Here is a 46,834-nt window from a genome sequence, read left to right as displayed (position 1 = left end):
ATATTTACTGAAAGCAAGATAAGGAGGCTAACTAAATACTATAAGAGAATTGGGAAGATTGCAAAAGATTGGGAATACGATCCCAATACTGCTAAACTTTTGGTAGCTGGTAGTAGCTAAGCAAAATATTAAATTAAACTTATATTTCAAATTCTCAAATACTTTCGTGAGTTTTATCTATATTTTTAATTTAGCCTTGAACTCAATAAACTTAAAGTAAAACTATATTAGAGCTAATTGGGTTTAAGCTTCATTGAATTTTAATGAATTTATATTCAATTCTCAGCTATTGGACTTCACCAAAATCACAAGGCATGACCTCTTTCATTCTTCTTTTCCTTTTTAGCAGGATAACCCCAACCCATATACGTAGAAATCCACGGCTATTATTGTTTTTACAAAAACTTAAAATATTCAGAATTTTAAAAACTTTATCCAACCTCTAGAAGGAGCGAAGCTTGTTATTTGTATTTACCAAATAAATAAAGTGTAAATATAGTGTTATATTATTACTCCTTCCGCTTTTGCTAAATTAATAGAGTAATTGTAATGAGCATCAAATATGTATTCAATCATAATTTTTTGTATCTTTGATTCTAATAAATTAAAGTTTAATTGCCATAAATTAATTTTACATCATGAGTAATTTATGTTTTTATATAATAAACATTAATAATGTTGTAATTATTAATAAAATAATTAAGCAAATTTCATTAATAGCATTTATTAATATTAATTTTCGTAAAATTATTTCTTTAAAACACTTCTTTTTTCCATAGCATATGATATGATGATAAGTAAAACTATTAATATTACCCAAGTAATTACTGTATCTATTTTATTAGAATTATTTGATGGAAGGTTATTTATAGTAATAACATACATAGCCGCGGACCAAGTTAACGGAGATGTAGTTGGTAAAGGATTCCCATAATTTGGGTCTACTGCCTCAGGTAATAATCCATTTTGAGAATGGGTATTAACCCAATTTAACAGACTAATGGAACCTGATATATTACCTATAAGCTCATAATAATATGAAAGGAATAAAGTTGTAATATCCCAAGGTGAATTTGGTGAAGAACTATCATATAAATATTGTGAATAATGATAATTATCGTTAGTAAAACGTGATAATCCTCCCAAAACTGTTAAATGTGCTATTTCCTGGTTAACATCGCTATATGCAATCTGAGAGCTCGGATCAATAAATCCAAAATCAATAGGTAAAATTGTAGAGGAGTCAAAATTAGAATAAGAGGGAACTAAAGTAACTATTTTTGTGTTATTTTCATAAATTACTGATGGAATTAGGCTTGGATAAAAATATTTTCCGTTCCAAAAATATTTCATTATGCTCTCATTTAATTCAGATGCAGCAACTTTAATTAAAGAATTATTTATGCCTAAGTATTGATATATTAAAGAGGAATCGTATAATCCTATATCATCAATTGATTGTGTCCAAAAATTATATGCTAAGTTCGATTCCCATACACTTAGATCCTCTGGAAGTAAGTGAAATTCATTTCGATCTATTTCATTTATTTCATAGGTAAGCGTTTTATTTAGCGAAGGTAAAATAGATGTAAGAAAACTATAGTTATGGGTTATTTGAAAATACTCATAAACACCAATTTCAAAAAGTCCAATACTATCAAGTTCAGGTATACCAAAGTTAGTATCTGGCTGGCCGTTATAAAAATTGTATCTTGTGTACCACAAACCGTCCTTAATTTGGGTAGAGTTAGATTCCCATATCCAGAACTTATATGCAGAATTAATATGTCCAGATTCTTGAAGAGCGATAGCTGCAAAGGAAGAGTCTCTTAACCAGTTATAAAGATAAATTGGTGAAGGAGAAGCGGCGAATTCCCCAGTTACAGGATTTTGATCATCTTTAATTAATAACAATGATAGATAATAATCTGATACAAGCTTATTACTGATTTGCGTGTTCTTAACTTTTGAGGATTTATAAAGCCAATTGTTGACTTGGTTTAGATTGTAACTTATTAAATATGATGGAGAATAAAATTTTGAATCGTTGATCGAAAATTCTAAATAGCCATTATTTGAATAAGAAACTTGCAGAATTTTTTGAGAATTTGAGTTAATTAGTTTATATGTACCATTGAAAAAAATGTATATGGACGGATTATTGTTAACTATTGCTTCATTTGAATATATGTTTATGCTATAATTAGATGGTATGTATATAGAAGAAATTATCTTTTTATTGGGAAATATTAGCATTAGTATAGAATTCATGCCCTGAGGAGATAATATTTCAATTTGGCCATTTTTCCCTTCAATCGTTATTGTATTATTTAAATTTAAAGCTGAATAATAAGCAGGGAAAATATTGAATTGTATTTCATAGGGTAATATTCCAAAACTTCCATAATAAATATTTTTTATTGATGTATTTGAATTTTCAAAGCCATTTAATGTAGCATTAGGTATTGGTATACCTGTTATAACTAAAAAGCTTATATTAACCCAATTACCCAACAATAAATAAGAAGGATAATAACTTAAATCCCTATTATAAACTGTAGAAGCATTTGTGATGTTAGAAAATATAACTATAGCGAATATAATAAAGACAGCAAGTATTTTTTCAGATTTTCTTTTCATTTTGTTTCACTTTATTTAATTCATATTTATCGAAGATATTTAATTTTAATAAACATTGTAAATATAAAAATAAATAAATTTTTTATTATTAATAGTTTTATCTACACGTAAAAATGGGTTTTTCAAATAATTCTAATCAGCTTAGCTATATTAATTTTAAAATATATATAAATAAATAAGGGATCAAATTTGAAGGTACTATTAACTTTACCTCCCGAAATTCATAATTTAGAGATTTATAGAGTTACTGGTATGAGAGCTCCGCCTTTAGGTATACTTAGTATAGCAGCAGTTCTAGAAAAATTTGGTTATAAAGTTGAGGTTATAGATAGTCCAACGCTTCAATTGGATTTTAATTCTTGGTTGTCTAAAGTAAAATCAATAAAACCAGATGTTATAGGAATATCGATGCAAACCCCAATGGCTCCAAAGGGTTATATGACCGCAAAACTAATAAAACAAGAAATGCCAGATATACCACTAATTGCAGGCGGTAGTCATCCTTCAGTAATGGTTGAAGAGGCTTTAAACAACGGGTTTGACATTGTAGTTAGGGGTGAAGGAGAGTATACTGCATTAGAACTTATTAATCATCTTGAAAATAAAGGTTTAGAAAAAACAGGTTTAAGCGATATAGCTGGCATAGCATTTAAATTTAATGATAAAATAGTTAAAACAAATGATAGACCCTTAATACAGAATCTCGATGAACTTCCATGGCCAGCTAGACATTTGGTAGATATGAACAAATATACCCTTTTTGGTAAAAACATTAACATAGCTCATATAATGGCTAGTAGAGGTTGTCCTTATGGGTGTATATATTGTATAACAAGCTATTATTGGGGAAGAAGATTCAGATACAGATCTGCTGAAAACGTAATAGAAGAAATAAAGTACTTGTATGATAAATATCATGCTAAAACTATTGTATTTACGGATGATGAATTTACGGCTAATTGGAAGTTTGTTAAAGACTTTATAGATCTTTTAAAGAAAAATAATTTAGATATAAGTTTCTCATGCGGAACAAGGGTTGATCTTATAAATAAGGATCTTATGAAATTGTTATATGATAATGGTTGCAATGCATTATATTTTGGTGTAGAATCTGCAAGTCAGGATACTTTAAATAAAATAGGAAAAAGGATTACTATTGAACAAGCAAAGAAAGTATTTTCTTATGCAAAAGAACTTAAGGGATTTACAACAGGTTCATTTATTTTGGGATTTCCATGGGAAACTGTTGATGATATGAAAAAGACCATAGAATTTGCAGTAAAATTAAATCCTGATTATGCACAATTCACTGCATTAACTCCGTATCCCGGGACACCACTATACGATTATGCTCTAAAAAACAATCTAATTGTTGATAAGAATTGGGAACATTATACTACTGTGAGGCCTGTTATGAGAGGTTTTAATTTTTCAGATAAAGATTTAGGAAGGATGGTTATTTATGCTTATCGTAAGTTTTATGTCAGACTTAATTTTATGGTGAGGGAAATGAGGGCTGGAAGATTCTTAGATTTATTTAAAATCGTATCTAAAAATTTAATTATTTCTCCCGTTGAAGATAAGATAAAGAAAGTTTTTGAACCTTTAAGGTGGGAAAGATGAGCATGGATTCTGATTACTATATGGAAAAGGTTAATAGTAATGGCGATATAGGTCATTTATTAGCAGGGATTAGAATTTTATTTAATAATCCTGCAACAAAGTCTTTGTTGAAAGTAGCAACAAGAAACATCATGGTCAAATATAAAAGTGGGGAAATAAAAGATGCCCCAATAATATATCATGCTTTGTCAAGTTTTGTTGGAGAAGGTATATCAGAATGTCCTATATCTGCAAGATTTCTAATACCAATTATTGACAATATAATAAAGCTAGGAATTCTTATGCTTAATGGTGATCTAGAAGCAGCAAAAAAGGGTATTTCCGATCCAGCGATTAGGAGAGGAGTTTCATTAGTTATGAAGGGCATAGGGTTATATGGCGTTACTGTCCCTCAAAAAATGCCAGCTCCATTTTTAATAGTATGGAATATGACAAATATGTGCAATTTGAATTGCATTCATTGTTATCAGAAGGCTGGAAAGCCAACACCGGACGAACTAACTTTAAAAGAAAAATTAAATTTAATAGAACAATTAGATAGAGCTGGAGTAGCATCAATAGCATTGAGTGGAGGAGAGCCTACTATACATCCAGATTATTTTACTATAGTTAAAGAAATATCAAAAAGAGGGATTCATACTGGAACAGCCACAAATGGTTGGTTATTTTCCAATATTAATTATTTGGAAAAAGCAAGAGATAGTGGATTAAGATATGTGGAAGTGTCTTTGGATAGTTCAGATCCAGAGAAGCACGATAAATTTAGAGGAGTTAGAGGATCATGGGAAAAAGCTGTTAAAGCTTTAGAAAATGCTGTAAAATTAGGTATGGATCATGGTATGGCTATAACTATAACTAAACTTAACTATAATGAGGTTAAGGACCTTTTAGATTTAGCTGAAGATATACACGTTAAAAGAGTTATATTCTTTAACTTTGTTCCAACAGGAAGAGGAAAAGAAAATATTTGGTTAGATCTTGATCCCATCGAGAGAGAAAAATTCATGAGATATATATATTCTGAAATGAAGAAAAGACAGGGCATGCAAATAGTAAGCACGGCACCTCAATATGGGAGAGTTGCATTGGCCATGAGCCAAGGTAAGGAAATTGCGCCAACTCACTTTGCTGTTTCAGGAGATCCTATTGTAAAAGCTGTAGCAGAATTTGTTGGTGGATGTGGAGCAGGGAGAATATATGCTGCTATTCAACCTAATGGAGATATTTCACCATGCGTCTTTTTGCCTATAACTGTTGGTAACATAAGGCAAGAAAGCTTTTGGGAAATTTGGACAAAAAGTAAGGTATTTAATGATTTAAGAGATAGAAGCAAGTTGAAAGGATTTTGTAATTTATGTCCATTTAAAAATGTGTGCGGAGGTTGCAGAGCGAGAGCTTATGGCTATTATAATGATTACTTGGCACCTGATCCAGGATGTATATATAATCTTAAAGAATGGAAGAAATTAAAGGAAGAATCTCATGTTAAATTAAAAGAATCGCTTATTAAATAATTAATAATTGTTCATATTCATCTTTATTTAACCTTAAGTAAGCTGAAGATATTACGGTTTTTAAGTTGCTGGCTTCTTGTTTGAGTAGTATTAAGGCTGCAGAAATTAATGATGGTGAGAAGGGATAGGATTGGAATGCTGCTTCTGAGCTTCTCTTTGCGCTTAAGTTTGAACTTTTTCTAATAGAATCCATTATTTCTTCCTCTTTTTTACCTTCTATTTTTATATATTTGAAATGTTCTCTAAGAGAAGTTGATAATGCTATAGGATCAGCAGATTCTCTTTCATAAATGCTACTAATTTTATTCCATGATATGTTGCACGCGTTTATTTTGCTAAAGCTAAGCTCTATAATTCTTGCGGGTATTTTTAGCAAAGATGCCTGAATTAAACCTAATGCAATTTTTCCTTCAATTATAGGGCATAGTGTTTTTGAAACATAGTTTTTATCAATGCTATTCAGGTCAGAAAAGCTATCATAGTACAAATTTGATGTTGCCGATAAAGAGTACCAAGTAATCACACTTGAATCCTTTAATTCGTTGAAATATGAATATGCATCCTTCAATGCATTATAAATATGTTTATATTTTAATGAGATTTCTAAGTATCTTTGGATACCAGCTAATGAGTCTGGTTCTGCTAATATTTTGTTCAAAGAGCTCTGGCTCCATAGCAATGAAGTTAGGTTGTTCTTGTCAACTTCTTTTCCTTCAGCTATACTTCTTAGGACTAATAATGAATCGTTTATTTCGTCTTCTCTGGCAAATGCCAAAGCTAAATTTACAGCCTCTTTGGGAGTAAAACTAGAGATTTCGTCTACGGCAGAATAAAATCTCTTCATTATTTCTTTCTCAGCATCTTGAGCGTTTTTTGTTTCAGAGACGGCTTTGTATCTAGTTTCTCTAAGATATGCGTAGATATCTGTTAATGGTGGAGTGAGTTCCCTTATTTTATCTGGCGATATTAATGTGGATTTTAAATATCTTAACCTAGGAACTATTTGAGCATATGTTGAAGGGCTACCCAAAAATATATTCACCCTGAAACAATTTTCTTTATTTGATCAAAGACTTCCTTAACTGCTTTATCGTAATTTTCTTTTCCCATTTTTTCTGAGTTTTCTAGTTCTTCTTTTTCTTTTTCTTTATATGCTTCCTCTAATTTCTTAACACTTTCTTTATATGCTTCCTCTAATTTCTTAACACTTTCGTCAGAAAGGAACTTGCTCGTTTGTCTTATCTCTCTTCCTAAGCTATCTGCTAATTGAACTAAATCGCTAGATAACTCTTTTGATTCTTCATTAAGCTTTTTCAATGAATCTTCAAACCAAGCTATCGTTTCAGCAAGTTTAGCTATTTCTGATTTTGCCATATGAGGCACCTTTATAACATCTTAATCAAGTAATAGAGTATAGTAGAGGTTAAAAAATCTGATAGGGGACAAAATATAGGTGTGTTCGATTGGTTGAAATTAAGGTCTTGGGAGAAAATCTACCCATAGCAAGATATATATTAAAAAAATTAAGAAACAAGGAAACTGGCTTATTTGAATTTAGAAAGGCAATGATAGATGCAGGTAAAATATTAGCTATAGAAAGCTCTAAGGAGCTCTTATGGAAGGAAACAAAAATCGTAACACCATTAAACGAGGAGGCCATTGAATTTGATTTAATAAATCAACCTATCCTTATTGGTATTCTAGGAGCTGCTTTGCCCTTAATAGAAGGATTTATGGATATATTTCCCGAAGCTCCGGTAGGTCTCGTAGCTGCAAGAAGAAACGAGAGTTATGGATCAATAATTATAGACATATATTATAAAAGATTGCCTGAAAAATATGATGGCGTAGCGTATTTAATTGATCCTATGTTAGCAACAGGAAAAACTATGGAAAAGATAATAAAAGAATTATATAATAGAGATATTAAAAAAATTATTATAGCATCTGTTATAGCATCTGTAGAAGGTATTAAGTATCTCTCATCGACCTACAATAATTTAATTATATATACTTTAGCAGTTGATGAAAAACTAAATGATAATTTCTTCATAGTTCCAGGATTAGGAGATGCAGGTGACAGAGGGCTAGGAATACAGCCCAACTAATTTTTATTACATGAATAAACAGTAAATGTTAACTCCCCGGTTAACAATTAATTTTTTGTTAAAACTTGGGTCATAGAGAATGATAGTATAATCTTTAGAATTAATAAGAAATAAAAGCCATATTTTAATGTGGTATTATATTTTTATCTTAAGCATAATTTAAATTTATTAACAAATAGCAAATTAAAATATTTATAATCATTAATAACATTTAAAAAAGGGATTAGAAATGGAACATAAATGGATCCCTAATAGTTCAAATGAAATTAAAAAATCAATGCTTGATTATATTGGAGTTAAGGACGTTTTGGAGCTATATAATGATATACCAAAAGAAATCCTAATAAACGAAAAAATATGGGATAACTTAGGTATAGGTAAAAAGAGACCCCTAGATGAGATAGAAGTAGAAAAAATAATTGATGATATTTTAAACAATAACTTGATATTTAAAGAATCTAAGCTCTTTATTGGAGGAGGCGCATGGCCTCATTATATTCCAGCTGCAGTGCAATATTTAGCTGAAAGAGGAGAGTTACTAACCGCTTATACTCCATATCAACCAGAGATTAGTCAAGGATTGTTACAAATACTCTTTGAATATCAAAGTCTTATGGCAGATATATTAGAAATGGATGTAGTTAATGCAAGTATGTATGATATGGCGAGCTCTTTAGGAGAAGCATTTCTAATGTCTTATAGAATAAACAATAAAAAGAAAATATTGATTCCAGAAACAATAAATCCTTTTCATTTATCAGTAGCAAAAAGCTATACATCACCTCATGAAATATCGTTGGTTACATATAAGGTAGATCCTGAAACAGGCTATGCCGATATTGAGGATTTAAAAAGTAAATCTTCTGATGATATTTCTGCAATATACCTAGAATACCCCTATCAATACACTGGTGTTGTTGATGTTAACGCAAAGTCTATTGGTGAAATAGCCCATAGTAAAAAAGCTTTATTTATAATGGGAGTAAATCCAACAAGTCTTATGATATATAAAACTCCCGGAGAACTGGATGCAGACATTTCTATAGGAGAAGGACAACCATTGGGATTAGGTCTAAATTTTGGTGGTCCATATCTTGGTATATTTGCAACAAAATGGAACGCAGAATTTGTGAAGCAAATGCCGGGAAGACTTATAGGTATGACTACAACAATAGATGGCTCATCTAGAGCTTTTGCAATGATAATGCAGACAAGAGAGCAGCATATAAGAAGATCTAAAGCTACTAGCAATATAACAACTAATTCTGGACTTAGTGCAATGATAGCAGCTTTTTATGTTTCATTATTAGGAAAGAAAGGCCTTAAAGATGTTGCTGAAGCAACATGGTATAGAAGCCATTATGCTTCTAAGCAACTAAGTTATCTAGGTTTTAAGTCTCCTTTGTTTAAGGGAGAATTTTTTGGGGATTTCATTATTGATGTTAAAACCAACTTCGAAGATTTAAGAAATGTAATGATAAAAGAGGGATTATTATTTGGCATTCCATTAAGCAAATACGTAACTTGGGCTAAGGATTCTTGGGGTTTGTTAAGCTTTACTGAAGTTCATTCTAAATCTGATATAGATCTTCTTTTAGATAAATTAAAGAAAATTAAAGGTGAGTAACTATGTTTAAACAGGCTAAATGGGAGGAGCCTCTCATATATGAATTGGGAAGTGGGAGAGAAGGGATAAGATTTAAAGAAATAAATGATGAATTTAAAAAAATATTAGGAGAAATATCAATACCTAAAGAAATAAAAAGAGAAAATGATCCCAATTTACCAGAATTAAGTGAAGTGGAAGTTGTAAGGCATTATACAAGGCTTTCAGAGATGACATATGGAGTAGACTCAGGTCCAGTGCCTCTTGGAAGTTGTACAATGAAATATAATCCTAAAATATCATTAAAATTATCTACGGATAAAAGACTTCAATTAATACATCCATTACAGCCAGATTCAACAATTCAAGGATTATTAAAAGCGTTATTCGAACTACAAAACTGGCTAGCATTGATAACTGGAATGGATATTTGTACATTACATCCGGCAGCAGGGGCCCAAGGAGAATTGAGCGGAGTATTAATCATAAGAAAATATCATGAGCTAAGAAACAATTTAAACAAGGATGAAATAATTGTTCCAGACTCAGCCCATGGAACAAATCCCGCAAGTGCAGCAATGGCTGGTTTTAAGACTATAGAAATACCTACAGATAATTCAGGAAACATGGACTTTGAAGCTTTCTTATCATCATTATCATATAACACTGCTGGCTTAATGATAACAAACCCAAGCACGTTAGGTTTGTTTGAAGAAAAAATAATTGATGTTGCTAAAGCTGTTCATGAAAAAGACGGATTATTATATTATGATGGCGCAAATTTGAATGGAATATTAGGAAAAGCAAGACCAGGAGACATGGGATTTGATATAGCCCATTTAAACTTACATAAAACCTTTTCAGCTCCTCACGGAGGTGGCGGTCCAGGGTCAGGTCCTGTTTGCATAAAGAATCGTTTAGTTAAAGAAAATATAATGCTTCAAGATTTGTTACCAGGACCTGTAGTTTATTATGATGAAAATGATAAAATGTATAAAATAAGGTGGCCCGGCAAATATAGCCCAGGTTTGATGAAGTCTTTCTTTGGTAATGTTCAACAGTTATTGTGGGCATATACATATATACTAAGCTTAGGACCTCAAGGTTTAAGAGAAGCAGGTGAAATGGCAGTTATAAATACGAATTATTTCATAAAACTGATGAAAGACTCTAAAGGATATTCAATACCTTATGGCAGCAATAGATACAGAAAACATGAAGTAGTATTAAGTGCTGAGCCATTACACGAAGAAACTGGAGTTACAGCTGAAGACGTAAGTAAGGGTTTATTAGATTCAGGATTCTATGCTCCAACAATTTATTTCCCATTAATTGTTAAAGAAGCATTAATGACAGAGTTCACAGAGAGCGAGACGAAAGAAAATATAGAAAACTTTGCAAAAAGATTAAAAGAAATTGAAAATATAGCAAGAAATGATCCAAACGAGCCTAAGAAATGGCCTTTAAATACAGCAGTTGGAAGAATAGATATGGTTAAAGCTAATCACCCAAAAACTATAACGCCTACATATAGGGTTAACTACTTGAGATCTAAAGGATTGAGAGGTCCTTTGCGCTAATTTATAATAACATTTTTAAAAACATAAGATAAATCCAAGTCACATGAACTATAGAGGAACTTATCAAACCTAATTTTTTTGCGGTAAACGATAAAAAGAGACCTACTATAAATGCGGCAATTACTAAAATTAGATTTAACGACACAGAATGAACAATCCCATAAAATACGGCAGAAAAGAGCCAGTTAATTTTTAAATCCTTCTCTATTATTACTTGTTGCAATAATCCTCTCCAATATGCTTCCTCCATAACACCAATTAACGCAAGTAGAAAAATGCTCAGTAAACCTTTTGGAACCAATCCGTACACATCTAAAACCTCTCCTTCTAAACCAAGTTTTATAGACACTATATTCCCGCCATAAAATACCAAATAAAGTATTATTGATATACCTAACGAAGAAAGTAAACATAATACATTACAACTCTTGTATTTTTCTCTAACCTCTTTTTTAGTTAACGATATTATTCCAAGAATACTTGTTGAAGTTGCCATAGCATAAATAAAATGAGAACTTAAAACATCAAAAGTCAAATACCAAAGAATCCAGGGTAGTACTATCATGAATATATCAAACCTTGATATTTTTTTCAATTCAATTACCTCCAATGCTCTATTACCTTTACAAATGAGGCATATTAAATTTAAAAATATTAATAGATACATTTTTCTTCAGAACTCAATTTATTTATAGCTGTGTAGCTTTTAACCACTATAAAAATATATTTACTAGGGAAAAAATTGGTCAGCGATGAAAAATATATAGCAATATTCGGTCATTTTTATCAACCACCACGATTCAATCCATGGATTTTAGAAATAGATTTAGATATAAGTTCTAGACCTTATCATGATTGGAATGATAGAATAACCAAGGAATCTTATTTACCAAATGCCTATGCAAGATTGAAAGATGGAGAAATAATTGAAGATGTAGTAAATAATTACAAAAAAGTAACTTTTTCGTTTGGTCCGATACTATTATCATATTTAAAAGAAAAATATAGTAAACTATATAATTTAATAATTGAAGCCGATAAAGAATCTTCATCTAAGTTATCAGGTCATGGAAATGCCATAGCACAGCCATATGCCCACATAATAATGCCACTCTCATCAAAAGAGGATAGAGAAAGGGATATCTATTGGGGTATAAAATTTTTTGAAAAAACTTTTGATAGATATCCTGAAGGATTTTGGCTCCCTGAAGCAGCTGTAGATAATTTAACATTAGAAATTCTTTATGATTATGGAATTAAATTTGTCATATTAAGTCCTCATCAAGCAAAATCAATAAAAATTAATGATAAGTTTGAAGAAATTAATGAAAAAACATTAGATACTAAAAAAGTATATAGGGCTTTACTACCATCTGGGAATTATATCGGTGTTGTGTTTTATAACAAATGGTTATCAGGTTTAGTTGCTTTTGGTGATCTTCTTAAAAGTGGTGAACTCTTTGCTAGGAAACTAATTGAGTCTTTTGATAACTCTGAAAAGCCCCAATTAGTTAGCATCGCTACTGACGGAGAAACCTACGGACATCATAAACCAAAAGGGGAAGAAGAGCTAGCAAAAGCCTTATCTATTATAGATTCTTATGGAATTAATATAACAAATTATAGTTATTTTTATTCAACCTACGGAGCATCTAATGATATAACAATAAATGAAAATACTTCTTGGAGCTGTCCTCATGGTATTGAAAGGTGGAGATCCAATTGTGGATGCGCATCAGATATTAGACCGGGCTGGACCCAAGAATGGAGAACCCCTCTAAGAAAATCAATAGACTGGTTAAGAGATATGGCAGAAATAACTATACAAAACATAGGTCCTAAAGTATCTAATGATATAAACAAAGCTATATTAAATTATGTCGATGTTTTTTATGATTATAAGGCCGAAAACGTTTCAAGCTTTGTTGAAAATTTTGCGATCAAAGGAGAAGAAAACAAAATAGTTGATCTTCTTAAATTAATGGAAATAGCTAAAAATTCTATTTTAATGCAATCGAGCGATGCTTGGTTTTTTGAAGATATTTATAGGCCTGAGCCTATTCAATCCCTTAGATTTGCAAAAAGAGTTATACAATTAATTGAAGAATTAGCCAATACTAGAGTTGAAGAGCAATTTTTAAACATATTGAAAGATGCAAAATCAAATAATCCTAGATACGGCAATGGCAAAGAAATATATGAAAAAGAAGCTATTCCTGCTTTGATGACAGCAGAAAAAGTAGGTGCAAGCTATGCAATGAGATTACTTTTTGAAACAATATCAAAAGAAAATGATTATTATTCTTATAAAATTATTTTGGGTCCATATAAGAAGCTAGAATTAGGAAGGGCTAAAGCCGTTACAGGAATAGCGACTTTAATTTCTAAAATTACTTGGAGGAGCACACCGATTATGTTTGCATCAATATATTATGGTTGGTATAACTTACATGCTGGTGCAAAGATATTAGTAGATCAAAAGTCATATATTGAATTTGAGAGCTCTGTAACAGAATTTTTTAATAATGGATCATTACCTGATATCATAGACATATTACAAAAAACTTTTTACCCGAATTATTATAATCTGAACAATCTGCTAAAAAATGATCAAAAATTTATTATGGATCATGTGTTGGACTCTGCGATTATAGAGCTAGCAAGACAATATGAAATGCTATATAACAATTATCTTCCTGTTATGGAATATGTAAGAAGCCTTAACTTAAATTACCCTAAAGTTTTTGAATTGCTTTTACAATTCGAGCTCGAAAAATCAATTTTAGAAATTTTAGAGCAAGAAATTATAGACTTTAATAGATTAGAGCAAATAATACAATGGTCTAAAAACTCAGAAGTAAGCATAGACGATTTAGTTCACAGTTTGATTAGGGAAAAAATAGAAAAGGTATTGGATAATTTGATATTGAATCCCCAAGACATAAATTCTATTAATATATTACAAAAACTTCTAGAAATTTCAAAAGGATTAGACATACCTCTTGAATATCTATGGAATGCACAAAACAAGTTTATTTACTTGAGAAACAATATTTTAAGGCACCTAATATCTTCGGAAGATTATTTAATGAAAACTTTAATACCTCAATATAAGATAATTTCAAGTTATTTAAAGATAAGGTTCCCATAGCCTTAAATTAATTTTTAGATGATAAAATTATTAATAGTTTCTATATCAGTTTAAGAGGTTGTTAGCTTTATATACCCTTTTTGCTTTAAATCAATTATTATTCTATAAGACAAACCCCATATAACCATGTTACCTGGTAACATAAAGCCGTTTACGTATCCTCTAATGGGATGAAATACTAATCTAGGTTCCCTAATAGAATCTAAAGAAACCCATATAACATGATCTACTTCAGAGTCTTTTGGTTTTGCATCTATGGGACCCTTTAATATGCCTATTACAGGTAATACTCTTAATTTAGGCTGTGAAGATGTTTCATGAACATCCATTACCCCTAAAATATCAACAAATCTAGGAAAAACATCAGCTTCTTCCCATGCTTCCCTAAGAGCTGCATCTATATATGTTTCATCTTTTTTTATATGTCCTCCTGGAAATGCTAAATCACATGAAAAACGTCCTGAAACCAAACAATTTTTTCTTACCATCAATACTTTGGGAGGATTTCCATATAACAAAACTAAGACTGCTGCATCTATTTTATCAGACGTTTTGACAGCACCTTCCTATACTTTCAATATATTATTCTTCCGTTAAAGCATATATTTTATTCACTTAGATCTATATAAAATAAATTTTTTAATTATTATTTGAATTTTCATATGGGATATAATTATATTCCAATAATATAGTAAATTTAAAATCGAAAATCAATTAATCATTAATAAAATATGACAAAAAGAATGGCAAGCTCTGCCTTTCTGAATGAGGAGTAAAGTTTTAAATTCTAAATAAAGTTTTTTAAATTCTAAAATGTGTTAAGGTATTGTAAAAATAATAAGGTGTGGGGAAGCCAATAACTGGCATGTTAAATATGTGTTAAGTATTCTCGCACAGATACATATCCCTGAGTCCCTGAGAGATAGAGAGTTCTCGGTAGTGAGGGATAGGGGTAATGGGTTGAAGATCTAGCAGTGGTCTACAGTTAAAACTAATGGAGCGGGGTGGCTTTTAGATACTAGCTATGAAGTGATGAAGATAAAGGCGGCAAACTATAAATCTGTGAACCATTCTGGGGGAACCCTCATCCTTTATGGCAGGGGGAGGTCAGCAATTAATTTTTTATAGATTATTAAACATTTATAATTTTTTAAAATGAAAAATTATTTTTAAAATTGTTAATTTCTATAAGAAAAGTTAATACCCTTAACTTTGTAATTAATCTATGAAAATAAAATAGCGTATAGCAAATTCGGTGAATCTGATGAAAACATGCGATGTTTGCAAAGTTAGACCAGCAGAGATTTATCAACAACATTCCAATAGAAAGCTGTGCAAAGAATGTTTTATTGAAGATATAAGCAATAGAATTGTTAATGAGATAAAAAGATGGGACATGATAAAAAGCAATGACGTAGTAATGATGGCTCTAAGCGGAGGTAAAGATGGATACGTCATGTTAGATGTGCTAAGCAGATATTTTTCAAAATCAAATAAGCTTATCGGACTAAATATTATTGAAGGAATTCATGGATATAATAAAGAAGAAGATGCAAAATTTTTAGTTAACACAGCTAAGGAGTTAGGAGTTGATATAATTGTTACCAGTATAAAGGATTATATAGGCTATAGCATGGATGAAATATTTAATAAATCAAGAGAATCCAAGAACTATTTCACACCATGCACGTATTGCGGTGCATCTAGAAGAAGAATAATGAATTATTATGCAAGAGAAATGGGTGCAACAAAACTTGCTACAGCACATAATCTAGACGATGAAGCTCAAACAGCTATAATAAACTTAATGAAAGGGGATATAAATAGCTTACTAAAGCAGCACCCAAATGCAAGTGTTGCCGATGATAATATGCTAGTAAAGAGGATAAAACCTTTAAGGAAAATATATGAATGGGAAACAGCTACTTTTACATTTATAAGAAAGTATCATATTCAACAAACAGAGTGTCCTTATATTGAATTAGCCCCTACGCTAAGAGCGATCGTGAGAAGAGAACTTTATAAATATGAAAAAGAAAATCCCGGGATTTTAATAAAATTTATTGAGACTTTAGATCAAATCTTAGACTACATACATCCCCAAGAGATTTCTACAAAACTAAATAGATGCACAAAATGCGGGGAACCTACGACGTTAGGAAGGAATTTATGCAAACTATGTGAACTTCTATCTAGCATAGGTATTGAAAATCCCAACTATACTCTTAGAATTCCTAAAAAAGTGATTTAAATGAATTGCGATATAAAAATTAAAAATGTTTCAAATTTTTATGGAAGACCAATTTATTACATAAATAAACCAATTCCATTAATGGGTCATATAGCTTTTGGATTAATCGATAGAGGAACTAATATAATACAAGTAAGACCTATTAGCACATGTTTTCATAACTGTATTTTTTGTAGTGTTGATTCTGGCCCTAATTCGAAATTTAGGACATCAGAATACATAGTGGATGAAGAGTGGCTTTTTGAATGGATCAAAAACATAGCGTCAATTAAAAATGATGAAATAGAAGTTTTAGTAGATGGTGTTGGCGAGCCAATAATGCATCCAAAAATAATTAAATTAATATCATTAATTAAAAAAATTCCCAATGTATATAGTATTGCGATAGAAACCCATGGAGGATCTTTATCTTTACCTCTCGCAAAAAAACTCGATAAAGCAGGATTAAATAGGATTAATTTGAGTATTGACTCTTATACTAAAGAAAAAGCTAGATATTTGGCTGGAGTAGAATGGTACAATTCATTAAAAATACTTAAAATTGCAAGCGATATAATAAAAGAAACCAATATTGATATAGTATTGACACCAGTTGTCATACCAGAAGAAAACGAAGATGAAATGAGATATCTAATAGAATGGGCTAAGGAAAACAAAGCCGGAGTTAAAAGCAATTATCCAACTGGAATTTTAATACAAAAATTTGAAATTCATCACTTTGGAAGAAAGCCAAAGAAAATAAAGCCATGGTCATGGCAAAGATTTTACTCATGGCTAAAATATCTAGAAAATGAGTACGACTACAAATTGCTTGTAAAGCCTGAAGATTTAGGGTTTAAAAAATCTGTAAAAATAGATGAACCATTTCATGTTAATGATAAAATAAAAATAAAAATTGTTGGAATAGGGTGGCTTAAAAATGAATACTTAGGCGTCGATGAAAATTGTATTAGAGTGATTTCAGTTATATCTAAAGAAAAAATTAATAATTCAACTATAAAGGCAAAAATTATAAGAGATAAAGACAACATATTTGTTGCTAGGCTGTAATAAAGTATAACATTAATTAATTAAAATTCTAAGAATTTAATTTTATCAATATATTAAATTAAGGTTTTCTATCCAACTACCAGGCTCAAATAATTCTTGCTTATCAGGTTCTAACCCCTCATCCAATGAAAAACATTCTTGTTTATATGGACAGCTATTACATCTATTACCTCTTTTAGCATAAGGTAATATATTGCTATATTTTACTAAAAGCATCTCATCTAAGGCCTTCATAAGCATTGAAACAAGTTCAGTGTCTAAATCGAATACTTTTGATTTATTTGGATATCTTATTTCTATTTTAGCTTCTTTTAGATTTTTTTCTCTAATCAAAATTATGCTATATGCGGCCGCTTGCATAATGTCGCTAATCCAAGCCCCTTTGTAAGGAGGTTTAGAACTTTTCCTTTCTATTACGTATGCTGATGATTTATCTATTTTAAATGCATCAGGTCTTCCCCTTATTATTAAATTTCCTAAATCTGTTTCTATGGGTATCTCATACGAATATTTTTTAATTATATCTCTTAGCCTGAAAGCATAGTGAAAAATACTACCAAAAAATAATCGAATCCTAGTTGCGATACTTTTTCTTTTCCTTATATGTGTTTCAAAGAAATAAACCCTTGGACAATAAAAATATGAATGTAACTCACTTGGATGTATTACTGCTTTAGTTTTATTCCTATTATTATCCGTCTTTCTTCTACCTCCCATTCCTTCGAATAGGAATCGTCTGGTGGGCTGATGTAATTTATCGATTTACTTCTAGTTTCATTTTTAATATAACCTTCCAAAGCTTTAATATTATATAAATATTCGTTATCATCAGTTGTTATCCAAGTTTCTATATAAGCATCTACTGGAAGTCCTAATTCTTTTCTCATATATTGAATTCTTCTTATAATATCTCTTGCTAATCCTTCGCTATGTTCTTCTTCACTTACTCTTTTATCAATTGCTATAACTCCAATATCAGATTCTGATACTTCTAACCATTCAGGATAAGTGGCTTGTATTTTGAAATGCTTAGCTTCTAATTTAATTTTTTCTCCATTTATGTTTAATTCGTAATAACCGTTTTTTACTAATGACTGTCCAATTTCTTCTTCCTTGTTTTTTACTTCTTGAACTATCATAGGCAAAATTTTCTTAAAAGAAGGACCGAGCTCCTTATAATTTGGCTCTAATTTGTATATCTTTGCTTGCTCAAAAAACTCTTTTCCTACTACTTGTATATCTTTTACATTTGCCATTTCTTTTATATAAGGTTTCATTTCAATAATTATATCCTTTATACCATTTTCGTGAGTTGAAACTATTAAACTTTTTATCGGTAATCTTATTTTAATCCCAGCTTTCATTCTAGCTGACAAAGTATTTTCTATAATTTTCTTTGCTAATTCCATTTTTGATTCTAGCTTCTCATCAATATAGCTTAAATCAGCATCTGGAATTTCTAATAAGGATATACTTTCAGGTAAATTAGGTTCTGCAGATCTAACAAATTTTTGATATAGATATTCGCTAATAAATGGAATTATTGGCGTTGATAATAACAACCAATTCTTCAATACATAATAAAGCGTTGCATATGCGGCTCTCTTGCTAGGTGTATCTTCATCTTCCCATACCCTTTTTCTTATAAGTTTCAGATACCAATGACTTACGTCTTCAACTATGAAATCAATAACTAATCTTGCAGCATTATGAACTTCTAATGATGAATAATATTTGTTAAAATTCCTTATTAGGTTATTTAATCTTGATAAGAGCCATTTATCTTCAATTTCTAACGTAAGATTGTCTAATTTAGTGTTGTTTGGATCAAATTTGTCCAAGCTCATATACATAGATGCAAATGAAAATACATTCCATATTATAGTGAAATTTCTTGAGAGTTGCTCAATTCCTTTCCATGAAAACTTTAAATCTTCCCATGTTGTATTTTGTAGCACATAAAGTCTGACCACATCCCTAGGCTCTTTTGACATTAGTTCTTCAAAAGAGACATAGTTACCAAGGGATTTGTGCATTTCTCTTCCTTGCTCATCCAATACAAAACCATGTAATAAAACCCTCTTATATGGTACACTATCAAAACCAATAACACCACTTCTCAATAAACTGAAGAACCATCCTCTAGTTTGATCATGACCTTCTAATATTAAGTCTGCCGGAGATAGATTTTCATAAAGATCTTTATTTCTAGGATAATTCAGACTTGCATAAAAAGCTATTCCGCTATCAAACCAAACATCTAATACGTCACTTACCCTTTTCATTTGGCCTCCACATTTAGGACATTTTAATATGACTTCATCTATCCACGGCCTATGCATATTAGAAGGTCTTTTACCATTTAATTTTAATATATCGTCTAAACTTCCTATAACTTCTATATGGTGGCAGTTCTCACATTCCCATACAGGTAATGGTATTCCCCAAAATCTTTGTCTACTAATTACCCAATCTCTTACATTGCCAACGATATTCATAAATCTGTCCTTTGCCCATTGAGGAACCCATTCTGCATTATTAGCTTCATTAATTAGTTTTTCCTTTATCTTAGAAACCTTTATAAACCATTGTTCTGTTGCCCTTAATAATAAAGGTGTTTTGCATCTCCAGCATACAGGATACCTATGTTTTATTTTACCTAAATGCAGCAATGCTTTCTTTTCCTTTAAATCTTTTAGTATTTCTTTGTTTGCATCAGTTCTAAAGTATAGTCCTGCATATTTACCTGCATCTTCGATCATAAATCCTTGATCGTTAACAAGACTTATTAAAGGTACACCCAATTTACTACCAACAATAGCATCTATTTCACCATGCCCAGGAGCAGAATGCACTAAACCTGTACCTTCACCACTAACAACTGCTTCTGGCGCCATCACAACCTTGTGATATTTCTTAAGTTCATTTTGCGCTTTAACCAACTCCTCTAACGGATGTACATATTCTAATCCTTCAAGCTCTTTTCCTTTAAATTCTTTAATTATTTTATACTCTTTAATTCTAGATTCTTCTATAACTTTATCAAGCCTTTCTTTAGACAATATTAATTTTTCATTATTAGCTTCTATCATAACATAATCTATATCGGGGTGAGCCATGACGAATGCATTAGCAGGCAATGTCCATGGCGTCGTTGTCCATATTAGTAAATATGTATTTTCCTCGTTTTTCACTTTAAACTTGACATAAACCGATGGATCTTCTAGCTCTTTATATTCAGAAACTTCATAATCAGCTAATGTAGTTTCGCATCTTGGGCACCAATGTAAGACATTTTTCCCTCTATATAAAAGGTCTTTTTCATATGCTTTTTTTATCAAATACCACCCTGATTCTATATATGAATCTTCATAAGTCAAATATGGGTTGTCCCAGTCCATAAAAACTCCAACTTCTTGGAAATCTTTTGTCATTGCACTAATGTTTTCCTTTACAAAGGCTAGACATCTATTTATGAAATTATCAACGCCAATTTTATTAACTATATCTTTCTTGTTATTTGAGCCTAGCTCTTTTTCTATCATAACTTCTATTGGTAATCCATGAGTATCAAAACCTGGTTTATCCCATACGTTAAAGCCTTTCATTCTATAATACCTTAGTAAGGTATCTTTTAACACCTTATTCCAAAGCGTTCCTACATGTATTGTTTTTGCATTAGCGTAGGGTGGCCCATCTAAGAAATAGAACTTTTTATTAGAACTATTGCTTTTTTCTTTTATTTTTTTGTATATTTCTTTATCTTTCCAGTAATTCATAACCCATTCTTCTATACTTTTTTGATTATATTTTTCCTTTGTTAATTTATCATCTATTATCAATTTTAATCATCACCTAGTTGTGTCTATAAAATCGACCCTAACATATTGAGAACTCGTCAATGAAGTGATTAAATTCTTTATTTCACCCAAATATGAATCGCTATCTAAATATAACTCTATAGCTCTAAACTCATCTATTACATTTGATTTTATAACATTTACCTGAGAATTGTACTTGTCTTTTAAGATTTTCACAATATTTTCAAAGTTTTCATCATTAAACTCTGTAAAATATATCCTATATAGCTTTTTATGCTGCAATCCCTAATCCCTCTCTAAACCTCACAAAATATACACATATAGGTAGAAAATTAATTTTTTGTTTTGAAAAAAGGTACTTGTTAGTACAATCTCTATACTTGCAATAAAAATATTGATATTTATCATTATTTATTATTTTCTATCCATAACCTTTAGTTTTCCCTTTCTTAAATCCCATACGGTTTTTACTAAGCTACCTATCCCTATTCCACCAACAACAAAAATTACTAGTATAAATTCTATGTCTATTGCGTTTAAATTCGGTATTGAAAGACCAGTTGATATTGCAAAGCTATCTATAGATGGCATAAATATAATTAATAAGCCTATTAATGAAAAAGCTATACCTCCATAGTACAGTGTACTCCCTGCAGTCTTGCTACCAACGAATTTAATATCATTTTCTGCATAACCCATTTTTCTCATTATTCCTCCAAAGAAAGCGCCAAGAATAACTTGCATTGTCATAGTCCCTAGTCCATAAAATAGTCCAGGCAAAGGCGCATAAATTAATGATGGTACTTTAGGCGCTAAAATAAAAGTTATTATAGAAGCATATGCGCCAAATCCAAAACCAGCTACTAATCCATGGATAATAGTCATTTTTAATGGCACATCTTTAGGTATTTCAACTCTTTCTGCTTCTTCAGTATGCCTACGAGTTGGTATAAGATGTATATGTATATATTTACCATGCAATACATACGACCCTGCAATTGCCATTAATATTCCTACAACTATATCAACAGGACCATCCAAATTGTAGACCTGATAAATTTTTGCTAAGCCAATATACCCAATAGTTGTTAAAAAAGCTCTTTGAATGGTAAAACCTAAGGAAAACAATAGTCCTGCTAGTAATCCACCTTTGATACTATATTTGCCTACAGCATAGCTAAAAGTTATTGGCCAAGTATGTTCATCAGGTGTAATTCCATGTAATATCCCTAAAATATAAGATATAAAAATAATTGAAGCTAAAGTTAACGTGCCCGTTGGACTTAATATGTATTGTAATAAGTTCATAATTACTCACCTGTGCACATTATTCCAATAAATATAAATTAAATGTGCACCTATATATTTGTTTCCACATATCATTAACGCTGAAATATAGAATTGTATTAATTTAAATGCAAAAGAAATTTATAAATTGTGTTTCAAATAATTAAAATTCTGATAATATTTATATCTACTATAAACTAATTAGAATAAGAGGAATAGAAAATGGATAATCCATTTGTAAAGACTATAGATATAATAGCAGACACAATATCAAATGAATTAAAAGTAAATCAAGAAGAGGTTTTCAGATTCTTAATGGAACCGGTAAAAGAAGAATATGCCGACTTCTCTTTTCCTATAAAAAGATTTCTAAATAAACCTGAAGATCTAATATTTAAAATCTATAATAATTTAGACAGCAATAACTTAAAATTAGTTGATATAGAACCAGTATCTGGTTTTCTAAATTTTAAATTTAAAGAAGAAAGATTATTTGAGAAAATTATAGACTATGTAAAAAATGGAGGGGTTATAAAAACTAAGAAATCAGATAAACAATTAACAATAGTTGTTGAACATACTAGTGCGAATCCTATTCACCCTTTGCATATGGGACATACAAGAAATACTTGTATTGGAGACACACTTTCAAGGCTATTAAGTGCTAGAGGACATAAAGTTAATAGAAGATTCTATATCGATGATATGGGAAGACAGGTAGTTATTGCTGCTCTAGGATTTAAGATAATTAATGAAAACCCACTTGAACTATCTAAAAGAGTTAACATAAAACCTGACAAATTAGTCGGTTGGATATATGCTGTTTCCAGCACAACATTAGATGCTTTAGAAGCCAAGAAGAAAAATAATATGGAGGAAGCTGAAAAGCTTGCAGCTGTTTTAACAAAACTAAAATCGCAAGATCCTAGCAATCTCTTTGATAAGCTATTTTCAGGCTTAAGCTCGTTAAGTGATCCAGAAAAAGAAATTTCAAATATTATGCTAAATTACGAAAAAGGTTTGGATCCAGAAAAATCATTAATAAGATCAATGACAAAAAGCGTTTTAAATGGATTTATGGATACTTTAAATAAACTAGATATTAACTTTGATAATTGGGACTGGGAAAGCGACATAGTATGGAATGGTTTGGTTGATAATGTAATAAACTTAGCAAAAAATAACAAATATTTTACAAAATTTAAAGATGCCGATGCTTTAGATATTCCTTCTATAATAAACGAGTTAGTAAAGAATGATCAACAAATATCAAAAATAATAAACTTGCCAAAAGGATTTGAATTGCCTCCTTTAATATTAAGAAGAAGTGATGGATCAACACTATATACTACAAGAGATATTGCATATTCTATTTATAAATTTAATGAAACAAAAGCTGATAAAGTTATTAATGTAATAGGAGCAGATCAGAGATTACCACAGTTACAAATTAGGCTTGCATTACTAGGTCTTGGTTTTAAAAAAGAGGCTCTAAATCTAATCCATTATGATTATGAAATTGTTAGGCTTCCAGGAAAGTCAATGCATGGTAGAAGAGGAGAATATGTTACCCTGGATGAAGTTATAGAAGATATTAAAAATAAGGCTGTAGAAGAGCTTAAAAATAGAAATCCAAATATAAGTAACGATAGTGCAAACGAGATAGCAGAAAAGATAGCAATTGGAACATTGAGGTTTTCCATGGTTCAACTAAATTCTATGAAACCATTAACTTTCGACATATCCAAGGCTATTAATTTAAGAGAAAACAGCGGTCCTTATTTACAATATACATATGTTAGAGCATTGAATATATTAGAAAAACACGGCAAAATAAATTATGATGCAATTAAAAATGATACAATTAATCATAAATTAAGAAGATCGATGTTAATAAAAGCACTTAAGTTCCCATTAATTGCAGCAAAAGCTGCTGATGATTTATCACCCGAAGATCTAGTTAGTTATTTAGTTTCATTATCTGATCAATTTAACCAGTGGTATGAAAACGATAGTGTTATAAGAGAAAACGATTATGGAATCAAAGAAGGGAAAGCGTTATTGGTTGAATTAGTAAAAAATACGTTAGATGAAGGATTATATTTGTTAGGTATACCTAGGTTAAACAAAATATAAAAATTACTAAACATAATTTTAGTTAATATTATAATACAACTTAATCTGTTAAGAAAAAACTAAATAAAAATTATATACCACTATTTTTCCAACTACAACGAGACAGGTGCTAAGAATGGATATTTATGAAATGTTAAATACTGATATCAAAATAAATATGGCATTTGGATATCCAGGATCCGAACCCTTACAACACAAGAAAATCTCTAAAATATTGCATGAATCAATAATTAATGAAGGAGAAGCTGCATTGCAATATACTCCAGCAACTGGGTTGAGCTATGTAAGAAAAACTATAAAAGATTATTTAATTAATAAGGGAATAGTTATGAATGAATATGACGAACTTATTCTTACCCCAGGTGGGATGTCTAGCATATACTATACATTCTTTTCAATATTAAACCCTAAAGACTATATAGTAGTTGAATCTCCAACATTTGCAGGTGCTCTTGATGCAATAAAATTCGTTAAGGCTAAACCACTTCCTATTAATATTGATGAAGATGGATTAAAGGTAGATAACCTTGAATATAATATTAAGAAAGCTATAAATGATGGAAATAAGGTAAAGGCCATATATACAAATCCTACGGCGCATAACCCTACTGGAGTTATTATGAGCGATGATAGAAGAAAACAATTAATAGAAATTGCAAATAAATATGACATCTTAGTTATAGAAGATGATCCGTATGGATTCTTTGTATTTGATACTGATAAAAGGTTTACTAGTTTGAAAACATTAGATAGTGAAGGTAGAGTAATTTACATGGGCACTTTTAGTAAAATACTTGCACCTGGTCTAAGATTAGGATATATTATAGCAAACAAAATTATAACTGATGCCATAGAATCAATGATAACAATAACAGCCATAAACCCTAGTACTTTGTCTCAATATATTGCTATGTATGCTATTAAGGAAGGCGTAGTTGATGAAACAATAGAAAATGCTAGGAAAGTTTATAGAAAGAAAAGGGATGTACTTATAGAATCTTTGGAAGAATACATGCCAAGCGGTTCAGAATGGTACAAACCTAAAGGAGGCCTTTTTGCTTTTGTGTATTTACCTAAAGAAGTAGATACTACTGAAATGCTTCCAAAGGCTATTGAAAGAGGAGTAGCATACGTTCCTGGAAGAAACTTCTTTGCAGATGGAAGCGGTTCAAATGCTATGAGAGTTAACTTTAGTTATCCAAGCATAGATAAACTTAAAGAAGGAATTAAAATAATTGGAGAAACTGCAAAAGAAATTATAAAGTAACTTAGTGTCATGTCTGTTTTTCAATCTTATTTATAGTATTTAATATCTCATCAATCATTAATCTACCTTTTTCTAAAACATTTTTATGTTTTCTAAGGAAATCTATTCCTTTATCTGTTATATAATATTCTGTAAGCTTTTGACCTCTACTATTACTTTCTCTTTTTGCATTTATCAAACCTTTATTAGACATAACCTTTAACAAAACATAAACATAACCTGGAGAAAGCTCTTCTCCTATTTTCGAGGAAATCTCTTTGTTAATTTCATAACCGTGAATAGGCTTTTCATAAAGCATCTTTAATATCATTAATGAAATTATGCCTTTTAACATCTTTTTTCTTTCTTTTGGCATTTTTTGCACTCTCTTTGTTTAATTTAAATATTCTATCCCTTAAATAATTTTTATTTCTGTAAAATATAAAATTTGTGTTTATATTTTTCTACTATCGGATACTATAGGGATTGAAATTGAAAGGAGCCGTGTTTGATTTAGATGGAACGCTAGCTAGTACAGCTAAGGCCCACAAAATAGCCTGGGAACTTTCTCTAAAACAATTAGGCTTTAAATTAAAAATAGATATGGAATCTTTATTAGGTAAAAGAGCTATGGATATAGCTCTTTTTTTAATAGAAAAAGCAGGAATAAATGATATTAACCAAAAGAATGAACTTGCAAAAAGGTTATTAGAAATTAAAAGTTCTATTTTTGCACCTTATATTATGAAATACGCTGAACCAATGCCTTGCGCTATACAGCTATTAAATACTCTTAAAAAGAACCAAGTAAAGATACTTATCGTAACTTCATCATTAAAAATTACTGCCTTAAAGGTATTAGAAAAAATTAATATTAATCCAGATATTTTAATATCTGGCGATGATGTTATTAGAGGAAAGCCTGATCCAGAACCTACAATTTTAGCCTTAGAAAAGTCTTCATTAAGACCTGAAGATATAATTTTCGCTGTTGGGGATACCATATATGATATCATTTCATTCAGTGAGGCAAAAATAAAGACAATATATTTAACAAATGGTGATATACGTGTACCAATTGATGAAAGTTTACTTAAAAAATACAATGCTATAAAAATAAATTCTCTGTGTGATATTCTGATGAAACTTCAATCATTGCACTTCCAATAAACTTTTATTTTCCTTTGCCCTTTTAGCATAAAATCTTCACACAATTCACCGCTATTCACCATCATGATAAGTGATTTGTATACGCCTTTCAATGAATACTTTCCTAAATCATTCCAAATTTCATATGCAGTTCTTTTTTTATTATCTGAAAACAAATTTATAATGTCCTTCCTTAACTCTGTATATTTTATTGCATCAGACATATAGATTCTTCTTTTTCCAGTAATAATTGCTATTCCATCACTTTCAATCTTTGCCATGGAATACGCAACTGAGGCTAGAGGCTTTAAGTTTAGACCCTTTTTAGACAAATCAATTATAGATTCCAAAGCATCTTTTGATGAAACCTCAGAAATTTTAATTTTATACTTAGAATAATTTAAAATATCTGGCAAATTTGCATAACGTAACTTAACAGCTATTATTTCATATTCTTTAAAATCGTTTCTTATTTCCTTTAACTCTTGAAATCCTTTAGCTATTGCGTAAACTAAAATACCAGACTGCGCTGGCACATATATTTTGTCTACTTTTGGTTTTGTTTCATAAATTTCATAAGAAATCGTCTTTAATCCTTCAATTGTATATGGATTTTCATAAACTAATCCATATTTATCATTTTTTTCCGTAAATAGTATTTCTGAACCAAGTCTAGCTATAATAATGAGATCTTGTGGATCAGCTTGATCTGGTATTACTTTTACTTTTAATTTTACTCCAGCTTTTCTAGCATAATGTGAAAGGGAAATAGTAAAATCTTCTTCATAAATAGTTTCAATGAAATTATGATTAAATAAAGATAATAATAAAGAGGAAGCTCTGTCAGTATAAACCCCTGTCGGATTATTAGTTTCTAACTTACTCAAAATACCGTTAATCCTTTTTATAGGGGTTAAGCCTTCGTTCATAGTTATAATTTTCCAACTTCTTGGAAGCATACATCTATACCTCCAAATCGATGGAGTATTTGAATTGACAATCCATTTAAAATCATCATAAACTATTTGCATAAGACCTCCACACTTAGGACAAAAGAATGTTTCTTTTTCAGTCTCATAACCACATTTAATGCACTTAAACTTATAGTTCTCACTTTTCAACTCTGTCCCCTTATTTCTAATTTTTGTAAATAGTATAGAGTTAAAATAAAAATAATTTATTTCAAACTATAATTCGTTTATTAAAATAGAGTTTGCATATTTTTCCAGCTCATTATAAAACTCTTTTTCATAAGCTATTAATTTTATCATATCAAAATTATCGTTTTTTTCAATAAATTGTTTTATTTCTTCTAAAAGAATCTTTGCCCCTAAATTATAAGGAATTCCCCCTACTCCAGTCCCCATACCAGGAAAAGCTATAGATTTTATTTTGTTTTCTAATCCTAATCTTAACGCAGCCTTTATGGCTAATCTAACATTGGTTTCTGTCGTAATTTGCCCTGGATATTGCATTGTAGGAGAATGTATAACATATTTTGCTTTTAACTTTCCTGCGCTAGTTAAAACTGCTTTACCAATATCTATTGGAGCATATTTAAGTGCTTCTTCTTCAATTTTATTTCCTCCTTTCCTTTTTATAATTCCTGCAACTCCTCCTCCCATAATTAAATAAGAATTTGCTGGATTAACTATGGCTTCGGTCTCTTCTTGAGTTATGTCGCCTACTTTAATAACAATGACTGTATTGTTTAATTTAAACGAACGCATATATGATACCCAATTTTTTAATCCTAATTGGAGGGAAATAAGATTATTTGAAAATGAGTCTAATTAAATAATAGCAAACTTATCCTTGTAATAGAAATAAATTAATTATAACCCATTTAATTCCTCGACTGCCAATGATTTAACATCATCTAAATTTTCAATTATTTCAGTTAATGTATTGTATTGATCTATCAACATATAGGCAAGATGACCCTTAGATAAATCGTATGATTTCTGATCTAAATAACCATGCTTTACTATAATAGCTTGAGCACCTAATTGTATTATTGCGTCCATTGTTACATCTTTACCTATCTTAAATCCAGGATTTTCATATTGCTCAACAACTTCTTGCTCTTCATCTATAATAGCTAATATTTCGCCTTCATCTAGTGGTTTCAAATTTTGGCCCTCATCATAAACTAACGCTATCCTCATATCTAATGCCCAATTATTTTTGTATTTTAAAAGTATATATATTTAGTTGCAACCTTGAATTTAAATATATAGAATCATGTTAAAAATTACTTATTTTTATTTAATAGTTTTAATGTACTATTCCAGACTCTATCATTTATACTTATGCCCTCTTTTAATGCGCCTTCTTTTATTTTGTTTAGAAATTCAATATAGTTAAGAGATTCTCTTACGGTATTAAGATCAACATTCGCAACTTTTCTTGTGGTAGGATCTAGCAATCTTATTATTTCTTTTATCTTACCATCTTTTCCTTCTATTCTATAAACGTCTAATTGCCTTAAGTTTAATAGCTCAATTAACTTCTTATATTTTGTATATATTTTATTGTTCCCTGTCACTTTCGTTTCACCTTCTTTACCTTTGTTATTCTGACACTCACCAATATAAAAGGTTACCTGAAATCAGGTGATATAATGAAAAAAGAATATCTAAAAGTAACATTAAATTTGAACTTAATAGCAAGAGAATTGAGTAGCTTTAATAAGAAATACATAACTATTAAGGAGTTTTCTAAATACTTTGGTACATCTAATAAAACATCAGGAAAAATACTAAAGAATTTGGAAAAAATGGGTTATGTTAAAAGGTATTCATCATCTGCCTACTTTATTATTGGAAACTCTGCCCAATAATATTGATATTATAGATAATAAAATCCAAAAAAATGAAATTCCCAAATATGCTAGCGAGTTAAACTTAATATATGCTATGATAGATAAAATAAATGATATGATAGATAAAGAAAATGCAATAATGCTAATCAATTTTAATCCATACATTTTATCCATTATTCTTCACTTTCTTAAAGACCATTCTCTTTCTATCATAATTTGGTGTTCTTTCGACTTTAGATTCTCTAACTAGTTCAGATAATGCCATTCTTAGAGGTCTTGAATCTCCTTTCCAATCTAGTAATTTTTTTATCTCATCAAAAGTAAGACCTTCATTTTTTTCTAATAAAAATAAAATTTTATTTTTTATATCTTGATCCAAAATCTTCCCTCTTCAAAGGTTTTTATTTTCCTCCTTTAATATATCTCCAACAATCTCAATAGCTTTAGCAAGTAAGTCTTCTTCTATTACTAATGGCGGAGCTATTCTTATTGATGAAACACCAGAGCCTATTACTAAAACACCACGCTTAAATGATTTCTCAAGAATTCTACCCAATTCTTTTGATGCAGGTTCTTTGGTCTTTTTATTTCTAACAAGTTCCACACCAATCATTAAACCTTTCCCTCTAACATCTCCTATTATTTCTAATTCTTCTTTAAGATCATTAAAGTATTTGATAACCATATCACCAAGCTTTGAAGCTCTTTCTGTTAATTTTTCTTCCTTTATAGTATCTATAACAGCTTCCATAGCTGCCAATGCTATTGGATTTCCTCCAAAAGTATTTGCATGACTTCCTTTCTTCATTGAATCCATAACTTCACTCTTTGCAACTATAGCTCCTAATGGCAATCCTCCGCCTATAGCTTTAGCCATAGCTATAATATCTGGAACTACATTCCAATTCTCAATTGCAAACCATTTTCCTGTCCTAGCAATACCTGATTGAACTTCATCATCAACAAGAAGTATTTTATACTTATCTGCTATTTTTCTTAAACCTGGTAAGAAGTTGTCTGGAGGAACTATATAGCCACCTTCTCCTTGTATTGGTTCAACAAATATTGCAGCAACTTCCGTTGGCTCAACTAACTTAGTAAATATCCAATCTTCAATATAATCTAAAACTGATTGACCACATTCCTTAGGATCATCAGTATTAAAAGGACATCTATATGTATAAGGATATGGTACGTGAACTACTCCTGGAACTAATGGCGCATAATGTTCCCTATAATGTGCTTTGCTTGCAGTTAAAGATAATGAACCCATTGTTCTTCCATGAAATGCCCCTAAAAATGCAATAATATATTGTCTTTTACCTTCATGATAATATCTTGCTATTTTCAAAGCCCCCTCTATGCTTTCAGTTCCACTATTTGTGTAAAATACTCTTCCATTTTTTATTGGAACAACAGACAATAGTTTTTCTGCACTTCTTACAGCCTCTTCATAATAAAAATCGGTTAAAGAATAATGCTGTAACTTTTCTGCTTCACGTTTTATTGCCTCAACAACCTTGGGATGGTTATGGCCTAAAGCCATAACCGCAATGCCAGCATTCATATCCACATACTTATTGCCATCAACATCTTCTACAACAGCTCCATGACCTGTCTTTATAACTAAAGGATACCATCTAACGTATGATTGCATTAACAATTTTTGATCTTTTTCTATTATATTTCTAGCCTCAGGTCCTGGAGGTTCAACTCTTATATCCGGAACTCTTTCCATGAACTCTCACCCTCCTATTAATCTTATATAAGATTAGAACATTATATATATTAGGGGTTAAAATGAACGAGTATGAATTTGAATTAATTGAAGAATATTATTTAAATGGAGAACATAGGTTTAGATTGAAAGAAAAGAAATCTAATCTAATATTCAACGTTTCTGCAGATAATATAAAAGAAGCAGCCAAAAAAGCTAGTCAAATGCTATCAAGTCTAAAAAATCAATAAAATATTTTTAATTAAAGGCTTGAATAAATTAATTTTTGTTAAATTTTTTATTGCTATTAGACTGATATTGCGATATAAAATTTCTATAAAAATTAATTTTTTCAATAAAATTAATCAACTAAAATTATGGCTTTCTATATTATTTTCTTATCAGATATAATAGATTTTGATTCTATAGTTCTATGAGGCCATATACTAGAATTGATTATCTGAGTTTCATCTCCAATTATAACATTGTTGCCTAAATGACTATTAATTATTTTTGCATTCTCTCCTATTTTTACATGCCTTCCAATTATACTTTTTTCTATAATAGCACCATTTTCTATAAGACTTCTATCCATAATAATGGAATTTCTGATTTCATTTTCACCTTTTATTACAGTATAATTATCCACGACAGATGAAAACATTTTTACATTCTCTCCTATTTTTACATGCCTTCCAATTAAATTCTTTCCTTCAAACTCAACTTTATTTGTTGCTATCTTTTCAATTAGTTCTATGTGATCATTTTTTGACCTTTTACTCTTTCCTTGCATATATACATTTTTATATGTGGTTTCTACATCAAGTCTTTCTTTTTCTATATTGTTCAAAAGATAATATGATGCTTCCATAAAACTATCTAAAGTTCCTACATCAAACCAATAACCATTACTAACATAACCCATAACTTTATATTTCTTAAAAATAAGGTATGGTATTACATCCTTTCCAAAATCTCCTTTTCCTTGTTTAAGCATCTCATTAAACTCTGAAGACTTCAAAAATTTAACAAAATCCTTCGATAATACATAAATTCCCGTGTTTACTAGTCTAGAAGGCAACTCTTTAGGATTGCTAGGCTTCTCAATAAAGTTTTCAATTTTCATGTTCTCATCAACTTTTGCTACACCAAATTGCTTTAATTTTTCTGGGTCAGTTATTTCTTTCAATACTATTGTCATAAAGGCTTCGCTAGATTGATGATATTTATATAAATTGTTAACATTAATACTTGCTACCGTGTCACCTTGAATTATTAATACATCGTCAGAAATATCATAATAATCGACCATTATTTTTACCGAGTGAGCATTACCAATACTATCCTCGTTTGGCTGATATCTTATTTTTATTATTTTATTTTCACCTTCAATTTTAATTCTAAATCTTTCTCCAAGATGATCATAAACATCTCTGTAATTATAAAAACCACTTACTCCCAAAAATACCTCATTAATTCCTCTATATGCTAGTTCAGATAATGTAAAATCTATAAGAAAATTATTTAAAAACCTAACCATAGGTTTAGATGTATCAACTGTTAAAGGATAGAGTCTTGTCCCTAAGCCTCCTATGGGTATCAACGCTTTTTTTATTGAAGTGATTATTGCTCACCTGTTATTTATTATATCAAAAAGCCCTTATATTCTAATTCTTCTATTCCTGCATATATTTTTAAAACAATATTATTTGTTTTTATTCAAAAATAAAATGTATTAATTCATAAAAATTTTTAAACAATATCTAATGTTTTGTAATAGGAATTTCCATTAATTTATTATAAATTATTTTTTATTTAATATTATTTAATATAATGATATATATTATTAAAAATCAAAGCACCTATAATCGATGTAAGCAGCGACATTAAAACTATAGACGAGAACTCAACATTATTCAATATAGAATAGGTTAATCCTACATTAGCCACTACTAATCCTATTTCACCTCTTGGTATCATACCTGTTGAAATTGCAAAACTTGATTTATGATTTTTAGTGGTAATAAATGCAAAAGGATAGATCCCGAAAATCTTAAAAACTATAGCTATAGCAGTCAAATAAAGGCTTAAAAATACCCCTAAAAACGATAGATTAATCAAATTGACCTCTAAACCTACAACAACAAAAAATATTGATCCAAATATGCTTAACAAATCATCTATATTTTTTCTTAAAATTGTAACCTTTTTGCTTTCTGCCATCGATACTCCAGCAATATAGGCAGCTATTATTGGAGAAAAACCTAGGGTAGTCATAATTGCTGTCAAACCGAAAATGGTTACTAAAGAGGCTTCAAAAGCATATTTATCATTAATCTTATTAAATATTTTAGGTATTATAAAAACAGATGTAGCAAATATAATACCCCATGCAATACTGTAAAAAAACACAATCCTTATTATGTGAGCATAGCTAAAACCTCCTAACGTACTTATTGCCAATGCAACTGATAAAATAATTAGTGAAATTACATCATCAAATGCCCCAGCAGTTAAAATAAAATCTATTCCTTTTCCTTTCAAATTCAATTCTTTGATCAATGATGAAACAACTGCAAGGCTTGTGGCACCTAAAGCAGATCCCATAATTATAGCTACATTAAAAGCGACAAAAAATTTTAATAAAAATGTACCAAAAATAAACGGCACAGTTGCACCAAAAATAGCCCCCATTATTCCCCATATGCCAGATGATTTTAATGATAATATGCCAGATTCTAATCCGCTTGAATATATAAGCAAAATTACTGAAAATTCTGAAAATAAAAGCACATAGTTATTAATGCTGAAGAGATTTATGTTAATGATTTTATTTATAAAACCCCCAATTAAAAAGGGAGATATTAGGATACCTATCAAAAGTTCACCTACAACCTTAGGAAACCTGTATTTAACTGATATACTCCCCATCAACGCAGCAAACAACATTATTAACGATATTTCAAGTAGAGCTATTAGTACTTCACTAAGCATTTATTTTCCCCAAAAAAAATTAAATTCCTTGTAAATATAAGCTTTTGTAAGCTATTAAAATATTAAATATTTTACGATGTTTACAAAAATTCTAACTTTTCGAATAAAAATTTAACTTAGAGCTAATTAGCAAATTCATTTAAAATTATTTTTAAAAAATTATTAAAATATTGTTTCAAATCTAAATAAATCCTTAAACATTTATTAAAATATTGAAAACATTTAGTTTTCTTTAATTTTATTTATTCGTTTACTTATAAACAGACAACAAAAATAGCAATAAAGTTTTAACGTAAAATAGAAGAGAATAGATTAAGTTCACTAAAACTTCTTTCTTATTGGTGAAAAATATGAAAAAATGTATTGTCTCAGGTGGTATACTTATTGAAAAGGATAAAGTTTTGCTTATTTATCATGAAAAACTTAATAAGTGGTTATATCCTGGAGGTCATGTAGAACCTAACGAAACACCCAGAGAAGCCGCTATTAGAGAATTTAAAGAAGAAACAGGTTTAAATGTTGAAGTTATAGGTGAGAAAAATAATTTATCATCAGAAGATGCCATAGAAGAACCAAAACCTATAGCAATAATGTATGAAACTGTTAAATATCCCAATGAAACACATATGCATTATGATCTAATATTTTTAGTTAAATTTATAGACGGAGAACTTAAAAATGGAAGATGGTTTGATAAAAACGAAATAGATTCTATCGATACTTATGAAAACGTTAAAAAAATATTAAAGTTCGCCTTCAAATTTCAAAATGTTTAGGCTATATTAAAAATGTTATAATTTAAATCCTTATTTACATATTTAATCTCAAAGGAAAAATAAAAATTATATGGGAGGGCCAAAACTATTGGTTAGCTTTACTGAAGGTAAGAAAAGATCATTCATAGCAGCCTTAATATACATAATCCTAGCTATATCAAAAATTTTACTGGGTATAACTTTTGCTAGCTTGATAATATTTGCTGATGGAATACACAATATAGCTGATTCTTTAACCGGATTTGTTGTATATATTGGCCTATTCTTTGCGGAAAAATATCCTTCCGATAAATACCCTTTTGGTTTGTATAAAGCCGAAAACCTAGCCTCTTTGTTTGTTGCTGTAGCAATAGCCTATGCTGGATTTGATATAATCATGCAATCCGTTTTCACAAAAGAAGGTAAAATTAGTATGCCAATGTTATTAATTAGTGTAGAATTGGTATCAGCATTAGTAACATATTGGTTGACGAGATATTTGCTCTCTACTCCTGGAATCAAATTAGATGCAATTAATGCAGAAGGAGTACATTCATTACAAGATGCTTTAACTAGTATTGCAGTAATAATAGGAATAATTGGTGAATGGTTTAACATAATTTATCTACCTGAAATAATAGGCATTGGCATTGGAGGATATATCTTGTTACAGTCATATCAAATCGGTAAGGATTCTGTTCTTACATTGTTAGATAGAGGAGATGAGAAAGCAACAGAAAATATAAGAAAAATTGTATTAAGCATAGAGAATGTTATTGGAGTCCATGAAATAAAAGTTAGAAAAGCTGGCCCATTCCTATTTGTTGCCATGCATCTAGAAGCGCCACCAGCTTTTAGTGTTAAAGATGCGGATAAGCTGGCAGATATAGTTGAGGAGAAATTAAGAAAAGAAATACCATCATTATTATACGTTTCAATTCACATTGAACCTGGTTCATATACAGGAAAGTGGAAGCTAGCTATATTTGAAGATGAAAACAGCATGGTAGCAGATAGCATAGAAAAAATTAAAAGAATTAAAATCCTGAGCACACCAGATATGAATATAGAATCGATAATAGATAACATTAATCTAGCAAGAGGAAATGTTAGTAACGTTTCACAAATGTTAAGAGATAAAGGAGTTAATGCAATTATATATGCTGGTAATGAGAGTTTGCTAGCATTAAAGGCATATGGGATAGAAGTTTATTACACTAACGAAAAAGACGAAAAGGAAGCAATTAATTTATTCAGAGAAGGAAAACTTGTTTCTAAATAACTTAAAGAAGACTCACGTTTTAAATATAAAATGCATTAAATGATTTATTTAATTATATGTTCTTAGGATTAGAAATTTAAACCCAGAACCATTTGTTTCAAAAGGCAAAAACAGAGGGGCGGATGAGTTGGAACAGTTTTAGAAGCTATTGATGTTGCGTTTGCATATAACAATCGTACTATATTCAATCATATAAACTTAGAGGTAAGAGAAAATCAAATAGTTTCTATAATTGGTCCCTCTGGGGTTGGAAAATCAACCTTGCTTAGAGTCTTAGGAGGATTTTTAAAACCAACGGAAGGAAATATCTATTTACTTAAACAAAAAATAACTAAACCAACTCCAAAAATAATGCTAGTACATCAATCAATAGTAACCTTTCCCTGGATGACTGCCCTTGAAAATGTAATGCTTGGTCTAAAGCATAGAAATCTGCCTAGAAACACTGCTAGAGAAATAGCTAAGCAAATGTTGGAGACTGTTGGTTTGGAAGGATTTGAAAATTTTTATCCTAAAGAACTTAGCGGTGGTATGAGACAAAGGGTTGCTATAGCAAGAGCATTAGCAGCAGACCCTCTTATTTTACTTATGGATGAACCTTTCGCTCATTTAGACGAATTAACGGCAGAATCTCTTAGAAAGGAGCTCTATGATATCCTTTTCAATGTAAATACTACTCTTAAGGGAGTTGTTCTAGTTTCACATAATTTAAATGAAGTTGTTGAATTATCTGATTTTGTTTATATTATAAATGGACGTCCTGCTACAGTTATAGGTAAAGTTAAAATAGATTTGGACAGACCAAGAAATCCAAGAGATCCTAAGTTTTTTGAATATACTGACATGCTTTACGATTATACTATTCCATCAAGGTAGAGATAATGAACATCTATGAATTAATCATATTAGCGACATTAGCTTCTACTGGGAGAGTATTTGGATTAATTTTATTATCAATAGTTACAGGCTGGATTTTTGGGTATATTTCAATAAAGAGTAAATTGTTTGAAAGCATATATATAGGTTTAAACGAGATATTAGAATCGGTTCCTGTCATTTCATTTTTCCCTGTTGTCTTGGTATTCTTTATATATCATATTGGCGGCTATATAGGGGCTGAATTGTCGGCAGACTTCTTAATTTTTACAGCAGTTGTTTGGAATATTTGGATGGCCATCTATCAAGCTTTTAAAACAGTTCCATTACCGATGCTAGAGGCTATCGAAAATCTAAGGATGGGTTTAATTGATAAACTTAGGAATTTATACATACCATTCTCGATACCCAGAATTGCTGCAAATTTGATACCTTCATTTACCGATGGCTTTTTCTATATTACAGTAAGTGAGGTATTTATTGTTGGCACAACATCATTTCATGTCTTCGGTATTGGTTCGCTAATTGTAAATCTAATAAATAGTAATTCTCTAAAACTAGTTTATTTTTCATTGATAATCCTAGGTATTGTAGTTGCTATAACAATTTTTGGTCTAAGAGAATTTGCAAAGCATGCAGTCGCAAAGTATTCATTAGAGAGCGAAATACCTATACCAAGATATAATAGACCTAAGTATTTAGCAAAGTTTTATTCCCCATTAACAACTCCTGCTAGAAGAATAGGTAACATTACCACCAGATATTTATCTTCTCCCATGAGAAGAACGATAAGATTAAAGAAATTAGAAGAAGAAAAAGAAAGCGGAAACTTAATTTATAGAATTTTAGGTGCTATAGTAGGTTTAGCTATCCTGTCTTTGCTAATATATGGGGTCTTTAGTATATTAATATCAACAACGTACAAACTTTGGATTTATTTACTAAATAACTCATTGTACATATTAATAAATTTAGCATATGATTATATAAGAGTAAGTTTAATTGCCGTAATTTCTTTTCTAATTTCCCTATTTGCTGCTTATTATTTAGCGTTGCATAAAAAAGCCGAAGCAATAGCAATTCCAGTTATTCAGGTTGTTGCCGCATATCCTCCTCCCGTTTATTTTCCAATAATTTATGCAGCAACTTATGCGATAATAGTAAGATTTTTAAACTATTTATCTGTTGAATTTTTTGTATTATTACTGGGATTTTTAAGTACATTTTATTATATATTTTATGCATTATGGCTTGGAATAAAGGCAATACCTCAGGAATATTGGGAGGTCATGGATAATTTTAATTTAAGTTATTGGCAAAAAATGAGGTATATTATACTTCCGTCAACGTTTCCATATATGATCAGTGGTCTTACATCTACAATAAACAGTGCATGGGGAGGATTAATGATAGGCGAATATTGGCTTAATTTAAATGGTCACAATTTAGAGGTAAGACATGGATTAATGAAATTAATAGATATTTGGACATATGAAGGTAACATTACATTAGCTGCTTGGGCCTCATTTTTGTTTGGCATAGTTGTTATAATATTTGCTATATTATTCACTAAAAGAATGATGGATTTAGCCAAGGAAAAATATGTTATGGAAGAAGGAATATTTGCTGCATAATCCAAGAAATAATAATTGCTAAATTTTATTAAAACGATCAAAAGATTTCAATATTTAAAATATTGATTACAACTTTTGTTATGTTTTAATATATTGCTTAATATATTCGTTTATCAAATTATCAGGATCAACGTCGTATGCAATAATTATTGTTTTGTTTAAAGACCTAAACGCTGATACCATTCTAGGACCCATACCCGCCGTTATAATTACATCGACGTCTTTAATCGCATTTAAAATATCTAAATGTCTCCTTGCTTCTTCAGGTGAAGTTTCATTATCATTTTCATGTCCATGATGATGTTTACGATGGCCATGAAAATCTTCCGCATAACTTCTTTTCCTGAACTCTTTATTAATAACTTTATTACTCGATAAATCCACATGATAAACTAAAAAGCCAAGAGATCTTCCAAAATGATCAGACATAGTTTCCCCATCATCTGAAGGTATAGCTATTTTTATTATTTTTCCTTGATCCAATCATATTCACCTACATAAATAATTTATCTATTTCAAATTATAAACTTTAGTATTTATGATGCATCAATATTAAACACAGTTAGTTTATCATTTTTAGTCTAATTTTGATATATGAAAATTTCGTTAAATTTTAGACTATTTCAAATATATGAAAATATATATAAAATTATAAGAAAAAGGTTTTGCAAATAGCCAATAGGGTTTAAATTGAGATGGCTAGAGATTAATTTAGAGATAAAAAACAATGATCCTGAAATGATAAGAAAGGTTTTTGCAAATTTTGTCTACTTTTTAGTGAAGGATTTTAAAGAGATATCTAGCAAAAAAGGTTCATGGCATTATATCTGGGAATCTATTCCATGGACAAGTACATTAAGGATAAGGTTTTATAATAGTAACGATATCATTGAAAAAATGAAGCAGAAATTTGAAACAGAATATGATAATTTTAATAAATCAAATCCAGATATACTAGGACAATATATTTATGGAAATAATGGTGAGGAAGGAGAAGAATATGAAGGTGAAGCAAACTATTACGGAACTAGAGGATGGAAATTAGTTATGAAAATGCTTGAATTTGGCTCAGAAGTAGCACTTGAACTTATAAAAAATAAAGATTTACTAGAAAGTGACCAATATTCTGGCTCTTATCCCGGCAGTATAGATCTATATGCAGATAGGTATGTTCATTTATTTTTAAATCAACTTAATTATTTCATAAAAGAAAGTGAATTTCTTATGAAGCAGCTCCCATTTAGGTATTACATAGAAAAAAACGGAATGACCCCCCAAGAAGCATTTTTAGTAGAAACTGATATCATGATCAAAAACTATTTAGAGAAAATCTCTAGCAAATATAATCAAAGGCGTATGACGTTAATGCGTAAAGAGGACTAATTTAAATATTCATGGAAAAACTTTCTAAATTTAATATCTAAAAATTTTATAATTGTTAATTTTTAATAATATTGGGACATTTTCTTAAAACCTCATCTACATTTCTTATCATAAGTGTATCCAATAGCCATCTGTTAATGTCTTCTCTATGTTTTTCCGCATAATTCTTTGGTAAATTTTTAGTTATTTTTAAAAATTCCGATAAAGAACATGCTCTACCTAAATTTTTACCATTATCGTTAAAATAAAAACATAGCTCATCGGGTAATACCATATACCTTAGAAAATCACACAATTTCTCATTAACCTCCTCTTTAATCTTTAACCCGAGCAGATCTAACGCTGTTATAAATGAATGAAAGGCTTTCTCATATCCTCCCATAGGGTTAAAATAATTATGTACATCTCCCGTTGGACCGTATTTTGTTGCCATATAATATAAATGATCACTAATAGTTAATTTCCTATATGTATCTAATATTTTACCTCCAAGAGCTTTTGAATAATAATAAAGCCTCCTAAGAGAATTAAATGCATCCCTTTGCAAAGGATTTCCTAACCATGCACTTAAATCTCTTTCATCTGCCCAACTAATTGTTCTCCATGGAGGTACATCATAATAATCCTGAGCTTCTTTTGCTTCACTAATATTTGCAAATTTTAAATGATTAAATTTTAATATTTCTTTTGGTAAATAATCTAAAAATTCGTATATGCCTGTAGAAGGATTATGATGTTCTCCAAAGGTTTCATAATCTATTGCTATTAGCAAAAAATCTCCAGGGGTTGAATTAATCCAATAAGAATACTTTTCCGCTGTCAAAGGGTATTCCTCCCAGTTTTTATTGCTAAACCTAAAACCTATATCATCGCTTAGCCTGTAATTTCTGAGAACAATTTTATGATCGCATAATGGATTCTTATATATTTTATTTGATGATCTACCGTTTAATATATAATCGACTCCTTCAGTAACTACAACTTCGTATCCCATGTCTTTTAAAAAACAACCTATGTCATTATTGTATATAAATTCTGTGTTTTCTGCAGATTTCGGTTTATAACCTATATCTTCTTGGATTGAATCTGCTTGCATCTTTATTTGATCATAAAATTCTTTTTTGTCAATAAACCATGATAATGAATGATAATAAGTTTGAGCCAAAAATTCCACTCTTTCTGAGCTAGCTAAGTCCTGGAATAGTTTAATCACATCCTTGTTGCTTTCTTTAAGTTGTTCTAATAAAACCCCTGATATGCTAAAGTTAACTTTAAATCCATTATATTTTTCTATATTATTTTTTATAATTTTTGTTGCGTATCTATAAGTTTTTTCTATAACTCTATTCAATATTACTTTGTTATTGTGATTATCAAAAATATCATTTAAATTATTAGGTATCGAAGTTGGTGGAAAATCATGCAACTTCTTTAGCCTAATTGGCTGATGCATTTCAAATAATAAAGCTATATCCAAGGCATGCACCTTGTTTAATAATGTTATTAAGAATTAAAATTTATTTATGTTATAACGTTCTATAATAAGACATTATTCTTGCCTTTTCATAGCATGATTTTAACTGCTCAATTTGGTTATCAATCCTAAAATTTTTATCAACCTTATTTATTGCATTAATTCTAATTTCTTCAGGAAGCATATTATTTTTTAAAACAAAATCCCTAATTGAGTCTATAGGTATGTTATTAAAATTCTCAAACCACATTAGATTTGCAAAAGATTCCATGGCTAATCCAAGCTCATAAGTATCTTCAGGTTTAACGAGTATACCATTGCCTTTGCCACCTCTAATATCATCAATTATTTCTTTTAATCCGCCTACTGAATTAGCTATGACAGGAGTCCCTTGAGATAATGACTCTATAGCAACTAATCCAAAAGGCTCCCATCTTGAAGGCATTACCAAAGATGCGGAAACTCTAAATAATGCTTTGTAAGCATCTTCGTTGATTTTAGTTGTAGTTATTATTGCTCTTCCTTTTCTTTCTTCCAACAAATGTTTAATGTATTGTTCATAGCCGTAATCTCCTACTGATACTCCAAGTATAACCAGATTTACTGAGGGTGCATAGTCCAAGGCCCTTATAGCCAAATCTATTCCTTTCTGAGATGTAAGCCTTCCTACAACCAGCATTATAGCCTTAGAGGAATCATATATATCATAGCCAGTCCAACTTGAATTTCTAATATATTCCTTGATAATATCCCATGCAATTTCTTTTCCGACAAAACCATACTTTTCTTGAATCCATTTTTCAACTTTTTTTATATCCCAATCTGTTGTATTATATACAACACATGACTTTCCTTCGATCCAATCACCATATCTAGAAAAAAGCTCTTCCCTTAAATAAGATCTGCTCACTGTTGAAATATAATCTGATACATAAACACCAAAAGCTTCTACATTACCATTTAACTGATTCCAAAGTTTTTCATATTGTATTGGTTCATGTTTAGAAACCCTCCATATTTTATGATAGTTGTTATCTAAACCTGCCCACTTGTCTGACGCGTAATGCCAGGGAAAATTAGGGGAACCTGATAAATGTATAGTATAAACCAATGGTACTGAAATGCCTCTTTTTTCAAGCTCATCTCTCAACGCAACTCCAGGTAATACTGTATGCCAATCATTTATATGGATTAAATCGGCTGGATTTTCATGCCATGCCAATATTTTTACTGATCTTGTAAGCAATGCTGATTTTTCTTCTACATTAGAATAAACATTCCATGAATCGAAAATTATTCCAGTAGAATAATCAAGCCCTTTAAATAATATTATTTTAATTCCATTAATATTAGCTTCTTCGGCTCCAATACAATAACTATAATTCTTCCCATCCAAACCAATCCTTTCGCCGCAAGCTGTAAAATTTAATGGAGTAAAGTTATATTTTGATCTAATCGATAAATCCAAATGTCTACCATGAGATGGCATTATAATTGTTACATCTATTCCTTCTTTACTTAATGCTTTTGAAAATTGATATACTGCCTCGCCCAAACCACCTACTTTAACTATAGGAGAATATTCGAACGTTATTATCCAAACCTTTCTAATTTTTCTAGGCGCGATCAGTTTATAATTTTGCAATTCTTTTCCCCTTAATTTGTGATTAGTATAGCTTAAAAGAATTGTATAGGATAAATGGGACTCTTAAATGGATTATTCATTGTTTTAGGTAAGCAACCAAGGATATATGTTCTCAAATTATTCTTAAATCTAAATTGTATCTTCCTAATTCCAGTAATTCTAGTAAATATGTTTCCAGCTATAAGCCACAATCTATCCCAATATTTCCTTCCAGTTCTTGCAGAATTATGTTTTATCTTAGGGCATCTCACTCTTACATAATTTTCTCCTAAAATATAAGGAGTATGACCATATCTAGCGAATACAATTTTTATATCTTTAATTTTATCCACATTATACTCACATAAATCATAATGAACTCTGGCATATGCCATTAATAAATTATATTTGTCTTTTTTCTTGTTAAAAATAAATGTAATGGGTTCTAATTCACTTTTTCCGTCTCCAGATTTAAAGGAAAACGAAAACCAATTATATAATGTTAAAGAATATAGTCTAAGACTATTGCCATTTGATAATATTGAAGGCCAAACATAAACTGCCACATCATTATCAGGATTTACGTTTAAAGGTAATTGATATTCTAAATTATATTCAAATATCAATTTATTAAACAAGTCTGAAGCTAATTTTTTCAAGTCTAAAATATAATTTATTATATTCTCTTTTGCAACCCCCCTTTCTATTTGATCCTTTAATTCACTTAAACATGTAGGAATGTAACCCTTTGCATCATTATTATTTTTATAATTCTTAATACATTCATCTATAAGCTTTTTTGCCCAAAGCTCATCATTTTTTTCTTTATTCATTGAAATCATTACTTAATCATCCTACCGTATAATATATTCTTTTCTTTACTTTACCTCTATTCTCAACGTTAATAACTTTTATCTTGCCTATTTCACATGTATTTTTAACATGAGGACCTCCATCGGCTTGAATATCAATGCCTGTTATTTCGACTATTCTAAACTTGTCCACACTAGGAGGCATCTTTTCTGCAAGCTTAATAATCCCAGGAATCTTTAATGCTTCTTCTCTTGGCAACCAATATACCTTAACTTCAACACATTTTTGAATTAAATTATTGCTTTCTTCCACAGCATCTAGTAATGCTTTCTTCCAATCACTTACATTAGTTAAGTCGAAGTCATCTTTGGCTGACTCATAATCTATATGACCACCTGTTATCTTAGTTCCATATTTGCTATACATAACAGAAGAAAGTATATGGCTAGCAGTATGTAATTTCATCATAGTATATCTTTTTTCCCAGTCTATATAACCTTTTATTTCATCACCTATTGAAATATTATTAGTGTTTTCCAAATAATGAGCTACCTCATCATTTTCCTCCATTTTAACGTCTATAACTTTAATCTTATAACCATTCTTTTTTAATTCAATAAAACCTGCGTCTGCCGCTAATCCTCCAAAAGGGCCCGGATGAAATGCTGTTTGATCAAAATAAACTTTGTTTCCATCAATTTTCGTAACTTTCCCTTCAAATTCTTTCATATATGAATCTATTTGAAATAACAGTTTTGTGGCCATTTTCTTACCTCAACTTAAGTACTATATTACAAAAATAAAACGTTTACCATTTTATAAAGAGCCGCCGGCGGGACTTGAACCCGCGACCACTGGCTTTCCCTGCGATTTCGGTCTTGCACATACGAGGCCAGCGCTCTACCTACTGAGCTACGGCGGCCCATTCTGATCTTATTATTAAAACTGCTTTAATCTTTTACTGAAATGGGTCAGTTTTCTGTATCCCACTATGTGTTCATTATATATAGTTTATATAAAATGTTTTACTAATCATTAATAGATTTAAATCTTTTCTTACCTATTAACTTTGGTGCAAAAAAGTTGGTAGATTACTCAGGTAAAATATCTTATAGATCACAATCTTTGAAGCCTTCTGAAATCAGAGAAATCCTAACATTAACAGAAGGTAAAAATATAATAAGCTTAGCCGGAGGCTTACCTGGACCAGAAGTTTTTCCAAAACAGCAGCTAGCAGATATAGCAAAAAGAGTTCTTGAAGATTTAGGAGATAATGCATTACAATACTCACCAACTTTAGGTGTTACACCATTTAGAAATGCCGTTGCATCATTTGCACTTTCAAAAGGGGTTAAGGTTAACGAAGATGATAGAGTTGCAGTAACAACTGGAAGCCAAGAAGCAATATATTTAATTGGTTTATCATTAATTGATCCAGGAGATAATATTATAGTTGAGGCACCAACATACCTTGCAGCACTAAATGCTTTTAGATTCTTTGGTGCTAACTTCATTTCAATACCACTAGATGAAGATGGAATGAAGGTTGAAATGATAGAAAGGGAAATTAAAAAAGCAAAGGATTCAGGGAAAAAAATAAAAGCTATATATACAGTTGCAACTAGTCATAACCCTACTGGAGTTATTATGAGCGATGATAGAAGAAAGCAATTAATAGAAATTGCAAATAAATATGACATCTTAGTTATAGAAGATGATCCGTATGGATTCTTTGTATTTGATACTGATAAAAGGTTTACTAGTTTGAAAACATTAGATAGTGAAGGTAGAGTAATTTACATGGGCACTTTTAGTAAAATACTTGCACCTGGTCTAAGATTAGGATATATGATTGCTCCAAGACAATTTACAAGAACTGTTGAACTTGCTAAACAAATAGTTGATCTTCATTCATCCACCTTGTCTCAATATATTGCTATGTATGCTATTAAGGAAGGCGTAGTTGATGAAACAATAGAAAATGCTAGGAAAGTTTATAGAAAGAAAAGGGATGTACTTATAGAATCTTTGGAAGAATACATGCCAAGCGGTTCAGAATGGTACAAACCTAAAGGAGGCCTTTTTGCTTTTGTGTATTTACCTAAAGAAGTAGATACTACTGAAATGCTTCCAAAGGCTATTGAAAGAGGAGTAGCATACGTTCCTGGAAGAAACTTCTTTGCAGATGGAAGCGGTTCAAATGCTATGAGAGTTAACTTTAGTTATCCAAGCATAGATAAACTTAAAGAAGGAATTAAAATAATTGGAGAAACTGCAAAAGAAATTATAAAGTAAT

The 46,834-nt window shown here is 30.2% G+C and carries 42 protein-coding genes, 1 tRNA gene and 1 pseudogene; 20 read left to right on the top strand and 24 right to left on the bottom strand.

The genetic code is table 11. From position 1 onward, the window contains the following. Positions 1-120, top strand: a pseudogene (locus ACP5GV_RS04235) (30S ribosomal protein S15); the annotation flags it as partial. A gap of 627 nt (positions 121-747) precedes the next feature. Here ACP5GV_RS04235 and ACP5GV_RS04230 read toward each other — a convergent pair. Next, the gene (locus tag ACP5GV_RS04230; protein ID WP_428102444.1) at positions 748-2,640 is read right to left on the bottom strand and encodes a glycoside hydrolase family 15 protein; all 1,893 of its coding nucleotides are present in this window, start codon (positions 2,638-2,640) and stop codon (positions 748-750) included. 189 nt (positions 2,641-2,829) lie between these two features. On the opposite strand from ACP5GV_RS04230, the gene ACP5GV_RS04225 reads away from it, so the two are divergent. Further along, a complete protein-coding gene (locus ACP5GV_RS04225; RefSeq protein ID WP_428102442.1) occupies positions 2,830-4,263 on the top strand; it encodes a B12-binding domain-containing radical SAM protein in 1,434 nt (477 codons plus the stop codon). Continuing rightward, the gene (locus ACP5GV_RS04220; protein WP_428102440.1) at positions 4,260-5,777 is read left to right on the top strand and encodes a radical SAM protein; all 1,518 of its coding nucleotides are present in this window, start codon (positions 4,260-4,262) and stop codon (positions 5,775-5,777) included. Before ACP5GV_RS04225 ends, ACP5GV_RS04220 begins: the two co-directional genes overlap by 4 nt. Here the strand turns inward: ACP5GV_RS04220 and ACP5GV_RS04215 are convergent. Together ACP5GV_RS04215 and ACP5GV_RS04210 are read right to left on the bottom strand one after the other, a co-directional pair. Continuing rightward, the gene (locus ACP5GV_RS04215) at positions 5,770-6,807 is read right to left on the bottom strand and encodes a V-type ATPase subunit (RefSeq protein WP_428089576.1); all 1,038 of its coding nucleotides are present in this window, start codon (positions 6,805-6,807) and stop codon (positions 5,770-5,772) included. The genes ACP5GV_RS04220 and ACP5GV_RS04215 overlap by 8 nt on opposite strands. A gap of 8 nt (positions 6,808-6,815) precedes the next feature. After that, positions 6,816-7,151, bottom strand: coding sequence for a hypothetical protein (locus tag ACP5GV_RS04210; RefSeq protein WP_428068875.1), 336 nt, complete (start codon positions 7,149-7,151; stop codon positions 6,816-6,818). Between the two features lie 89 nt (positions 7,152-7,240). Here ACP5GV_RS04210 and upp point away from each other — a divergent pair, with 89 nt between their 5' ends. The 3 genes from upp (at position 7,241) to gcvPB (ending at position 11,071) form a co-directional block, all read left to right on the top strand. After that, the gene (gene upp / locus ACP5GV_RS04205; RefSeq protein WP_428068876.1) at positions 7,241-7,885 is read left to right on the top strand and encodes a uracil phosphoribosyltransferase; all 645 of its coding nucleotides are present in this window, start codon (positions 7,241-7,243) and stop codon (positions 7,883-7,885) included. 229 nt (positions 7,886-8,114) lie between these two features. Then, positions 8,115-9,512, top strand: a complete 1,398-nt coding sequence (gene gcvPA / locus ACP5GV_RS04200) for a glycine dehydrogenase (protein ID WP_428102437.1) — start codon at positions 8,115-8,117, stop codon at positions 9,510-9,512. Between the two features lie 2 nt (positions 9,513-9,514). Continuing rightward, positions 9,515-11,071: a glycine dehydrogenase subunit 2 gene (gene gcvPB / locus ACP5GV_RS04195; RefSeq protein ID WP_428102434.1), complete on the top strand. Its 1,557-nt coding sequence runs from the start codon at positions 9,515-9,517 to the stop codon at positions 11,069-11,071. Between the two features lies 1 nt (position 11,072). Here the strand turns inward: gcvPB and ACP5GV_RS04190 are convergent, their stop codons facing one another. Next, positions 11,073-11,666, bottom strand: a complete 594-nt coding sequence (locus ACP5GV_RS04190) for a CPBP family intramembrane glutamic endopeptidase (protein ID WP_428068879.1) — start codon at positions 11,664-11,666, stop codon at positions 11,073-11,075. A 147-nt stretch (positions 11,667-11,813) separates the two neighbouring features. On the opposite strand from ACP5GV_RS04190, the gene ACP5GV_RS04185 reads away from it, so the two are divergent. Continuing rightward, entirely contained in the window at positions 11,814-14,222 is a 2,409-nt protein-coding gene (locus ACP5GV_RS04185; RefSeq protein ID WP_428102432.1) for a DUF3536 domain-containing protein, read from the top strand. Positions 14,223-14,272: 50 nt separating this feature from the next. Here the strand turns inward: ACP5GV_RS04185 and ACP5GV_RS04180 are convergent, their stop codons facing one another. Next, entirely contained in the window at positions 14,273-14,761 is a 489-nt protein-coding gene (locus ACP5GV_RS04180; protein WP_428102446.1) for an NUDIX hydrolase, read from the bottom strand. A 725-nt stretch (positions 14,762-15,486) separates the two neighbouring features. On the opposite strand from ACP5GV_RS04180, the gene ACP5GV_RS04175 reads away from it, so the two are divergent. Next, a complete protein-coding gene (locus tag ACP5GV_RS04175) occupies positions 15,487-16,473 on the top strand; it encodes a TIGR00269 family protein (protein ID WP_428102430.1) in 987 nt (328 codons plus the stop codon). Beyond that, positions 16,474-17,523, top strand: coding sequence for a radical SAM protein (locus ACP5GV_RS04170; RefSeq protein ID WP_428102428.1), 1,050 nt, complete (start codon positions 16,474-16,476; stop codon positions 17,521-17,523). 45 nt (positions 17,524-17,568) lie between these two features. On the opposite strand, the gene cas4 is transcribed toward ACP5GV_RS04170, so the two are convergent. From cas4 to ACP5GV_RS04150, 4 genes are all read right to left on the bottom strand, one after another. After that, the gene (cas4, locus tag ACP5GV_RS04165; RefSeq protein ID WP_428102426.1) at positions 17,569-18,240 is read right to left on the bottom strand and encodes a CRISPR-associated protein Cas4; all 672 of its coding nucleotides are present in this window, start codon (positions 18,238-18,240) and stop codon (positions 17,569-17,571) included. Continuing rightward, entirely contained in the window at positions 18,189-21,365 is a 3,177-nt protein-coding gene (gene ileS, locus ACP5GV_RS04160) for an isoleucine--tRNA ligase (protein WP_428102423.1), read from the bottom strand. Before ileS ends, cas4 begins: the two co-directional genes overlap by 52 nt. 9 nt (positions 21,366-21,374) lie before the next feature. After that, positions 21,375-21,626: a hypothetical protein gene (locus ACP5GV_RS04155; protein ID WP_428102420.1), complete on the bottom strand. Its 252-nt coding sequence runs from the start codon at positions 21,624-21,626 to the stop codon at positions 21,375-21,377. Between the two features lie 132 nt (positions 21,627-21,758). After that, positions 21,759-22,652 (bottom strand): hypothetical protein, encoded by an 894-nt coding sequence (locus ACP5GV_RS04150; protein WP_428102418.1) that lies wholly within the window; start codon positions 22,650-22,652, stop codon positions 21,759-21,761. A gap of 201 nt (positions 22,653-22,853) precedes the next feature. On the opposite strand from ACP5GV_RS04150, the gene ACP5GV_RS04145 reads away from it, so the two are divergent. Then, entirely contained in the window at positions 22,854-24,767 is a 1,914-nt protein-coding gene (locus ACP5GV_RS04145) for an arginine--tRNA ligase (protein WP_428102415.1), read from the top strand. Positions 24,768-24,882: 115 nt separating this feature from the next. Next, positions 24,883-26,034, top strand: coding sequence for a PLP-dependent aminotransferase family protein (locus tag ACP5GV_RS04140; RefSeq protein ID WP_428102413.1), 1,152 nt, complete (start codon positions 24,883-24,885; stop codon positions 26,032-26,034). A gap of 7 nt (positions 26,035-26,041) precedes the next feature. Here ACP5GV_RS04140 and ACP5GV_RS04135 read toward each other — a convergent pair whose 3' ends face one another. Next, positions 26,042-26,389: a PadR family transcriptional regulator gene (locus ACP5GV_RS04135; protein WP_428068898.1), complete on the bottom strand. Its 348-nt coding sequence runs from the start codon at positions 26,387-26,389 to the stop codon at positions 26,042-26,044. Positions 26,390-26,505: 116 nt separating this feature from the next. On the opposite strand from ACP5GV_RS04135, the gene ACP5GV_RS04130 reads away from it, so the two are divergent. Beyond that, positions 26,506-27,183, top strand: a complete 678-nt coding sequence (locus tag ACP5GV_RS04130) for an HAD family hydrolase (protein WP_428089560.1) — start codon at positions 26,506-26,508, stop codon at positions 27,181-27,183. Here ACP5GV_RS04130 and ACP5GV_RS04125 read toward each other — a convergent pair. From ACP5GV_RS04125 to ACP5GV_RS04110, 4 genes are all read right to left on the bottom strand, one after another. After that, positions 27,162-28,283: a pyridoxal-phosphate dependent enzyme gene (locus tag ACP5GV_RS04125; protein ID WP_428068902.1), complete on the bottom strand. Its 1,122-nt coding sequence runs from the start codon at positions 28,281-28,283 to the stop codon at positions 27,162-27,164. The genes ACP5GV_RS04130 and ACP5GV_RS04125 overlap by 22 nt on opposite strands. A 66-nt stretch (positions 28,284-28,349) precedes the next feature. Next, on the bottom strand, positions 28,350-28,892 hold the full coding sequence (locus ACP5GV_RS04120; protein WP_292319037.1) for a macro domain-containing protein: 543 nt from the start codon (positions 28,890-28,892) through the stop codon (positions 28,350-28,352). A gap of 105 nt (positions 28,893-28,997) precedes the next feature. Then, positions 28,998-29,330 carry a hypothetical protein gene (locus tag ACP5GV_RS04115; protein WP_292319038.1) on the bottom strand — a complete coding sequence of 111 codons (333 nt, stop codon included), beginning with the start codon at positions 29,328-29,330 and terminating at the stop codon, positions 28,998-29,000. 86 nt (positions 29,331-29,416) lie between these two features. Next, positions 29,417-29,710: a hypothetical protein gene (locus tag ACP5GV_RS04110; protein WP_428068905.1), complete on the bottom strand. Its 294-nt coding sequence runs from the start codon at positions 29,708-29,710 to the stop codon at positions 29,417-29,419. A 75-nt stretch (positions 29,711-29,785) separates the two neighbouring features. Between ACP5GV_RS04110 and ACP5GV_RS04105 the strand changes: the two genes are divergently transcribed. Continuing rightward, entirely contained in the window at positions 29,786-30,004 is a 219-nt protein-coding gene (locus ACP5GV_RS04105) for a hypothetical protein (RefSeq protein ID WP_292319040.1), read from the top strand. Positions 30,005-30,152: 148 nt separating this feature from the next. On the opposite strand, the gene ACP5GV_RS04100 is transcribed toward ACP5GV_RS04105, so the two are convergent. Continuing rightward, positions 30,153-30,365, bottom strand: a complete 213-nt coding sequence (locus ACP5GV_RS04100) for a hypothetical protein (RefSeq protein WP_292319041.1) — start codon at positions 30,363-30,365, stop codon at positions 30,153-30,155. A 12-nt stretch (positions 30,366-30,377) separates the two neighbouring features. Beyond that, a complete protein-coding gene (locus tag ACP5GV_RS04095) occupies positions 30,378-31,724 on the bottom strand; it encodes an acetyl ornithine aminotransferase family protein (protein WP_428102410.1) in 1,347 nt (448 codons plus the stop codon). A 62-nt stretch (positions 31,725-31,786) separates the two neighbouring features. On the opposite strand from ACP5GV_RS04095, the gene ACP5GV_RS04090 reads away from it, so the two are divergent. Then, positions 31,787-31,954, top strand: a complete 168-nt coding sequence (locus ACP5GV_RS04090) for a hypothetical protein (protein ID WP_428068909.1) — start codon at positions 31,787-31,789, stop codon at positions 31,952-31,954. A 134-nt stretch (positions 31,955-32,088) separates the two neighbouring features. Here ACP5GV_RS04090 and ACP5GV_RS04085 read toward each other — a convergent pair whose 3' ends face one another. Together ACP5GV_RS04085 and ACP5GV_RS04080 are read right to left on the bottom strand one after the other, a co-directional pair. Further along, positions 32,089-33,306, bottom strand: a complete 1,218-nt coding sequence (locus ACP5GV_RS04085; protein WP_428102407.1) for a sugar phosphate nucleotidyltransferase — start codon at positions 33,304-33,306, stop codon at positions 32,089-32,091. Between the two features lie 218 nt (positions 33,307-33,524). Beyond that, a complete protein-coding gene (locus ACP5GV_RS04080) occupies positions 33,525-34,697 on the bottom strand; it encodes a cation:proton antiporter (protein WP_428102405.1) in 1,173 nt (390 codons plus the stop codon). A gap of 350 nt (positions 34,698-35,047) precedes the next feature. On the opposite strand from ACP5GV_RS04080, the gene ACP5GV_RS04075 reads away from it, so the two are divergent. The 4 genes from ACP5GV_RS04075 to ACP5GV_RS04060 all read left to right on the top strand — a co-directional run bounded on the left by ACP5GV_RS04075 (position 35,048) and on the right by ACP5GV_RS04060 (position 39,244). After that, entirely contained in the window at positions 35,048-35,473 is a 426-nt protein-coding gene (locus ACP5GV_RS04075) for an NUDIX hydrolase (protein WP_428068913.1), read from the top strand. Between the two features lie 70 nt (positions 35,474-35,543). Further along, positions 35,544-36,734: a cation diffusion facilitator family transporter gene (locus tag ACP5GV_RS04070; RefSeq protein WP_428102403.1), complete on the top strand. Its 1,191-nt coding sequence runs from the start codon at positions 35,544-35,546 to the stop codon at positions 36,732-36,734. A 180-nt stretch (positions 36,735-36,914) separates the two neighbouring features. Next, positions 36,915-37,610, top strand: a complete 696-nt coding sequence (locus ACP5GV_RS04065) for an ABC transporter ATP-binding protein (protein ID WP_367117875.1) — start codon at positions 36,915-36,917, stop codon at positions 37,608-37,610. A 5-nt stretch (positions 37,611-37,615) separates the two neighbouring features. Further along, the gene (locus tag ACP5GV_RS04060; RefSeq protein WP_428102401.1) at positions 37,616-39,244 is read left to right on the top strand and encodes an ABC transporter permease subunit; all 1,629 of its coding nucleotides are present in this window, start codon (positions 37,616-37,618) and stop codon (positions 39,242-39,244) included. 78 nt (positions 39,245-39,322) lie between these two features. Here the strand turns inward: ACP5GV_RS04060 and ACP5GV_RS04055 are convergent, their stop codons facing one another. Next, on the bottom strand, positions 39,323-39,727 hold the full coding sequence (locus tag ACP5GV_RS04055; RefSeq protein ID WP_428102399.1) for a NifB/NifX family molybdenum-iron cluster-binding protein: 405 nt from the start codon (positions 39,725-39,727) through the stop codon (positions 39,323-39,325). Positions 39,728-39,934: 207 nt separating this feature from the next. On the opposite strand from ACP5GV_RS04055, the gene ACP5GV_RS04050 reads away from it, so the two are divergent. Continuing rightward, positions 39,935-40,627: a hypothetical protein gene (locus tag ACP5GV_RS04050; RefSeq protein WP_428102397.1), complete on the top strand. Its 693-nt coding sequence runs from the start codon at positions 39,935-39,937 to the stop codon at positions 40,625-40,627. Positions 40,628-40,682: 55 nt separating this feature from the next. Here the strand turns inward: ACP5GV_RS04050 and ACP5GV_RS04045 are convergent, their stop codons facing one another. The 5 genes from ACP5GV_RS04045 to ACP5GV_RS04025 all read right to left on the bottom strand — a co-directional run bounded on the left by ACP5GV_RS04045 (position 40,683) and on the right by ACP5GV_RS04025 (position 45,460). Continuing rightward, entirely contained in the window at positions 40,683-42,104 is a 1,422-nt protein-coding gene (locus ACP5GV_RS04045) for a glycoside hydrolase family 57 protein (protein WP_428102395.1), read from the bottom strand. Between the two features lie 49 nt (positions 42,105-42,153). Continuing rightward, positions 42,154-43,746 carry a glycogen/starch synthase gene (locus ACP5GV_RS04040; protein ID WP_428068923.1) on the bottom strand — a complete coding sequence of 531 codons (1,593 nt, stop codon included), beginning with the start codon at positions 43,744-43,746 and terminating at the stop codon, positions 42,154-42,156. A 32-nt stretch (positions 43,747-43,778) separates the two neighbouring features. Continuing rightward, complete coding sequence (locus ACP5GV_RS04035) at positions 43,779-44,558, bottom strand: hypothetical protein (RefSeq protein ID WP_428102393.1); 780 nt, start codon at positions 44,556-44,558, stop codon at positions 43,779-43,781. A 16-nt stretch (positions 44,559-44,574) separates the two neighbouring features. Next, positions 44,575-45,303 (bottom strand): alanyl-tRNA editing protein AlaX, encoded by a 729-nt coding sequence (locus ACP5GV_RS04030; RefSeq protein ID WP_428102391.1) that lies wholly within the window; start codon positions 45,301-45,303, stop codon positions 44,575-44,577. A 59-nt stretch (positions 45,304-45,362) separates the two neighbouring features. After that, positions 45,363-45,460, bottom strand: a tRNA-Thr gene (locus ACP5GV_RS04025). A 161-nt stretch (positions 45,461-45,621) separates the two neighbouring features. Here ACP5GV_RS04025 and ACP5GV_RS04020 point away from each other — a divergent pair. After that, positions 45,622-46,833: a PLP-dependent aminotransferase family protein gene (locus ACP5GV_RS04020; protein WP_428089539.1), complete on the top strand. Its 1,212-nt coding sequence runs from the start codon at positions 45,622-45,624 to the stop codon at positions 46,831-46,833. Position 46,834 lies beyond the last annotated feature (1 nt).

The organism is Caldisphaera sp. (assembly GCF_049974385.1).
Taxonomy (GTDB): Archaea; Thermoproteota; Thermoprotei_A; order Sulfolobales; family Acidilobaceae; genus Caldisphaera.
The sequence above is the reverse complement of the archived record's forward strand: the minus strand, read 5'-3'. Positions and strand labels throughout refer to the sequence as shown.

Excerpts from the sequence above, each read along its gene's own strand:
- ACP5GV_RS04230 (WP_428102444.1), bottom strand. The coding sequence starts at position 2,640 with ATGAAAAGAAAATCTGAAAAAATACTTGCTGTCTTTATTATATTCGCT.
- ACP5GV_RS04220 (WP_428102440.1), top strand. The coding sequence starts at position 4,260 with ATGAGCATGGATTCTGATTACTATATGGAAAAGGTTAATAGTAATGGC.
- ACP5GV_RS04210 (WP_428068875.1), bottom strand. The coding sequence starts at position 7,151 with ATGGCAAAATCAGAAATAGCTAAACTTGCTGAAACGATAGCTTGGTTT.
- gcvPA (WP_428102437.1), top strand. The coding sequence starts at position 8,115 with ATGGAACATAAATGGATCCCTAATAGTTCAAATGAAATTAAAAAATCA.
- gcvPB (WP_428102434.1), top strand. The coding sequence starts at position 9,515 with ATGTTTAAACAGGCTAAATGGGAGGAGCCTCTCATATATGAATTGGGA.
- ACP5GV_RS04175 (WP_428102430.1), top strand. The coding sequence starts at position 15,487 with ATGAAAACATGCGATGTTTGCAAAGTTAGACCAGCAGAGATTTATCAA.
- ACP5GV_RS04170 (WP_428102428.1), top strand. The coding sequence starts at position 16,474 with ATGAATTGCGATATAAAAATTAAAAATGTTTCAAATTTTTATGGAAGA.
- cas4 (WP_428102426.1), bottom strand. The coding sequence starts at position 18,240 with ATGGGAGGTAGAAGAAAGACGGATAATAATAGGAATAAAACTAAAGCA.
- ACP5GV_RS04150 (WP_428102418.1), bottom strand. The coding sequence starts at position 22,652 with ATGAACTTATTACAATACATATTAAGTCCAACGGGCACGTTAACTTTA.
- ACP5GV_RS04145 (WP_428102415.1), top strand. The coding sequence starts at position 22,854 with ATGGATAATCCATTTGTAAAGACTATAGATATAATAGCAGACACAATA.
- ACP5GV_RS04140 (WP_428102413.1), top strand. The coding sequence starts at position 24,883 with ATGGATATTTATGAAATGTTAAATACTGATATCAAAATAAATATGGCA.
- ACP5GV_RS04135 (WP_428068898.1), bottom strand. The coding sequence starts at position 26,389 with ATGCCAAAAGAAAGAAAAAAGATGTTAAAAGGCATAATTTCATTAATG.
- ACP5GV_RS04120 (WP_292319037.1), bottom strand. The coding sequence starts at position 28,892 with ATGCGTTCGTTTAAATTAAACAATACAGTCATTGTTATTAAAGTAGGC.
- ACP5GV_RS04115 (WP_292319038.1), bottom strand. The coding sequence starts at position 29,330 with ATGAGGATAGCGTTAGTTTATGATGAGGGCCAAAATTTGAAACCACTA.
- ACP5GV_RS04105 (WP_292319040.1), top strand. The coding sequence starts at position 29,786 with ATGAAAAAAGAATATCTAAAAGTAACATTAAATTTGAACTTAATAGCA.
- ACP5GV_RS04095 (WP_428102410.1), bottom strand. The coding sequence starts at position 31,724 with ATGGAAAGAGTTCCGGATATAAGAGTTGAACCTCCAGGACCTGAGGCT.
- ACP5GV_RS04090 (WP_428068909.1), top strand. The coding sequence starts at position 31,787 with ATGAACGAGTATGAATTTGAATTAATTGAAGAATATTATTTAAATGGA.
- ACP5GV_RS04080 (WP_428102405.1), bottom strand. The coding sequence starts at position 34,697 with ATGCTTAGTGAAGTACTAATAGCTCTACTTGAAATATCGTTAATAATG.
- ACP5GV_RS04075 (WP_428068913.1), top strand. The coding sequence starts at position 35,048 with ATGAAAAAATGTATTGTCTCAGGTGGTATACTTATTGAAAAGGATAAA.
- ACP5GV_RS04070 (WP_428102403.1), top strand. The coding sequence starts at position 35,544 with ATGGGAGGGCCAAAACTATTGGTTAGCTTTACTGAAGGTAAGAAAAGA.
- ACP5GV_RS04060 (WP_428102401.1), top strand. The coding sequence starts at position 37,616 with ATGAACATCTATGAATTAATCATATTAGCGACATTAGCTTCTACTGGG.
- ACP5GV_RS04035 (WP_428102393.1), bottom strand. The coding sequence starts at position 44,558 with ATGAATAAAGAAAAAAATGATGAGCTTTGGGCAAAAAAGCTTATAGAT.
- ACP5GV_RS04030 (WP_428102391.1), bottom strand. The coding sequence starts at position 45,303 with ATGGCCACAAAACTGTTATTTCAAATAGATTCATATATGAAAGAATTT.